Origin of the sequence: Psychrobacter sp. (genome assembly GCF_049295055.1) — a bacterium.
In the GTDB taxonomy this organism is placed as follows: Bacteria; Pseudomonadota; Gammaproteobacteria; order Pseudomonadales; family Moraxellaceae; genus Psychrobacter.
Genome location: NZ_JBAQQF010000085.1, coordinates 1 through 57,671, shown reverse-complemented (window position 1 = coordinate 57,671; position 57,671 = coordinate 1). Strand labels below are relative to the sequence as shown.

Here is a 57,671-nt window from a genome sequence, read left to right as displayed (position 1 = left end):
AGACAGTATATATTTGCCATTATATTCACTATCTACTTTGTGTCCCCTACTTTATATAAATGAACCTTATGAAAAATTTAAATCAGCTCTCAAATTATAATTTATCTATGAATATCATTAATAATAAAACCATGCTTGGTACCATTGCCGTTGCTACACTTCTGAGTCTAAGCGCTTGCCAACAATCGCCAGATTATAACAATCTAAGCGGTGAAACGATGGGTACCAGCTACCATATTAGTTATCAGTTACCCAAAGGTGCTGATGAGATCGCCATACAAGCTGCGATTGATGAGCGCTTACAACAGATTAATGACAGCATGTCGACCTATCAGTCGGACGCTACTATCTCTAAATTCAATCGCTTAGCGAAAGACACACCAATTACTATCGATGCTGATTTTAGCCATGTGTTAGCGGTCTCACGGCAAGTGTATGAGCAATCGAGTGGTGCATTTGACCCTACCGTTATGCCATTAATAGAAACGTGGGGCTTTGGTAGCACGATGACCGTTGAGCGTTTGCAAAGTCCGCCAAGCGCTACTGAAATAGCTCAAGCGCTGGCCTTAGTTGACTTTGAGGGAGTGGTTCAAAAAGACAATACCATTTATAAAACCAAAGATGGCATTGGGCTAGATTTTTCAGCGGTCGCCAAAGGGTATGGCGTCGATGTCATCGCTGATGTGCTCAAAAACAACTATAAAATTCGTAATTATATGGTTGAGATTGGTGGTGAAGTGGCGACCTCTGGCGTCAGCAGTCAGCAGCAACCGTGGCAAATCGCCATCGATGCGCCAATTGAAGGCAGCACTGTTAGTGAGCGCCAAACAATTGCAGCTATCCGCCAACCGATAAACAACGGCAATAAAATGTATCTGGCGACATCTGGCAACTATCGCAATTCAGTGGTATTTGACGGTAAGCACTATAGCCACACGATTGATCCTACGACAGGTGAGCCTATCGCAGGTGGCGCACCGTCAGTGACTGTTGTTGCAGAATCAGTGGCACATGCCGATGCGTGGGCAACCGCATTGACCGCAATGCCTTATGAACAAGCGTTAGCAAGCGCCGAGAAGCATAATATCGCTGCGTTATTCATCATACTTACTGATGGTGTCGATCTGAATGCTGCTAATAGTAAAGAGGATTGGCAAATCGTGGAAACCCTTGCTATGCAAAAACTGCGCGCGGATAAAAAATCCTAAGCCTACGTCAGAAACCTAAGATATCATTGGGATATCAAACGCTTAAAGCAAAAATTTGTTATACTATAAGCCAGTCATCATCAAAAATGACTGGCTCACTTTTAGACACGAGGTTTCCCCATGCTTAGCCAACTACTGCCCATGCTTGCTATCACCTTTACCGTATTCATGCTGTTTTTTATCTTCATGGGTATAGGTATGATTCAAAAAAAGCCGCTTAGAGGCTCTTGTGGCGGTGTTGCTAAACTGATGGGTAATGAGAAATGCTCTTACTGTGGTGATGACCCCAATAAGTGCGACTCTATCGCTGAAGAATACCAAGCAAATGCACTAAAGGCAGCTCAATTAGGTAAGTCGGTATAAACACTGCATTAGTTACCATACGCTGGTAGTATTTACCCATCATTTGTTCTTATAATAGCGTCAAGTGTTTTGAAAGCGACTGGCGCTATTTTTGATTATACTAGGCAACTCTTTGTTCCAAAACTTTCAAAGTAACTACTTATATATTGTCTATGATATATTGTGTTCTACCCTGCTCAATAGGGCATCAACCTCTTATTTCTTGCGCTCTGCAAGTGTTTTCCAGTTCAAATTTATAATTTCAATCACCGTCTAGGTGAGTTTTCTTCGGTGTTATTTTGCAAGCGGCAATTCTTAGTCGCTCTCTAATGACGTGTTATTTTTCTTATTCTAATAATAGTCGTGCTGCTATGTCTACCTCTGCTAATGTACCATCCAAACCCTCGTCGAATAACTCGCAAGCGTTTAATCTCCCTTCTTCAAAATTTACTTTTTGGCTAGTGCTTTGTGCCATGATTTTGCTGGGCGCCAATATGCGGGCGCCGATTGTCGCGCTCGGCTCTATTGCGCCAGTGGTACAAGACGCCCTTAATATCTCTCAAACCCAAATCGGCTGGCTGGGTGCAGTACCGATGCTAAGCTTTGCCGTTGGGGCACTTATCTCTCCGACGATTGGCAAGCGTTTTGGTCTTGAGAATACCTTAATTGCAATGATTGCACTGCTGACCTTTGGCATGATTATCCGTACGGTTATTCCGACTTGGATTGGGTTTTTGAGTGGCACGGTTATACTTACCTTAGCCATTGGCTTTGCCAATACTTTAGCTGCGCCAGTGATTAAGCAACGTACGCCCAAGCATATTCCGCTCATTACGGGACTGTTCAGTCTGACCATGACGGTGAGCGCAGGTATAGTAGCCGGTGTGGTACTGCCGCTATCTGAATATGTTGGCTGGCAGTGGGCACTTGGCGGTTGGTCATTCTTAGGACTCTTTGCGATCATTATTTGGGTGTTTTTACGTCTGCGTTTGGGTTCGTCCAATCATCAGCCCGTCATCCCTATTCCGTCAGGATCTGCAAATATCTCAATGTGGCGGACACCATTTGCTTGGCAGATTGCTATTTTTATGGGCTTGCAGTCGTTGTTATTTTATACCGTCGCCAGTTTTTTACCGTCTATTTGGCTGAGTAAAGGCCTGTCTGCGGTTAGCGCTGGACAAATGGCTTCGGTGTTTCAATTTATGGCGCCAGTGGCTATTTTAAGCTTAACTTGGTTGGTCAATCGTGGTCGCCCTATTCAAGCATTGGCGGTATTTGCGGCTGTTTTAAACGTTATTGGCGTGTTGGGCATTACCTATTTGTCCACTGATTTGGCATGGTTATGGTCAGGAATCATGGGTCTTGGTTGCTCAGCGATTTTTACCTTGAGTATGATGCTGTTCTCATTGCGGACTTATACGACCAATCAATCAAGCGAGCTATCGGGTATGGCGCAAGCAGTCGGTTACATCATTGCTTTTTTTGGTCCACTCGGTACTGGCTGGTTACATGAGGCGACGGGCAATTGGGACTTACCGCTATTAATCATGCTGATTTTAATGATTATCAACGTGGCTATTGCTTGGCTGGTCAGTCGTCCGGTGATGGTCGATGGTAAAAAGATTTAATAGCTTATTTAATAAAGATTGCTAAGAGTGCGATAAATATCTTAGGCGGGTTAGGCATTCACAATTAGACACTGTTGAATATCTAACTCGCCTTTTTATTTTGCTACACTGGTTTGATTGTAAATAGGACAGCACTATCATGATAAATACCTCTTCTTATTTGGCTAAATACTTCCCTACTTCTTTATCTAAATCTTTAATAATGGTGGCAGCATTAAGCGTTGCCGTTGTGGTGAGTGGTTGTCAAAAAGAGCCTGAAACCAATACGGCTAACGATAGCGCTCAAGCCACTAGCACGCAAACTAACGAAGTCCAAACAACACAATCTGAGCAAACGACTACTTCAGTTGAACAGCAGCAAGCGCCATTAACGATACTGGCATTGGGCGACTCGCTAACTGAAGGTCTTGGCGTCGATAATGATGATAACTATCCCGCTCAACTAGAAGCACGCTTAAAAGAGCTTGGCTATAAAGATGTCAAAGTAGTCAATTCAGGCTTAAGTGGTGAAACCAGTACAGGCTTGGTCAATCGACTAAACTGGGTATTGCAGACTAAACCTGATATTACGATTTTAACCGTTGGCGCTAATGATGCCATTCGTGGTATTGATGTGGCAACGGTCGAGGCCAATATTCGTACCGCTGTTAAACGTCTACAAGATGGTGGCAGCGAAGTTATTTTGGGTGGCATGCAGATTTATGACAACCTTGGCTCTGACTATGTAGAGTCGTTTGCCGCGATATATCCAAGAGTGGCGAAAGACATGAACGTGACGCTGATTCCGTTCTTTTTAGACGGGGTTGGCGGTGATCCTAAGCTTAACCAAGCCGATGCGATTCATCCGACCAAAGAGGGTTATACCATTATCGTTGATGATAATATTCTACCAATTTTACAGCCTGAGCTTGAGAAGCTAGAAGCAAATTCAAAAGCATCATCGACAGGCACGCCTACTGAGACTGCGCAATGAACCCTTTATCTTCAGACCTAGATTCAGCTACAACTATCACGCCCGCTTCAAAACCATCAGCACTACTAACTGCTATAAAACTGAATAAAACCGTGCAAGTCGGTGAGCAAAAGCTGTCCATCATCAAAGACGTAGATATACATGTCAATGCTGGCGAGTTTGTGGTAATTATGGGCAAATCTGGCTCTGGTAAGTCTACTCTATTAGGCTTATTAGCAGCGCTAGATTATCCTGATAGCGGCAGCGTTGAGCTGGCAGGTCAAATATTAAGCAGCCTTGATGAAGATGCCTTAGCTGTTATTCGTCAGCGCGATATGGGTTTTGTCTTTCAATCGTTTCATCTATTACCGACATTGACGGTAGCTGAAAATATTGCTTTCCCTCTTGATATTGCCCGCCGTCCAAATAAGGCGCGGGTAAATGAGCTGATTGCAGCGGTTGATTTGGGACATAGGCGCGATAGCTTACCCAATCAACTATCAGGTGGTGAGCAGCAGCGTACCGCCGTTGCGCGTGCGTTGGTTTCGCAGCCAAAAATCGTCTTTGCGGATGAGCCAACCGGTAACTTAGATGAGCAAAATGCCAATCAAGTGATGCAACTCTTATTAGATTTACGCCAGCAAGTTGGTTCCGCATTGGTCGTCGTCACCCATGATGCCGCGCTGGCTGAGATGGCAGATCGAGTGATTACCATGCATGATGGGCGGATTATTTCTTAATGAATAACTTGATGAATAACAAGCAAACAGACAACCATTCACCGAACAATACAACTGATACTAGCATGACAAAAGAGTCTGATTATACTGGCGGTGCTATACAGAATTTATTTAAGCGCATCTTAGGTTTACAAGGATTGGGCGCGCAAGCGTTAAGCCGTAGCTGGTGGCAGCGCTGGATATATCCAGTCTTATTCTTACTGACTTTAACCTTATCACTTGCAACCTACCTCACACTTGATTCTATTCAGCAGTCAGTTGATACCTATATTAATGACAATCAGCGTGCCTTGGTTGGAGGCGATTTAATATTAAATAGTCAGCAAGACTGGCCAAGCGAAGTTTTGGCACAGGTAAAGACGATCGCTGATACGCAAACAGTGTATGACTATCAATTTACCGCGATGGTGGTGACCGATGAGCAAACCTTGCTTACCAGCGTCAAAGCCGTCTCTCCCGCTTATCCGTTATATGGGGAAGCCGAGCTTGCTTCAGGACAGCCTTTATGGGAGCAATTAACGTCTAATAATGTCGTCGTCGCGCCTGAAGTATTGAACGGCTTAAACGCTAACGTCGGTGACCAAATCACCATTGGTGATGCTGAGTTTACTATTAGTGATGTGCTGACCAAAGAACCTGACCGTCCGTTGACCGCCTTTGGCTTTGGCGGGCGGGTTTTGATGCACCAAGATGCATTAGAGGCAACCAATCTATTAGGTGAGCGTAGCCGCATCAACTATCGTATTGAGCTGGCAGGTGAGCCAGAATTAATGGCTGAGCAGTATGATAAGCTAACGCAAATATTGACCAATTATCCTGATATCGAATTATCAGATGCAGAATCTGCGGATACTTCTGTCTCGCGTATCTCTGATAATGTTTTAATGTTTTTAAAGTTATTGGTTATTGCAGTGCTGTTGTTATCAGCGGTAGCGATGTATGGCGTTATCACCGCGTTTGTGACCAAGCAGCAGTCTAGCAATGCGATTCGCTTAGCTCTAGGTGAACCTCTTGGCTCTCTGAAACGTAGCTACTATCAGCTACTCATTGTAACGACTATCATTGCTTGTATCGCTGCGATTATCGTCAGTTTTGGCTTACTCAAAGTTGGTCAGCCATATCTTGCGGCTATATTGCCAGCGGATGTTGGTTTAGCTATCAATCCTATCAGCGCCATTAAAACCATTGTTATCGCTTTAGTGCTGACGTTGCTTATCGCACAGCGTGGCTTAAGTACGCTTAGTACGACCAAACCTGCCACATTGCTTAGCCAAGGTGCGAGCCAGCAAGTACAAAATATGCCTTGGTATCGACGCTTGCCGCTATTATGGTATGGGCTAATGCTCACAGGGCTTTATGCGTTTTTTGCTTATGAAGTAAATTCTTTCATACTAGGTGCTCAGCTACTGCTAGGACTTACCGTCTTCGTCGCGATATTTTGGCTATTGGCACGCGGATGGTTATGGCTGCTAACTAAGTTTGCTAAGTATTCTAAAATTAGTTGGATGCAACGAATTGCTATTCATAACCTTGCGCGTAAAGGCAATCAGTCAGCATTGTTCTTTGTTACTTTATCGCTATCAGTCGCAGTCTTGACCCTGATTACCACGCTCAATCATAGTATTAATGCGCAGTTTATTAATGCTTATCCTGAAGATGCGCCCAATTTATTTTTGCTAGATATTCAAAGTGACCAGCACGACGAGATTGATAATATTATTGGTACACCAGTGAGCTACTACCCTGTCATTCGTGCCCGTGTAGTGACCGCTAATAATGTGCCTGTACAAGATATCGAGCCTGCTGATGGTTTTGATGATCCTGCGCGCGTCTTTAATTTAAGCTATGCCGATACGGTGATGGATACCGAGTTTATTACTGATGCTGTCGAAGACAAGCAGCTTTACGCACCTATCAATGTGCAAAACCAAACTGCAAATGAGCAAAACTCAGTACAACAGTCGGTTCAAACATCAGAGCAAACAATAGCACCGATGTCTATTTTAGATACTGCTGCCAGCTTGCTAAACGTCGGCATGGGTGATCAAATTCGGTTTAATATTCAAGGTATTGAAATCGTCGGGCAAATCACCAGTATTCGCTCGCGCTATGAGCAAGGACCCAGCCCCTACTTTTACTTCTTATTTGAGCCAGCAGTTCTCTCCACTGCCCCGCAAATCCAATTTGCCACTGCGCATGTAGCCGCCGATGATATTCCAGACTTGCAAGGTAAACTGGTACGCCAATTTCCAGCAGTGACGACTATCGATGGCACAGCAATCGCGCAGCAGATTCAGGAGCTAGTCGTACAAATGAGTCGCTTGGTTTATGTCTTTACGCTACTGGCATTGCTGGCAGGTATCATGGTATTGATTAGCTCATTATTATCTACTTCGCAAGACCGCATGCAAGAAAGTGCCTCATTTAGGCTGCTCGGGATGCAAAAGCGTGACTTATATATGCTTAATATCTTAGAGCTTGGCATACTTGGCATTAGTGCCGCCTTATTTGCGGTCATTATCGCCAACATCGGTGCATGGGCTGCGATTACCCAATGGTTTAACTTGCAGTTTAGTGTGTCATGGGCAAGCTTGGGTATTGGCGGTGTGGCGTTAGTCGTATTGCTATTTGCCATTGCCATTGTTTATGTACGATTGGTGATTGGGCGCGGGATTATGGCTAGAGTAAGGGCGATGGTTTAGGGGGTTAAATCTTTCTTATTATTGCTTAAAACTTTCAAATTTAGGTTAGCTTGAGCATTATTTAGCTTAAGCTAACCTATTTTTTAGTTTAGTATTAAGGTTTTTAAATTTTGCTATTTGCTATCCTTGTTTTTAAATGATAAATTCCATATCACTTTACGACATTTTATATTCTCTTATCACCCTTTATAACAGCACGGTAACCTTATGAAATTCTCAAAATTTGGTCAAAAATTTACCCAGCCTACTGGTATCTCACAATTGATGGACGATCTTGGCGATGCGCTAAAAAGCGATCAGCCTATCAATATGCTGGGCGGTGGTAATCCTGCCAAAATTGAAGCGGTCAACGAGTTGTTTTTAGAGACTTACAAGGCGCTTGGCAATGATAATGATACGGGTGAAGCCAATAGTAGCGCTATTATCAGTATGGCAAACTACTCCAACCCACAAGGTGATGCCGCCTTTATCGATGCGTTAGTCGGCTTCTTTAATCGTCATTATGATTGGAATCTGACGGCAGAAAATATCGCCCTAACCAATGGCTCACAGAATGCCTTTTTCTACTTGTTTAATTTATTTGGCGGTGCCTTCCTTAATGAGCACAGTCAAGACGAACAAAATCAGTCGGTAGATAAATCGATTTTACTACCATTGACCCCTGAGTATATTGGCTATAGTGACGTCCATGTTGAGGGTCAGCATTTTGCCGCAGTGTTGCCGCATATTGATGAAGTGACGCATGATGGCGAAGAAGGGTTTTTTAAATATCGCGTCGATTTTGAAGCGTTAGAGAATTTACCCGCGCTAAAAGAAGGTCGTATTGGTGCGATTTGCTGCTCACGTCCGACCAATCCTACTGGCAACGTGCTGACTGATGAGGAAATGGCGCATTTGGCCGAGCTTGCCAAGCGTTATGATATACCGTTGATTATTGACAATGCTTACGGCATGCCGTTTCCTAATATCATTTATTCTGATGCCCATCTCACTTGGGATGACAATACCATTCTCTGCTTTAGTCTGTCTAAAATTGGCCTGCCTGGTATGCGTACGGGGATTATCGTCGCAGCGCCCAAAGTCATTGCAGCTGTTAGTGCCATGAATGCCGTCGTTAATCTCGCGCCTACGCGTTTTGGTGCTGCGATTGCCACGCCACTAGTCAAGAACGACCGCATCAAGCAGCTATCAGATAATGAAATTAAGCCATTTTATCAGCAACAAGCCACGTTAGCTGTAAAGCTTTTAAAAGAAGCGTTGGGCGATTATCCACTAGCAATTCATAAGCCTGAAGGTGCGATTTTCTTATGGTTATGGTTTAAAGACTTGCCGATTACGACCGTTGAGCTATATGAGCGCCTCAAAGAAAAAGGCACGCTCATTGTGCCAAGTAAACACTTTTTCCCTGGTGTCGATGTCAGTGACTACCAACATGCGCATGAATGCATCCGTATGAGCATTGCTGCTGATGAGCAAACGCTGGTTGATGGTATTCGAGTGATTGGTGAAGTGGTGCGCGAGTTATATGACGGGAAATAAGCTAGCACCAATACTCAGTTAGGCACTTATCGTTGTTTTAATAACCGAGTTGGCTTGTTAACTACTGATTGAAAAGTCTTTGTCCACATAGTAAGTCCATAAAGCAGATACGAAAGCATGCAGGTATTAATCAAATCATGGATACTGGCTTTTAATTCTGCGCTTTCCATCCCTGACATACCTAGCTCGGTAATTGTTTGGCGGTTATCTAAATACTCGCCTAACAAAGCGATACAAGTCACCAGAATTAAAGCAATAGATGCTCTGACACTATATTTTTTAAAAATTGGACGCATTAGGATTAAGCTTAATAGATAAACGCTAATGCCGACATAGATATGTAAGGCATCTTTGTCTAAGCCTGTAGCAGCGACGACGCCGTTCTTGAAAATGTAAAAATCCACTGTGTATTCCACATATAAAAGAGAGTAGGAAATAATTAATAATACAATAAGAATAAAAAAGGTAGATTAAGCATTTGTTAACCTACCCTACAGCTGAATCAAATTTTTTATTTGTGCTTATCTAAATATCCCAATCCACAAAGTTCTTTAACAGCTGCAAACCCGCGGTATGGCTTTTTTCTGGATGGAATTGAGTCGCAAATAAGTTATCTTGCAAAATACTAGCACAAAACGGCTGCCCATAATCACAAACAGCCGCTACTTGTGTGTTATCTGCTGGCTCGCAGTAGTAGCTGTGCACAAAATAAAAGTACGCATTGTCCTTAATACCGTTCCATAATGGATGAGCAAAATCCATACCGTTAATGGTGTTCCAACCCATATGTGGTACTTTTATTTGGTCACCTTTGGCATCTTTCCATTCCGGATTAAAGGCAGGCACTGAACCCTCTAAAATACCGAGACAAGGCGTGCCACCATTTTCGTCAGACTGCTCAAATAACGCTTGCATACCAACACAGATGGCCATGACAGGCTTATTAAATATCGCCTGCCGTATGACCTCATCAATACCTGCTTCATGCATGCCAGCGATACAATCACGCATCGCACCAACACCGGGGAAAAATATTTTATCGGCAGCAGAGACGACTTTAGGGTCACTGGTAATAGAGACTTCCGCACCGACCGCTGATAGTGCTTTGCTAGCAGAGTGCAAATTACCCATGCCATAATCCAATAGTGCAATTTTGGTGGCTCTACTCATCTAGAACGCCTCTTTAGTCGATGGTAGCGTATTTAATGCACGCTCATCATACTCGCATGCCATACGTAGGGCACGGGCAAAGGCTTTAAAGGTAGATTCAATTTGGTGATGGCTGTTTTTACCTTTTATATTGTCTAAATGCACCGTCATCCAAGAATGATTGACGAAGCCATAGAAGAACTCACTGAATAAATCGACATCAAAAGTACCAACATGTGAGCGCGTAAATGGAATGTCCATATGTAAACCAGGACGGCCTGATAAATCAACCACTGCGCGGGTAAGCGCTTCATCGAGTGGCGCATAAAAGTGCCCATAACGACGGATGCCTTTTTTATCGCCCAATGCTTTATTGAACGCTTGACCTAGCGTAATGCCTGTATCTTCGACACTATGGTGATCGTCAATAAAAGTATCGCCGTTACATTTGATATCTAGGTCAAACAGACCATGACGCTTGATTTGGTCAATCATATGATCTAAAAATGGTACGCCAGTATCGACAGTACCTTGACCGGTGCCATCAAGATTGACCGTACAAGTGACTTGGGTCTCAGCAGTGTTGCGCGTCACAGTCGCTATACGTGCAGCATGACCGTAAAGATTTTTAGCAGAGTTTTGGTCTTGAGATTGTTCAGTAGAATTGGCTGTCATGGCTACTCTCTATTCATTAAAAGCGGTCAATAAAATAGGGCGAAAAAGCGCCCAATACCTGTTCACTATCGTATAAATGATTTTATATATATATATAAATCTAAGAATGGGGGAAGTGTCTATGTCACCTACTAAAATGATCAGTATTGTCCATCAGAAGCACCGTCTACCTTCATCATAGCAAACCCTACCATTTACTGCCACGACCAAGCAGTAATCTACAGGAAAATTTGCACCATTCTGCTAAAATAGTGCATTCAGTATTATCAATCATTGCACTGTGCTCATTATGCCCATTACATTAAGTCACGCCATAGCAGATGACTAAATATCAGATGAATACTTAATAGGAAGCCACTATGCCTTTAGAAGCCATTGCCATTAACGACTTGCAGACCCCTCTCATCAAAAAACCTGCGCGTGAAAACGAATTAGCTGAGCGCTTGCAAGCATTGTATGATACCGATGACAGTCAACCTGATGGCGCCGAAGTATTGGCTATTATCGAGCAAGGCTTTAAGCGCGGTCAATATCTATATGTCGGTATGTTTAATGATAAGCCTATCGCGGCAGTTGGCTGTTTTGATGATGGACAAACCGATGCTAAGCGCCTGCAATATTTAACGGTACATCAACAAAATCGCGGTCGCGCGATTGATGCCAAGTTTATTAAACTGGTCTATGATGCTGAGGTTAAAAAAGGTGTTCGCCAGTTTGTGCCTGTAGATAGTGAGATTCATCGTATTATGAGCGAGTACGAACTATTGCAGGTTAAAGACTGACTTTAAGCTTAAATAGCTTAATTTTAATAAATAATCAGCTATTCTTAATCTTTTATAGCAGATAATACAAAAAAGTCTTGACAGTCACGCCTATATTTAGTTTAATAGCGCCTCAACGAAGACGGCTCGATAGCTCAGTCGGTAGAGCAACGGATTGAAAATCCGTGTGTCGGCAGTTCGAACCTGCCTCGAGCCACCATTTCGTTTAAGCATTCTAAAAAGCCCCAAACATAACTGTTTGGGGCTTTTTTTATGCCTGTAGTCTTTAAGTATTTGTTTTTGATAAAGTCGTTTCTATGATACTGGGTCTCTTAATAGCAGCTCACAAGGCTCACGATCATCTAAATCATAAATAGTTGCGTGATAGTCAACACCATATTGACCTTTAGAGAATACTACTTGATCACCTACTGATAAATAACAAGATTGACGCGCATCATAGATAAAATCATCAATGACAAACATCTCATCACGGTCGACGTCTTTGACTGTGTAAGTATTATCTTTGGCCGTATTATCAGCTAACAATGAGCGCTCAAACCAAGCACTATGAGCGCTATTAACACTTAGAAAAGCTATCGTCAATCCTAATAATATCAGCATTACTGTCCTAGATGACATTAGCTCGTCTGTAGCAAATCTATTCATTGTGACTTATCCCGTTTACTTTTTCTAGAGTCAATTTTGTAAGACCTGTTAATCTTGCATGGCGGTTTTTATAATATCTTAAACAACTACTGTCACTCATTCATAACACTTTTGTGCTGTTTTATGTGCCTGCCTGCTAAGTATACTAAAAGCTATAAACAGTGACAGCTAAAGAGTAAGAACCATGAGAGAGTTTAATTATGATTTAGATTATAAAAATTTGGACTTACGCGCTCAGCCCGAGCTGTATCGTGTCGGCCGCGGTGAGCAAGGTGTATTACTGGTAGAGCCTTATAAGTCTGAGATTCTGCCGCACTGGCGCTTTGCTACTCCTAATATTGCGCTTGAGAGCAGCGATATTATTTATCAGATGTTTTTAGATTATTTAGCTGCTGATGACTTTATCGGTGCTGATATGGCGCGAAAATTTATCCAAATGGGTTATACCCGCGCCCGCCGTTATGCCAATCATAAAGGTGGTAAGAAATATAAAGGCGCAGTCCCTGACGATAAAAAAGGGCAAAGCGGTGCTCATGGTCGTGAAGAGCTACCACGCCAAGAGGAAGACCCTATCAAAGCTGAGTCTGCACGTATCTTTAAAGAGAAATGGGATTATTGTCGTGAGAACGAAGACTATTTACGAATGAAAAAAGAGCATCGAGACCGCTATAAAGAGGTTGAGTAGTTGATATTCAACTCAGTTTAAAAGTGATGCATAGATTTTATGTTGTACTAGGGCGTGTCCTCATTTTGAAAATGGTGATAAAAATGAGATAAATTGTAGCCAAACTAGGAAAATAGCGCAGGCAATATCAGGATATTAACCAGCTGTTTGACGCAGCTTGGCAAGATTTAGCCATTTTCAGCCCATTTAATCGCTTTCGTTCAGGTTGAGGACACGCCCTAACTATGGTAAAAATTAGTTTTAGTGGTGTCTTATGCTATGGTAATAACGATTAAAGCTATTATTTAAAAAACAGATACAGTACTTCTAAATACCTTAACCCTAGATACAATCTCTAAGTACAATACTTCTAAATGGCGAGGAATAATGGATAAGCAACTTTTAATTTTTGATTTCGACGGTACCCTTATTGATAGTGTGCCAGATCTGGCGGACGCTATTAATATCATGCTCACCACGCTTGGCAAACAACCCTATTCTATCGATACCATCCGTAACTGGGTAGGTAATGGCTCGAAGGTACTGGTAGAGCGTGCCTTGGTTGGCAAAATAGAGGTTTTAGAGGGTGAATTAACTGAAGAAGCAGTTGGCCATGCTGAGCAAGTATTTTTTGATGCTTATAGCAAAATGGGTGACAGCAAAACTGTCGCCTATCCCGATGTCGATAGCGGACTAAAAAGACTACAGGCAGCAGGGTTTAAGCTGGCGTTAGTGACCAATAAGCCGATTCGTTTTGTACCCAAAATATTACAGTTTTTTGGCTGGCAAGACTTATTTAGTGAAGTGCTTGGCGGTGATAGTTTACCGGTCAAAAAACCAGATCCTGCCCCCCTATTACATGTCTGTGAAACTCTAAATATTAATCCAGCGCAAGCAATCATGATTGGTGACTCAAGAAACGATATCTTAGCGGGACAAAATGCCAATATGGATACGCTTGGATTGTCTTACGGCTACAACTATGGGCAAGATATTCGTGAGCTCAACCCTACCGAAGCCTTTGATGACTTTGCTTCTTTGGTTACCTACATTTTAAAAGACTAGGCTTTGAAGGACTTAAAGTTAATCAATTAATGACCTTTTAAATAAATATCTACTCTCACTAACTCATACTGCCTCAAGAGACTGTTTATATGACCGTACCTAGCGATATTGCTATTGCCCAAAGCGCGACCTTACAATCAATTACCCTTATCGCTGAAAAGCTTGGTTTATCGACAGTCAATATCGAACCTTACGGGCATTATAAGGCAAAGGTTAATCCAAACGATGTGTTTGCAATGCCCGCAAAAGCTAAGCACAGCAAATTGATATTGGTGACCGCCATTAACCCAACGCCAGCCGGTGAAGGTAAAACGACCGTTACTATTGGTCTGGCTGACGCCTTAAATCGCATTCATAAGCAGAAAAATAGTGGTGAGAGAACGGTAGTTGCTATCCGTGAACCGTCTATAGGACCAGTATTTGGGGTAAAAGGTGGCGCAGCGGGTGGCGGTTACGCGCAAGTACTGCCCATGGAAGATATTAATCTGCATTTTACAGGCGACTTTCATGCGATTGGAGCGGCAAACAATCTATTAGCGGCGCTGATAGACAATCATATTTATCAAGGTAATGCGCTAAATATAGATCCAAAACAAGTATTCTGGCGGCGCGCAGTAGATATGAATGACCGTCAACTGCGCAATATTATCAGTGGCATTGGTAAGACTACCGACGGCGTGATGCGCGAAGATGGCTTTGATATTACCGTTGCCTCTGAGGTGATGGCTATCTTTTGCTTAGCAACCGATTTAAGCGATTTAAAACAGCGTTTGGGCAATATATTAGTTGCTTTTAGCAAAGACAAACAGCCTGTCTATGCAAAAGATCTAAACGCACATGGGGCAATGGCAGTGCTGCTAAAAGAAGCCATTAAACCCAACCTTGTGCAGACGATTGAAGGCACGCCAGCTATCGTGCATGGTGGTCCGTTTGCTAATATCGCCCATGGTTGTAACTCTGTCATCGCAACCCGCGTTGCGATGCATTTGGCAGATTATACGCTCACTGAAGCAGGCTTTGGTGCAGACCTTGGCGCGCAGAAATTTTGTGATATTAAGTGTCGATTGTCAGGGCTCACGCCAGATGCTGCGGTTATCGTAGCGACCATTCGTGCGCTAAAATATAATGGCGGTGTTACTAAAGACAAACTCACTATTGAAAACCTGCCAGCGCTTGAGCAAGGTTTGCCAAACTTGATGAAGCATATCGAAAACATGCAAGAAGTGTATGGACTACCAGTGGTAGTCGCTATCAATCACTTTGTTAGTGATACCGATGCCGAAGTTGAGTTAGTACGACAAGCTTGTATTGAAAAAGGCGTAGACGTTGCCCTCACCCAAGTATGGGAAAAAGGTGGCGCTGGTGGTGAAGATTTGGCAAAAACTCTACTTAAACTGTTTGATGAAAGCGCTAAAAATAACAACGCCCAAGATGAAGACTCTCAAAATAGCAGTGCTCAAGATAATAGCAAGCAGCCTAGCCAATTTCGTTTGGCTTATGACAGTGAGGATAGTATCGCTGATAAAATCCGCACCGTTGCCCAGCGTATTTATGGGGCAGACGATATTGATATTAGCAGTGCAGCTCAAGCCAAAATACGCCGCTTAGAAACCTTAAATCTTGATAAGATGCCAATTTGTATCGCCAAAACCCAGTATTCGCTTAGTGATGATGCCAAACTACTGGGACGACCTACTGGTTTTAACATCCATGTGCGCGATATCAGCATCTCCTCGGGTGCAGGGTTTATCGTCGTGATTTGTGGCCCCATTATGAAAATGCCCGGTCTACCTAAACGCCCTTCAGCTGAGCATATTGATTTGGACGAAGCAGGAAATATTACTGGTCTTTTTTAACGTAAAAACGAATCACTTACTACGATAACTGAGCGCCTCAGACACGTGGGCACTAGTAATATCGATACTGTCAGCAAGGTCAGCAATCGTCCGTGCGACGCGTAATACTCGATGATAGCCACGAGCGGATAAATTTAGCCGTTGCTGAGCAAGCTGTAATAGCTGCTGTTCACCCTCACCCAACTGGATATATTTATCAATCTCACTAGGGCTAAGCTCATTATTGACCTTTTTCTGTCGTATTAATTGACGATTATGAGCCGCCGCTACCCGCACACGTACCTGCCCAGAGGTTTCCCCCGCCTGAGTATTTTGTAGGTCGGCAATCGGTAAGGCTGGTACGGTAATATGCAGATCAATGCGATCGAGCAGCGGTCCTGACAATTTATCTTGATAGCGCTTAATCTGCTCAGGTCGGCAGCGACAACGCCCTGAGCCATCACCATCATAACCACACGGGCAGGGGTTCATCGCTGCCACTAATTGAAAGTTTGCTGGAAAGGTCATTTGCGAGTTCGCACGACTAATGGTGATTTGCTTCGCCTCTAATGGTTGGCGCAACACCTCTAATACCGTACGGTCGAACTCCGGTAATTCATCGAGGAATAATACGCCTTTATTCGCAAGCGTAATCTCGCCAGGTTTCGGACGTGAACCGCCACCGACCAAAGCGACGGCAGATATCGTATGATGAACTTGTCTAAATGGACGTGTCCCATAGTCATAATCACTGTCTGCAACCGAATAGGTACTAGCGACCTCTAATGCATCTTCATCACTCAAATCCGGCAATATTGTCGGCAACCGTGAAGCCATCAAGGTTTTACCTGAACCAGGTGGCCCTGTAAATAGCAGTGAATGACCACCAGCGGCTGCAATTTCTAAGGCTCGCCGAGCATGGTGCTGACCTTTGACATCAGCTAGATCCACTTGATATCCAACATGCTGCTGCGTTGCACTGGGCTGCACTACCTCTAAACGCTCATCTAAAAGGCTAGAATCTGTTAATGACTGCAAGTGATTACAGACAGCCTTTAAGTTTTGCGCTGCCAATACGCTTACTCCATCAACACGGCTGGCCTCCGCCCCATTATTAATCGGTACTATTAATTGCGGTGTGGGCAGCGATAACTGCTGACCTTCATCCAGCTCTGATACATCATTTTCTGATACGGGCAATATTTTTAACGCTAATGCTTCAGCCTTCATCGCCCGTGCAACTGCTAAGCTCCCCGTTACTTGCCGAAGTTCGCCATTGAGCGCTAACTCACCGATAAACTCAAATCCTGATAACACTTCTGGGTCTAGTTGGTCACTGGCTGCCAAAATACCGATGGCAATAGGTAAATCAAGACGAGCCCCATCTTTAGGCAAATCTGCCGGTGCTAAATTAATCGTTAAACGTCGATTGGGGAACTGAAAACCAGAATTAAGAATTGCTGAGCGTACTCTATCCTTACTCTCACGTACCGCCGCTTCAGGCAAACCGACAATGGTCAATGCTGGCAACCCTTGTGACAGATGCACCTCAATAATCACCTTGGGCGCATGCAGTCCGACGACTGAGCGGGTATAGACTTGAGCAAATGACATGAGCCCTTCCTAATATAGAGATTTATCGATAATAGAGCATTATTAATGAGTGCGCAAATGTTGTGTTTCTATTTTTAGATTAATGACATCTTAACTTTCCTATCTAAATTTTATGATTCAGAGTTTTATGATTTAGATTATTAGAATTACTTTGCCTTCAATATATAATAAAAAAACACGTCGCTACTCAGACAAAAATTGGATACGCCTACCCTTTAACGCTGGTGAAATTGCTGTGCAAGCCGTTGGTAATAAGCTTCAACTAAGAGAATAAAATTAGCGTCATTTTTGATATTAATATAAAAGACTTTAGGGTAATCCTGAAGTCTTTTTTTGCTTAATGACAATACAACTTTATGGGTATATACCAAAACTCGCTGTCCATGCCACTATAACCAATGATTTGTTATACTACTTATTACCTATTTAAGCATTCAGGTTTAGGCTACTTAACGCTTGGCAAAGCAATTAATATTAAAGCGATTTATAGTAAAATCGCTACCAGCAAAGCCATTACTTAACTGTATAAAAAGCCATGCGCCAATCACGTAAAAATGGTTGTTTATACAGTCAAAACGAGGAATCTCGCATGTCAGAACCATTCGATATCAATAGCGCATCCCAAATCTCCGCCAATGCAAGCGAGCAGCCCACGACGGTGCGTCCCGTCACACAGCCAGATAACCCCTATGCCAGTATGCGTGGCAGCATTACCAGTAAGCATCTACCGGCATTCGATCAAGATATTATTAATAAGTATAATCGTTCAGGGCCGCGCTATACCTCCTACCCGACCGCTTTAGAATTTTCTCCAATGCCAGAAGGGCTTGAGACAAAAATTCTCCAAGAGCGCGAAGCTCATGCGCCATTATCGCTCTATTTCCATATCCCATTTTGCCGTCACCTTTGCTATTACTGTGCTTGTAATAAAATTATTACCAAAAAAAATAGTGATGCGGGCGACTATTTAGAATATCTTATTGCCGAAATTAAGCACAAACGTAGTTTATTAACGACAGTAGAAGACGGTAAAAAACCACTAGTCAAACAGCTGCATTTCGGTGGTGGTACGCCAACCTTTCTACAAGATAATGAATTGATACAACTTTGGGAATTCTTGCAGACCCAATTTGAATTTTTGCCTGAAGACCAAGGTGATTATTCTATTGAAATTGATCCTCGCGAGCTGAGTGGCGAGACACTAAAAGTGTTGCGTAATCTTGGCTTTAACCGTGTAAGCTTGGGCGTGCAAGATCTAGATGAGACCGTACAAATTGCAGTCAATCGGGTGCACTCAGCAGAATTAATTGAAAATGTGTTAGAAGAAGCGCGCGATTTAGGTTTTCATTCTATTAATGTCGATCTGATTTATGGGTTACCACATCAAACGCCTACGACTTTAGATAAAACAGTACGCCGTATTATTGAGATGTCACCCGATCGTCTATCGGTATTTAATTACGCGCATTTACCTGAGCGCTTTAAATCCCAAAAACAAATTAAAGAGGCAGACCTACCCACTCCAGCCGCCAAGCTTACGATGCTTGGTAATACCATAAACACCTTAACCGAAGCCGGTTATCAGTATATTGGTATTGACCACTTTGCCAAACCTGATGATGAGCTTGCCATTGCACAGCGCGAAGGTAAGTTACATCGTAATTTTCAGGGTTATACCATCATGGGCGATTGTGATTTATTGGGTTTTGGCGTGTCTTCAATCAGTCAAATTGCCAATGCCAATAGCAGCTATATCCTACAAAATCATACCGATTTGCAGGTGTATAAAGACAATATCGATGCGGCTCGCAATAATCCTACGGTGATGCCAGCCGTCAACGTGATTAAAACCTCTATCAAAGACCGCTTACGTGAATACGTGATTATGAATTTACTATGTCACGATTATATGGATTTTAGAGACATCAATCAGAAATTCGGTATCGATGCGATTACCTATTTTATTGATGAAATCCAACAACTGGGTCAAATGCAAGAAGACCGCTTGATTGATATGGATGCCGCTGGCATTCGAGTATTACCGAAAGGTCGCCTGTTAGGTCGTAATGTGGCTATGGTGTTTGATGAATATTTGGATAAAAAACATAAAAACCGCTTTTCAAAAGCTATTTAAATCATTAACTTTTGAGCCAAAACTCTCAACCATAAAAAAGACCTCAAGCGAGGTCTTTTTTTGTCTTACTATAAATGCCGTGCTCTATCATCTATTAGTAATGTCTACTCAGTAGGCATCACGATGTATAGTCGATTGGCATCTTCTATTGTTTTCTCTTTATCCAAATACTTTTGTTCAACCGTACTTTTTGAATGGATTATCTCAGAATCTGTCATCGCAAAATCGTCATCATTGAGTAAACCTAATGAGCCATCTTGACGTAACCATAAGCCTTCAAGTTTGTCATGCGGATAATCTAAAGTCGCGAGAACATCGACTACTAAAGTTTTTTTACTAGGCGTGATAGCTAGTTTCTCAAGTATTTTCCAGTTTTCTTCGTTCTCTGCAATCATTTGCTCAAGCGTTTGCCCATTGACTATTAAGCCAAGCGTGTCATCTTGCTTGACGTTTGCAGTATTCAAAACGTTTTCAATATCTGTTGCCTGCGAGAGGTCAATTTTATAAATGAGCTTTTGCGCCGATTTGTCTTGTAGCGGAAATTTGCGGTCATGCTCAATCAGATAAAACTCATGATTACTAAGCGCTACTATGCCAGAAGTCACGTGCTGTGCGTTATCCAATCGATATAAATACTGTGCTATTTGACCTGAAACTAAATTAATCGTTACGATGCGTACCAAACTAGAGATACGCCCTGACTTATCAGAATTATCCATAGAGGATTCCATGATACCGACTAGTGTGGTTTGGTCTGGCGTAATCGTTAATGCTTCCATACCACGATTGGCACGACGTTTGGTAAATTCTGTCGGTAACAAAACTGGCGTACCATCAACGATCACATTATTGCGCTCATCACTAACAAACGCATTGATACGCTCAATCTCCACCCCCTGCGCATTATAATGAACAAAATGAGGCCCATATTCATCACTGACCCAAAAGCTCCCATCGGTGAGGACAGCAAGTCCTTCGGGATCCAAACCCTTAATATCGGTTTTAATCGGATTACTCACTGCATCAAAAGGCAAATTGGGATTAACCGTCATCGGCTGACCATTGACATCATAAGGTACTTCATTGGTACCGCCAAAGGCTTTTGGATTCGGTAACCCAGAGATAGGATTGCCATTGCTATCTTTAAGGGCTGTCTCTTTTATCTTGATTATTTTGCCGTCAGCTTGCAATTCAAACAGTCCAATAGACGGTGTATGGTTTGGCACAAGAAACTGCTTACCTTTACCAGCAATCCCATCAAAGTCGGCATTGGGACCTCGATCAGTGAGGGCATAAAATTGATTAGTATGAGTTGGATGTGCAGCGGCATCTGAGCCGTAGCCGCCACCACGAATCTCTAGCTTGCATTCAGGGTAAGCGGCATTGATGTGCGTCGCATCAAGTATGTTATAAGGCAACGGGCTGCCTTGCGGGAAATTTTCTATTGTAATTATTGTAGTATCCAATTTTTGCTCGGTCATTGTTGTTTTCCTTATACCAGTATTTTTATTATTCAAAATTTATTAAGAAACGAGAAGCAAATTCAAGTCAAAAAAATAGCCAGTGCTTCACATAATCACTGGCTATTTTTATACTTTATGCCTGTAGCATGTGGTCAAAGCACAGTTGCTTAAACCTTAAGCTTATCACCGACCATGCCTTTTATTGTACTTAGAATGTCAGCGGGTAATACCACCATTTTTGCGTTATCAGACTCAGCCAACTGACGAATCGCTTTGATATACTGCTCGCCTAATAAGTAAACAATTGGCATCTCTTCCGTGCCCATCGCAGCAGTAATCAGACGAATAGATTCCTCTGACCCTTTCGCTAGTACTACTTGCGCTTCAGCATCGCGACGAGAGGCTTCTAAGCGACCATCGGCCTCTAGGATAGCCGCTTGCTTTTGACCATCAGCACGGGTTACTGTCGCACGACGTAGACGCTCTGCTGCTGCCTGCTCTTCCATTGACGCTTGCATCGTCTGCGACGGGTTAATATCTTGAATCTCTACTGTCTTTAACGTGATACCCCAATCAGCAATATCTTCTGAGATCGCATGCTTAAGCTTCATTTTGATCTCATCACGGCTAGACAATGCACTATCAAGATCCATCTCACCGATGATTGAACGCAAAGACGTCTGCACCAGATTACGAATACCATATTCATAATCTTCAATACCATAGACCGCTTTATCAGGACGCACAATACTAATATAGGCGACGGCGTTAGCGATAATAACCACGTTATCACGGGTGATCACTTCTTGTGATGGAATATCAAGCACGATGTCTTTGGTCGTCACTTTATAAGCAACATCATCAACATAAGGAATAATAAGGTTTAATCCTGGCTCTAGTGTTTGGCTGTATTTACCTAATCGCTGCACCACCCACTTATAACCTTGCGGGACAATTCTAACGCCTTTAAACACCGTAAATACGACCAGTGCGACTAAGACTATCATTACAATACTAAAGCTTTCCATAACGCATCCCTATTATTATATTTGCCTGTTTTTATTAATCGCTGCCTGCGATGTCATACTGCTTACGATTAGCTCGTTACCAACGATATCTGTCACCACGACTCGATCCCCGACTGCTACTTGCTCTCCCCTAGTACGGCACACCCATTCAGCTGCACCAACAATCGGCACACTAAATCTTACCGTACCTGCCCTATCTGGCTGCGGCTGCACAATAATCATACCGGTTTCACCAACGATGACGCTACCACCCAGTCCTGCTGCGGTACGATCAACAGATAAAGGTTTGATAAACTTAAACCATGCTAGCAAAAATATAGCAGAGAGCACCAACCAGATGATAACTTGAACGGAGATAGAAATAGGCAATAACCATGAAAGCGCAGCAACTATAATAGCAGCAGCGCCAAACCAAAGGCTTGCAAAGGTTGGAACAAACATCTCGACAATCAGCAGCAAAAAGCCCAATACTAACCAATGCCAAGGTTCAATCATCCAGAGTGTCTCTATCATTGCGCCATTCCCTATTTTTGCTATTCTAACTTTCAATGTAGCACATTTTCTTAACTGAAAACGCTCTAAAAACAATACCTTGAAAAACATACTTTAAAAGCACTATTATGAAAACTATTTCTTAGAATTAGCCATGCGTCTTTACTCTCAGCTTAATAGGAATACGAACGCGATATCTATTGTAAAAGATGTAAAGCAAAAAAAACGACCACATTAAGTGATCGTTTTTTTGCATATTACAGCAGTAAATTTAGAATTTCACATGAGCGCCTAGTGTAATACCATTAGCATCTAGGTTTTCACCGTCATCAAAGTCTATAGTTGGGTAGAAGTTATACATAACTTCTGCAGAAACCATAGGATTGAATTTATAACCTAGACCTAAACCGCCAGCGACACCTGTATCAGAAACGCTAAAGCTCTCACTGTTGCTAGCAATATCTTTGTCGGTGACGTCTACGTTTACTTCATTTTTTGCAAAGCCTAAACGACCTTTAGCATATAACGCAGTATTTGGGAATGCATAGTCGTATGTCGCATAGAGACCTAAAACATCAGCACTGTATTCTGACTTTTCTTCAGCATCTTCGTATGCATCAGTATCACTAGTAGTCAAATATTCAGCCTCAACACCAAACTCTGGCGTGAATTTATAACCACCATAAACACCATATGACACAGCATCATCTTCTACATCATCAGGACTATACTGACCTACTTTTGCACCAACATACGGCTGTCCTGCATAGTTAACTGCCGCTTGAGCGCTAACACTCAACAATGAACCAACTGAGAGTGCGATCAAAGCTTTTTGTAAAGTATTCATATAACTTCCTATTAAATAAAACTAAAATACAATCTGAATGAATATAAAAGAGTATATAAGTTAGCTGAACTATTGTCGAATTCAAGATTCTAACAGAACACTATTCTCAATGCACTCTTTTTTAATGACCCTTACATTGTTTTTTATTGCACAAAAAAACGACCGCCGAAGCGATCGTTTTTTATTTGGATATTACTTGCTAATAACTTATTACTGATAGCTTAGAATTTGAGCTGTGCACCAACAGTCATAAGATCTGCATCACTACCTAACTTGTCATACTCAGCTTCGACACTGAAGTTAGGGTTCACTGAATAACCAAGACCTACACCACCAGCAAGACTAGTATCATCTTTAGACAAGCTACGGGCTGGAATAGTACTAGAGCCTTCGATTTCAGTTTTAGCTACGCCCAATTTACCTTTAGCATATAAGCCAGTATTTGGGAACTGATAACGGTAGGTACCATATGCGCCATATGTTTTAGCGTCAATATCGCCATTGTAATAGTCAGCATCGTCTGAACCGACATACTCAGCTTCAATACCAAAGTTAGGATCAAAGTTATAACCACCGTATACGCCGTAAGCAGTTGGCTTATCAGCACCATCTACATCTAAGTCAAATTGACCTACTTTAGCACCAACATACGGTTGGCCAGTATAACCGTTACCATAAGAAACGGCTGCTTGTGCACCCATGCTTAGTAAAGAACCAGCTGCTAATGCAATTAGAGTTTTTTGTAGAGTTTTCATGTGTAGCTCCTTAAAATCAATTTGGACAAACAAGTTATGTATTTATGTCGGCCTTTTAGCCATATCGCCTTGTTTGCTAACGATGTATACATAGTAACAAACCATGTCAAAAACTCTGTCAGTGTTTAATGGTAAGAAAGTTAAGTTTTGCAAGTATTTATCAGTGCTCGGGTTACAAAGGCAGGTATATGAAATCTTTTGTTACAACGACTCAATTTGAGTAATAATCAGTACTCATTAAATAAAAATTATTATGAAAAATAAAAAAACGCACCCCGAAAGGTGCGTTTTTTTTAAGCTAACTACTGATGAATAGTATTATTTTTTATCTTCATCTACTTCAGTGAACTCAGCATCGACTACATCGTCGTCAGCTTGGTTACTTTCGCCTGCATTATCCGCACCTTGTTGGAACTGGTTTGGATCCATGCCTTCGCTACCTGCGCCTGCATCAGCATAAATCTTCTGGCTAACTGGCAAGAAGGCATTGTCTAATGCTTCAAGCTTAGCTTTAATCTCTTCATGGTCATCTTCTTTCGCAGCCGCTTCAAGCTCAGAGATAGCCGTTTCTACCGATGATTTCTCATCTTCAGTCACTTTATCTTCTGCATCTTTTAGCGCTTTTTGTACGGCATGGATACGACCATCTGCTTCGTTACGCACTTGCGCTAGATTGGCGAATTTCTCGTCTTCAGCAGCATTGGCTTCAGCATCCTGAATCATTTGTTCAACTTCTTCATCTGACAAACCAGAATCTGCTTTGATTTGGATACTTTGTGCTTTACCAGTACCTTTATCAGTCGCTGAGATATTCATGATACCGTCAGCGTTGATGTCAAAGCTTACTTCGATTTGTGGCAGACCACGTGGTGCAGGTGGAATGTCCGTTAAATCAAAACGACCAAGCTGTTTATTTTGGTTAGCGATTTTACGCTCGCCTTGATAAACCTGAATACTAACTGCTGGCTGGTTGTCTTCAGCCGTTGAGAATACCTGTGATTTCTTAGTCGGAATCATGGTATTTTTCTCAATGATTGGCGTTAAGATACCACCCATTGTTTCGATACCAAGCGTCAATGGCGTTACATCAAGTAGCAATACGTCAGTTTTTTCACCAGACAATACCGCACCTTGAATCGCTGCACCTGCTGCTACTGCTTCATCAGGGTTCACGTCTTTACGTGGCTCTTGACCGAAGAATTCTTGAACTTTTTGCTGTACCAATGGCATACGAGTCTGACCACCAACTAAGATGACATCATCGATATCGCCAATTTTTAAACCGGCATCTTCAAGGGCAATCTTACAAGGACCCATGGTACGTTGTACTAATTCTTCAGTTAAGCTCTCAAGTTTTGAGCGGCTGATAGTAACGACCAAATGCTTAGGACCCGTGCTGTCAGCAGTGATGTATGGCAAGTTTACTTCAGTGCTTTGGGCACTTGATAGCTCAATTTTCGCTTTTTCTGCTGCTTCTTTTAGACGCTGCATTGCAAGAGAGTCACCTTTTAGGTTAACGTCTTGGTCTTTTTTAAATTCGCTTACTAAGAAATCAATTAGTGCTGAGTCAAAGTCTTCGCCGCCAAGGAAAGTATCACCGTTGGTCGCTAGTACTTCAAACTGCTGCTCGCCATCGACGTCAGCGATTTCGATGATTGATACGTCAAAAGTACCCCCACCTAAGTCATAAACAGCAACCGTACTATCACCTTTCTTTTTGTCCATACCGTAAGCAAGAGCCGCAGCAGTTGGTTCGTTGATGATACGTTTTACATCAAGACCAGCAATTTTACCCGCATCTTTCGTTGCTTGACGCTGTGAGTCATTAAAGTAAGCAGGCACAGTTACAACTGCTTCAGTAACTGCTTCACCAAGATAGTCTTCGGCTGTTTTTTTCATTTTTTTCAAGATTTCAGCAGAAACTTGTGGTGGCGCTAGTTTTTTACCGTTAATTTCTACCCATGCATCACCGTTATCCGCTTTGGCGATTTTGTAAGGCACCATGCCGATATCTTTTTGCACGACTTTGTCATCAAAACGGCGACCAATCAAACGTTTAATGGCAAATAACGTGTTATTTGGATTGGTTACCGCTTGACGCTTGGCTGACTGACCGACCAAAATCTCATCATCTTTATAAGCAACAATTGAAGGCGTTGTACGTGTACCTTCAGCATTTTCGATGATTTTAACTTTATCGCCTTCCATTACTGCGACACATGAGTTGGTTGTACCTAGATCAATACCAATTACTTTACCCATAATTCATTGCTCCAATTTATTCTAAGTTAATTTATATAATTTACTGTTTCATAGTGGTTGCTAGCGGTACTCATTAAACCGTACCAAACCAGACTTACCAGACCATAACTGGTCACTTGTTGCTTTATATCGGTTTACGCTGTCGATTTTTCAAGTCAATAACGAAGCAAATAATACCTTTTGTGTGATTTTTTGTGAAAAGCCTTACTAATAATAAGGTTTAGCACAATTAAACACTGATGTTTCATTACTTATACCGTGGTGTTTGATAGCTTGTTGAGCATTATCTTGTTAAATACTACTATTGACCAACACGTACCATCGCTGGACGTAATAGACGACCATTCAAGCTATAGCCTTTTTGTAAGACCGTACCAACCATATCCGATTCTGCTTCTGGGTCGATACCGACGGCTTCATGAAAGTCAGCGTTAAATTTCTCGCCTTGTGGATCGACCATTTCTACGCCATTTTTATTAAGCACATCAAGCAATGCTTTGTGCGTCAGTCTAACTCCTTCAGTCACTGGATCGTCTGCATGAGCACTTTCAATGGCACGCTCTAAGTTATCCACTACTTCTAACAACTCTTTGGCAAATTTCTGTAGCGCAAAACGCTTACTTTTATCCGCTTCTTGCTCAATACGTTTTTGCGCATTGTAAGTTTCAGCATTGGCACGGGCGGTATGCTCTTTTGCTTGCTTGACCTCACCTTCTAGCTCAGCAATACGGGCTTTAAAGGTATCAAGATTAATATCATTTTCAATAATACTCTCGTCACCTGAGTTATTTTGTGGGTCAAATTCTTTCAAGGTTTCTTCTAAGATACTTTCTTCGTGTGCAACATTGTCATGTGAAACATTGTCGTGTGAGATATTTTGGTCAGTCGATTCGTGGTTAGTATTTTGCTCGCTCATGATAGCTCCTTAATATTGACATAATAGTGATGGACTTTAGAATACGTAAAATTGGCTAATCGCTAGTCATAATGTGTTTATTAATAACTTATAGTCTTATATTACTTAGTTAACGCTTATCACTCATTGTTTTTATAGATATCTTTCAATAGCTGATTGATAAAGGTTACCAGGCCAAATTTCAAGCCTAATTCGATGAATTTTTCTTAATACTGGCAAATGCTAGGTAAATAGATATAGATACTCGTTAAAGAATCCAAGGGATACCATGCACAGTATATGTATGTATTTATCATTCATAGAATACCAATACGCTAACAAAAGGTACAAAAAACCGTCATTTATTTTAAATCATTTACTATTTACACCCAAACCATTACCAAAGAGTACGCAACTTAATTTTTGATTGTCTTATTATTACTATAAATATGAGTGATCAAACAAAAGTGAACGCTGACCTATAGCATAACCAAAAATAGTAATGCTATGACAGTGGATACTAGTAATGATTTATAAGAGGTGTTATGTCTAATTCAACGGTATTGTCAGTCAACACCTTACTTAATAAAGCGGTGAAGACACTGAACCTAACGTCTTTAGGTCAAGAAAAGAGCGCTCAAAAAGTAAGCTCTAATCAACAAGTAGATAGCAGTGAGCTTAAGATAATCGAAATAGAAAGCATTGAGTTACAAGTTAGCAGCGATGATAAATATGTATCTGTAAAAGATAAAATGCTAAATCATCACTTGATGACAAGCTATCAGCCGCATCTGTTGCATTATGCAATGAAAGGCATAGGCTGCTTGCCAACACCCATATTAGAAAGCTTAGTAGGTCATCTGAATGGTCCTAACTCTAAGCAATACTTGCACGTCGATGCCCATTTACGCTTAATTCTTGCGATAAATAGCAAGCTTAAAATGCCTCTGCAGCTTTCTGAAATGACAGAGTTGCGTAAACGATTTGCCACAGATGCGGTGGCTATGCAAGCACCAAGCGTGTGGCAGCAAGCCAGTGATAACATTTTTAGCAGCATAAAACAGTTTGCTAAAAAAGGGGAAAGTTCTATCAGCTGGCAAGACAAAACGATTGCCAATGCTGATGATGGCGATATGACGCTTCGTTGCTATCAAAAACGAACCAATAATATTGGCTTTGGCTTTAAAAAAGAAAAGATTTACAATCCTGATAAAACGGTTTTGTTGTTCTTCCATGGTGGTGGGTTTTGTATCGGTGATGTCAATACGCATCATGAGTTTTGCCATGCGGTGTGTGAGCAAACTGGTTGGCCAGTCGTCAGTGTTGACTATCGCTTAGCACCTGAGCATCCTGCCCCAACTGCGCTAAGAGATTGTATTGCTGCTTATGCGTGGTTGGCTGAGCATTGTCAGTCGTTTGGCTCGTTGCCATCACGTATCGTACTAGCCGGTGATAGTGCAGGTGGCGGGCTATCGACTATGATGGCGCAACAAATCATCACACCGAGCAAAGATGCTTGGTTAGATTTGGGTACTGACGGTCAAAAAACCTTTGATATGTTGCAGCGCTTACCACCTCCAATGGCGCAAATGCCTTTGTATCCGGTGACTGATGTTGAGAACGACTATCCGAGCTGGGAATTATACGGTGAGGGTTTATTATTAGACCATGCCGACGTTGCAGTTTTTGACGCTGCTTGTTTGGAGAATAGCCCACTACCTCGCCAGCATATCCTTACCTCACCCATGCTAGGTGACAATCGACAAATCTGTCCTACTTATGTCGTTGCCGCAGAATTAGACGTATTGCGCGACGAAGCGTTTGCCTATGCTAACCAATTAAAAGACTATGGGGTAGTTGTGCAGACCTATACGGTAGTTGGTGCACCGCACGGATTTATTCATTTTATGAGCGTTCATGAAGCGCTTGAGCAAGAGACTAAGCATATCATTAACGGTTTTGCGAGGTTTGTCCGCGAAGTGATAAGGACACAAGCTTTGTTAGCTGCGTAATAGGTGTGTTTTTTAATAATGTTAGTTATCAATTAAAAATAGTTGATACAGTCAGTTCAATGTAAAAACCATACAGCGAGGCTGGGATGAATTTTTCATAGCCTTTGTCGGCGTAGGCACAGCAAGCTAGAAAAAAACATTCCCGTCTCGCATGATAAAATCGCGTATCTATTTTATTTGGTATCAACTGTAGCCAATTTCATAATTACGTTAGATAATCTTAAAATTAAATAGTTTGATTTCTTATTGATTACCAATGCCCGTTAGAGTAATTAACCAAACCTCAGAACGTGACCCTAAGCGAAACGGTATGCCCCAAAAGCCATAGCCTGACGAAACAACAAAGTGTCCATTACCAATCACTTCATGACCATAACCCAAACGGTTGATGGCGCTTACGATAAAGTTAGCGGGAAATATCTGACCATTATGAGTATGTCCTGAGACTTGTAAATCAATCGGTAATTGACTGTGCTCGATAATATCACTAGGACGATGGTCTAAGAGTATGACAGGCTCTGATATATTGACTTGTGCAAGCAGCTCAGTCGTTGCGACACGTTGATGTTTATGATTGTCAAAACGCCCTATCAGCCAAATAGGCTCTCCTTTATGCGTCAGACTTGTTACCTCATCATTTAGTAATTGCACTCCGGCTGCACGTAAAGAATCACTAATCGGCTGCTCATGACCATATAAATCGTGATTACCTAAGGTTGCATAGATACCATATGGCAAACTGCTCACAAGTTTTGCTAAATTATCTGCCATATGATAATCGTTAAATGCCTGTGTATTGTCATCCATGATATCGCCTGGCATCAATAAGATATCTGCTTGATGTTTGCTAAGCATAGTATGCAACCGCTCTATAGCCTGATTACCGAACAAGCGACCTAAATGTAAATCACTGGCTACCGCGATACGTAGTGGATGAGTCAGCGGTTTACTAATCTGAATAGACAGCTCACGCACAACTGGCATATAAGCACTATATAAGGCGTAAACGAATAACCCTATAAAGAATACCAGTGCAAAAATGCGTAATCCAATAGCAACCATTTCTGAATGGTCAATCGTACTACTAAATATTATGTTATCAAACAACGCGCTTAAAACCCAATAGCCTCCATATAACAGACTGGTAGATAAAGCAGTCAGCATCATAAAGTGCATGATTAACATCCAGCCACTGATCCAGCGGTAACTATTAGCAAATAGTTTGCTGACGCTTAGCAGTAATAAAAGATTGGTGATGATAAACACTACCACCCATACTGCAGTAGTTGCAGATGCTGATTGCGACGTTAGCCAAGGCTGTAGCCACCACTGTAAACTGAGCGCAGCGCCGACACTAAAAAGCTGTAACAGTGCAATAATAGTAATGATAAAGGCATAACGCATAAGCCAATCCTTGAGCACTCTTGTTTTAAAGCGCTGTGGTGTTAACGAAGTTTAGATTAATGTAGGAAAACAAAAGGCTGTTTAGCAACGAATAAAAAGCGTCTACTACGCTTATATAGTAGTAGACGCTTTTAGTATACGTCTTACGTTATTTATCTAAAATAACTTATAGTGCAGACTGCAACGTAATCATCCATATCTCAGAACGTGTACCTAACCTGAACGGCACTGCTCCCATACCATAACCTGACGTTACCAAAAACTGGGTGTCATACATCTGTTTATAACCATAAACTAACGGCGTGAACCATTTTAATAACACCGTTAAAGGGAATATCTGACCACCATGCGTATGCCCTGATAGATGCAAATCAACGGGTAAACCTTGTATTTCTTCTAAAGCGTCAGGACTATGTTCCAAAAACACTACTGGTTTATTACTCTCAACCCTAGTTAGTAAATCTGCCGCTGCTGGGCGTGCAGGATCTGTCACATCTGAACGTCCAACCAACAAGACTGCATCGTCCAACCAGACACTTTTATTATCAATAACTTGTATACCTGCACGCTCAACCGCTTTAGCAATAGCGACCTCATTACCAGAATAATCGTGATTGCCCAAGGTTGCATAGACACCAAGCGGCGCTCTTAATTTTGATAAATGCTCATGCATATTGGTTTTTTCATAAGCATCAGTGGAATCATTCATGACATCACCGGCGATGACCACTACATCAGGACTTTGCGCATCTATTAGCTCCACCATTTTATCTATCTGCCGATTACCAAACCACCTCCCTAGATGCGTATCAGAAACCAAGGCTATTTCCATCGGTTTATCTAGCACTTTATCTGTCGTTACCGTCAGACGATTTACGACTGGCGAATAAGCATTAAATACTGCTAAACCTACGATACTAGTATAAACAACAATGGCAAACGCACGTATAGTTACTGGTCGTGGTTTTTGTCTAAAAAACTGAGCATAAACCACTGCAATCACAGCCGTTATTAAGCCCGCATAAAACATAAAGCCTTGTAATATACTAACGACCAGATAAACATGAAAGCGCTCGCGCCAAAACTCACTCAGTCCGTAGATAAGAAAGAGATTATTAATAAGAAAAACACTAAATACCAAAAGGATTTTACCAAGGCTCTGTTTTGGTTTAATTAGCCAATAGAATATAATACTGCTCATAATCGCAAGCAGTTGAGTGATGAGGATAAAAAGCCACATAATAAAATTTAATTAGATAAAGATAAGGCTATCTTACGTTAAAGAATGCTTACTTTTGGCACTTAGAATATATTTCATCAATACTTCATGTTTTTTACATAAACCTTTATGAGGTTAGCTTGCTTGCCATAGAACCATATTAACGTTGATCTGGTGCTATTTTACAGACGCCATTGGCACAAGCTTGTATCACTACTTTGCCATAAATAAATTTTATAGCCCAAGTCGGAATTCTATAGCGATTACGCGCCACATAGGGATAAGCAAAGTCACCAAGCTGTTTTATAATAGGTAAAGTCAGTAACGACGCCCATGGTACGCCGCCGGTCTTATATAATAACCGAACCGCATTCATATGCGTATGCCAAGCACCATCACCATCCTCTATACACAAATATGTCATGGCATCGGCACGGCTAAATCCTGCTGCCTCTAACTTATCCATGCCTTCATCTACTGATATTAATCGAATACCTGTAGGATTACGCAGTTGCATATGATGGGCTTCAGTACTGCAGAGCACGCAAGCGTCGTCATAATACATGGTAATAGCTGAGTGATCTTGATCTGACTGAGGGTTTAATTGGATTTGAATAGTCATATTAAAACTCCTAGTTTAGTGGTGCTAAGTTAGCTCACAGCTAGCTGCTGATTTTTTGTCAACAAACACGTGATATCCAAGTGGCGAATATTCCAAAAGCTGGGTGAAGTACCCATTGTCTGCGATAGATTCTTCTTCAAGTAGGGTCAAGCTATCCTGACTTATCATAAGCAGAACAGCAGCTTTCGCTATTCCTTTGGGTACGGGTAATACAGTTAATCGACCTTTATGGTGGATATCTTCGCGAAGCATAGCGATATATTGCGCCACGCTACAGACTGCGCCACCAGTAAAATTAATGATGGACTGAACAGGAATTGGCATTTTGGTTGCTAAATTGACTAATCCTTGTGCTACATCATTTACGTGCACGGGTTGGATACGGTAATTGCCAGCGTTCGGCATAAACAAGACAGGCAATCTTGCAAGCTTAATAAACATCTCACAGCTAGCGCCACCACGCCCAAATACTAATGAAGGCCGTCCTATCATTACCCGAAACTCATCATCTGCCAATTGTAGTAAAGCTGAATCCCCTCTTCCTTTACTACCGACAAACGCCACTTTATGATTAGCATCTGCACCCAAGGCAGATAAATTTATCCAGCATTTCACGCCCATTCGCTTTGCAAGGATAGCAATTTTCTTTGGGGTGTCATGATGAACTTTTTCTAACAATGCTGCATTTTGACTCATCACTCCCACCATATTAATGACCACATCCACCCCTTGTAATAGCTGGGTTATGCTGTCCCAATCAGGACAAACAAAATCAACCTGCTGGTGGTTCGGCGTTCGTAGGTGATAGTCTGTCTCATTTAATTTATGCTGTACATGCTGTCCGATAAATCCTGAACTGCCTAGCAACAAATATGTTTTAGTTTGAGCGGTCATGTTAGGTTCTCCATAATATCTTGATATGCTGCGTAATATAGCTTCAGTATTCATGTTTACATAGGTTTGAGCACCATTAAGAAGAATATGATAAGAACTGCAGTAAAAGCAGGGTAACCTAGCATCTCCCAGCGACGTGCTAGATTCCAATACCTATCCGGTAGTTCTGACGAGCCATTTTTGAAAGCGACTGCTGCTATGTCTCGCATCTTTAATTGCAAGATGACAACAGGAAGCCAGCAAACCCCGGCAAAAACGAACAGTCCAATAGATAGCCAAATCCAACTAGCGTCCAATGGCATCTGGATTTGCTTTGCAAGCCACCATCCTGATAAAGGCTGGAAAATTACCGCTGGCGTAGTAAACCACCAGTCCGCCTTGCAAGCCCATCTACTGACCACCGCCTGAGCAGGAATACTATCGCTGCGATTGGTCACAAATAGATAAAAAGCTGTCCCTAATCCCGTCCCCATAATAAGTGTGGCTGAGAGAATATGCAGATTTTTTATAATGAGATAGAGATCCATATCCACTTCCTTAGTAGTTTTTAGTTTATTCTGTCAAAACTGAAACTATCTGATAAAATAGTGATGACGATAAAGATAAAATAACAACGCGATAATAGGAATATTTTTGATCAATGGGGCAAACGGATGAAACCAATTCTCAGGCAATCCTATCGCTACAATAATGCTATAGCCAACCACTACACACAGTTGCATAAGCCAAACCCAAGCCAGCTGACGATAGCGACTCAATACCAGCAAACCAAAAATGATATCTAAAACGGCAGAAAATATAAACAGTGTCATGCGATACGGTTTATCAATACCTAGCTGCGCTAACATCTCAAGTGACGTAGATTGAGCAAACAGCACAGGGACAATTCCGCTGTATAGCCATAAGATCGCGACACTAAGGTATAAATAATAAGGTAAGCGTAATGGCCGATCAGACTGAACGGTTAGAATACTGTCTTCTGCCCAGCAGATTGCAGACTTTGATTTCAATATCATATCAAACTGTCCTAGCTTTAATGAGTTATATTTATTTAATTTCTGTTATAACTGAAATATACAATTAAATACTTACTGATATTTGAGTCAATTACTGTACGCTAAAAAATTATTAACGAGACTTCAATCAACCTTTAAACTACTACTGTCTAATTACCGTACTCCTTCTTAAATACTTTTAAAAGACAAATTTACTTTATTTCTGTTAATACTGAAATTATATACTAAGTTTTATTTGAATAAATTATTTTGAGCTTGCACTTTTGGTAATATTATTTTGCCTAAGATCATACTGCTTAGTCCACCTAACAGTCCCATCCCCCCTGTGATTGATAATAGATATTGGTTAAAGTTATTGGTTATTCGCCAGTCAAATACATATTGACTGACAATTGTAGCTAGTAAACCATAAACACTACTGACTAAAAATCCCATCAGGAACACTTTACAATAGTCCTCAATACTTTTAATAGTAGTCTTATTATTTGCTATCCAAACGCCGGTAATGATAGAAGGTATCAAGCCAAGTACTGCCCCAAATATTATAGACATAATAATGATAAATATAAGTACTTCAATATTTTGAGTATCAAATATAAAAAATACCCCTGCTATTGCACCACCTATCGCACCGCCCATTAAACTGTATCCCCACCCAACTAAATTCGTTGGATATGAAGACTCACTTGCTTCATTCTCCAGATTTTTCATGGCTGTGCTCACCATTAAGTTTAATTATATAAGAGTGTTTCAAAAACATCGGCTATGTTTCACATGAAACAGTCGCTACCTCATTTTTCGTTATTAACTAATTACTTTTGTTCCGCTAACGCCTGCTTTAGCGTTGGCTGCTTAAACTCATAACCTGCATTCAATAAAGCTTGCGGTAATACCTTTTGTCCATCGATCAGTAGCGTCGACATCTCACCAAACATTAGCTTCAGTAAAAATTCTGGTAAGGTGAAAAAGGTAGGACGATGTAGCCACACGCCGACGTTTTTGGTAAAAGTATGATTGGTCACTGGATTGGGAGACGTCAGGTTATATACTACCGCTGGCGTATCATTTGCTGTCTTTAGCGTATTATTGTTTGTGATAGCTTTAGCAGCCTGCTCAGTATTATTAGCAAGATGCTTTTCGATAATGAATATCGCCGCCCCTACCCAGTCATCACGGCTAACCCAGCTCATAATTTGTTTACCGTCACCTAGTTGCCCACCGACACCCATTTTAAATGGTGTCAAAAGCTTGCTGAGCATACCGCCTTCTGGATGGATAACAACACCCGTCCGCACGATAGCCACAGGTACACCAGACTCAGTAGCTTTAAGCGCCAACTGCTCCCATCCGTCACATAGTTTATGGGCAAAATCTATCTCAAAGCCACTGCTTTCAGTCAGTGGTTTATCGCCTTGGGTACCGTACCATCCAATCGCTGAGCCACTGACCAGCAGTTTAGGTTTAATACTACTGCGGGCAATAAACGCCAGTAATGATTCGGTAGGTTTCATACGGCTGGCAAGCAATTGCTCTTTACGAGCGTCACTCCAACGCGCATCAGCAATCCCTGCACCTGCTAAATTTAAAATCACATTAAAGCTTTTATCAGAAGCTGCAAGCTCATCATAGGTCATCATATTGATGTGAGTAGGATGCTGTTGCGTCTTATCCCGAGTCAGCCAAGTAATATGTAGCTCTCTATCCATCTGCTGATAACGCTTCAGAATCTCGTTACTAAATGCACTCCCTAAAAATCCTGAGCCACCACTGATTAAAATATTCATGTCCTACTCCCTATATGTATGAGTTATCCTGCTTATTTCTTATTGTTCAGTAAAACTTAACCCTTTATAACCATCGTCTTCTTTTTTGACACTTATATCAAAATGACTTTTACATACTTTTGGTAAAGCAATGCAGCTGGCAATAGCAGAATTGATTGCACCAAACAGTCCGGCGATAACCATAAAAGCCAATAGCACGCCAACTTCTATCAAGGAGTTGATGCCTAAATATAGGATAATTGCGCCCATATAGCATGCTGATGTCATAAAACTAACTAAGAGTGTAGTACGTATACTTTTATGATCACCGCGCCATATATTTTTAGCGGCGATAATAACACCCGTTAATAAGGCGGGTATGAAACCAAGCAGGCCTACGTATAAAAGTGGCTGATAACCAATTTGAGCAAAATCGGCTTGTCTGAAGATAAACAATAAACATAGCTCTGCAATCAGTCCACCAACCACGCTACCAATGCCTGCGAAAAGAATAACCACTTGTAAATAAGGGTAAGCACCCAAGTCATCATTAGTTTTCATCATACTTATCCTATTAATTCTAGTCGTTAATTCAGTATAAATAGGGCATTGGTAGCAATGATGAATTTGCTATGAAGAACTAGTGGATAAAAGGTCGTTAATACAACTTCTTTGTTAATATTTACCTAAATTTTACGCAAAACGCTTACGAATAGGACAGTCATTTTCATCATTATTATTTTGATAATTGTCTTTTAGTTTATTCCATCGACTATCTATGAAGCTGATAATCGTATCTTTACTTGGCAGTACATGTTGTTTGGTCAGGTGTGGTACTGCCGTATCTAAACGTTTAGCTAGTTCAGGTAAATGGTTGGATGGCACGGCAGGAAAGAGGTGATGCTCTACGTGATAGAGTAGATTGAAAGTCAGCAAGTTAACTAACGGATTACGCTCAGTGCGAGCGATCGTCTCATCACAATCATGATGCACGCCCCAAACAGCAATGATACCGACACTGGCATTGGCCAACATCATCGTTATTATGTGATAAATCAACACTTGCGCTAACATTGCAATGGTAACGTTAGCAAACGAAGTCAATACGATAGTAATGATGACAACCGAAGCAATTAGTCCAAATTCTAGCCAAGCGATACGTTGATTGTGATAGCTACTTAGCCGTATTCCTTGGCGATAAATATCAAGTCGATAGGTTACACCGCCTAACATCGCTCGCCACCACGATATTTTTGCCAGACTGCCTTCGATGTCACTATTGCCCAATGGATTGCGATGATGTTCCATATGAGTGGCTCGAATGCTATGCAAGCTGGTCATTAATAGCACACTAAGTAATATCAGTATGCCGGTAGTCATACGTTTACCCGTACCTAAGCTATGATGATAACCGTCGTGAGCTTGGCGGAAGGCAGCAGCAAAAAATAGATAAGACGCGCCGCACGCCATCACATACAACGACTGACTAACAAACCACCATGACAGCAGTAAAAATGGATAAGGTAAAATGATATTATAAGCAATTTGACTGCGAGTTAACTGGCGTAAGTCTTGCCACTTTACTGAGCCAATAGCATTTTTAATCGCTATATGCTTGTTATTATGTGCGTTATTTGCTTTCATTTTACACATCCATTTTTTGCGGTTAGCAATAAAACGCGGCTAGCGCTTATATCCATTACATAAATTTCTGTCTAAACAGAAATAATTACCTAAATTTTTTATTTTAAATACACTATCTTATCTTGAACACTTAAGTATTTTAACACTCAGCTATCGAAGAACTTTTTTAATACTAGCGCCCAATTTTAAGACTTTTTTAAGGATACTTGTGGGTAGCTTAAGCATCTCAGATGACCATGTGGTCAGCGTACTAACAAATTCTTGAGTGTCACGGATACGGGCTTTGACTTCGCTATTTTCATGTTCAAATTCAGGGCTGTCCATCAACTGCTGTAAGAATTGCACTGTTGGCTCAAGTTCACGTTTTTGCCGCTCAACTACAATGATACGAGCCAACTCCCATACATCGGTATTGGTCGTAAAATGATCACGGCGATCGCCCAATATAGAAACCTTTTGTACCAGTCCCCAGTGCTGCAACTCTTTAATACTGTTTGAGACGTTAGAGCGAGCAACTCCAAGCGTGTCGGTAATTTCTTCAGCGTTTAGGGGTTTACCAATAATAAATAATAGCGCATGAATCTGTGACATGGTGCGATTAACACCCCACTGCGAGCCCATTTCGCCCCAATGTAAGATAAATTTTTCGGTCACAGGATTTAGTTTCATAATAGTTATTCACTTAATATTTCATGCAAATTGGCTAATGTCTTAACCTATCTTGCACCATTCTTTTATTTCTGTCAATAATGAAATAAGAAACAACGCATTCTTCTTGAATTAACACTTATCTCTAACGAACGATCAGACCTGTCATCGCATCACGGATTTGACTGGGTAAGGTATATCCTAATGTCTCAGCCTGCAAGTAGCTGATTTGCTCGTCAAAATAAGCATACGCATCCGTAAAGCTCATAGCAGGCGGTTGCCCTGATGGATTACAGCTCGTGGAAACCAATAGCCCAAATGGATTATGAACACTGACCAGCTGTTGGCAGAGCTGACGGATAATAGGGTGAGCAATAACTCTCACAGCTACTGTCTGGTATTGCCCTGTGATCCAAGGAGGTATCACTGTGGTCAGTGTTTGCGGAATGGGTAATAACCATGTATGAGCTTGCTTATATTGTAGGTCTATATGCTCGCTATCTATCTGCCAGCTTTTGATAATGGTATTACGTTGCGCCTGATCTAAAGAGACTAATAAAGGCGTTAAACGCTTAGCACTGTCAGTGATGACGATCATACCTTTGGCTTGCGGTCGCTGCTTGATATCTAAAATGCGCTGAACTGCTGCTTCGTCATAAGCATCACAACCTATCCCCCAAACGCTTTCGGTTGGATAAGCAAGCAGCTGCCCTTCTTTAAGCCACTTGGCCGCTTGAAGGATAGAATCAGTAATAAGAGGTGCAGATTGGCTCATAGCTTGAAGGTTCAAGGTGATAGAAAAGTAGGCGCTAAGCATAACACAATGGAATAACTGACTAGAATAGTGATATTTAGAAATTAATAGAATGCTATGGACATAACGCTTTTAGAGAGATAATAGTATATGAACATATAATCGATTCGATTTAAAAAGACATAGAGCTACTGTGATAAATTTTTTGAAGCCTCTGGAGTGACGAAGTTAAACGGCAAGCGAGTAAAATTCATACTATTGGTAGGTTATTATAACTGTACTTATTTTGAACCGATCATAGTACTAAACACGTAGATAACGCCCGCCCTGCACACTAATAACACCCAGTAATTCAAGCTCCATTAGCTGTCCAATCAGCTGCGATGGCGCAAGCTTAGTGGTCACAATAAGCGCATCTAAATCCTGCCCATGCCAATCAAGCTGCTCATAAACGAGCGTTAAATGCTCAGGGACGACGATAGCGCTGGGAGTGGATTTGATATTAGAGGCTATCGGCTGACCCGTCGCTATACCAAAGCTTCGGTCTACATCTATAGAATTGGCAGGTTGGCTGCTATGCGATTGGTTGTTATTCGATAGATATTTATCAGATTTGGATGAGGGTGTTGTTGCACGTGAATCATGGTTATAGCCTAACTGACTATTAACATCCTCAAGTACTTGCTGAGGATGATAAATCAAGGTTGCGCCTTCACGTATTAGATGATGACAACCTTCAGCATTGCTATTGTCAATATGGCTAGGAATAGCAAAGACTTGCTTGCCTTGCTCAGAGGTAAGCCTAGCAGTAATCAGCGAGCCACTTTGAATCGTAGCTTCTGTCACAATAGTCGCGAGGCTCAATCCAGCAACCAAACGGTTGCGCCGTGGAAAGGTATGTTTATGCGGCTGGGTATGCGGTAACAGCTCGCTGATAATACAGCCACCTTTCTCAATAATTTGGCTAAATAATTTATCATGATGATTGGGATAATTGACGTCGATACCGGTGCCCATGACGCCGATAGTACGACCTTGATATTCAGGATCTAGCTGCGCTAAAGCACCGAGATGCGCACGTTTATCCACACCCATAGCCAAACCACTAGTGATGATATAACCGGCCTGCGCTAAATACTGCGCGATATCAAAGGTGATTTTTTGTGCATGGGCGGTGGGTTTTCGGCTACCGACAATAGCGATTTGTGCTTGACGCAAACGCGACTTATCACCACGATAAAATAATAGTGGTGGTGGGTCATAGATTGTTAGCAATTGGGTAGGATAATCAGACTGGTCAGAAAATAGCAGACCATATCGTCCTTCTATTAACGCCTGTTGAATGACATCGATACTGGCAAGTGTTTGCTCTGGCTGCTCATGACGCGTCAGATGAGTATGATGAATACCCAACTGCCGCCATGCTTCTACTTTGGCTTGCCAAGCAAGCTCAGCATTGCCAAAAGAAGTAACCAGCTTATGATAAGCAGATAATGACGCATTTACCTCAGACCACAGCGCCAGTACTGCGCGCTGATCGTCTGATAAAGAAAGGGAGGCTGCCGTCATAATCACTTAGCTCGTATGGGCGGACTTAGAGTTACTTTCAAAAACAAGCTTTATACATGCTTATAGATAAGGAGGTGGCAGGAGCTGATCGCCCACGCTGAGAGGTAGCTCAGACTCAAGCACATAAGCATAGCTGATATTATCAAAGGTATTGAATACCATCACCATACCAGTAGGCTCACTCGGCAAGCGTACAGGCGTATCATTGTCTTTGATATCACGTATGACTGCTCCTTTTTGATAAACAGTCAACACATCGCCAGGTTTGGCACCGTGCGTGCTACCTAGGTTAATAGCAACCACACTACCTTTGGCAGCTGAACTAATAGAATCCATGACACGGACAATCATACCACCACGATTGACAGTTGCTGGCGTAGGATAAAACACTGGTGGAATAGAATTATTGAGCTCAACAAAAACGCGATCACCTTCACGAACCTCTTTGCCATAACTATCAATAAGCTGCAAACTGGTGACGCCATTGGTCGTTGTAGAAGTAACTAAGCCCGTTGCCACCTGCGTAACTTCTAAACCGATGACTTTTTGCGTCTTAGGCTCAACATACATCTCGCCTTCACGGTAGATACCATAACGCTGCCCTACGAGCAGTGGCACGCCTTTGGCATAGACTTTATCACCACTTGCGGTAATTAAGTTACCTTTTTTAGAGGCGAGTATATATGGCGTGGTATTAAAATCTGCTGGATTAACAATGAGTGTCTTATCGAGCCAATGCTGGATAGCAGACCATGGAATGGGCGGGATGCTATTAGCCGTCGATGTGACTGATACCGAGGTAGCAACTGACGTACCGGTTAATTGTTTTTCAATACCAGCACAACCTTCGCCAGTATCCACACCAATCAATGTCTTACCTTGAATCACACATAGAATCAAAATATCGTCAGGATAAATAAGATTAGGATTTTTGATCTGCTTATTGGTAGCCCAAATCTCTTTCCAGCGCCATGGACTGTCTAAATAGCGTCCTGAGATATCCCATAAAGTATCGCCTTTTTTGACAATATAGCGATTGGGTGCATCAGCCTTTATGGTTGGCGGTGGATTATTAGCGTGGGCAGTGCTCATCAGCATTGCACCACTAAAAGTCGTAACCAATAGCGCTTTTACGATATTTTTTAAGCTCATCTTCATTGTTATATCCACAATATGTAAAGCTGTTAGCGCCATAATCACTGGTACTTAAGCCTGTTAATACTTTGTATTTATTTAAAAAATAATAATAAAAATCAAGCGTGTTACAGACCTAAAGCACCGTTATCATAACGTCTATAGAGCAGCTATTTAGTGTCATTGACTGATGTGATTGACGGGTATGATTGCTAAAAAAGCGTCTAGAACAATGATGACTCGCCGACGCTGTTTCTAATATTACAATTATATCTACCATAACACAATCATAAACACTTTATTACAATAGCGTAACCTTAAATTGAACATTAATCTTAAGAAATCATGCGGATATACAAAGCTGTTAAGCTGGATTTGGCGTAATGTACTGACGGATTTGCTCAGCGACCAGTTCAGCGTTATTATCGAGTATCACTACGTGTTGCGGTAAGCTTTCCAAGCCTTCTGTATGAGCTGGACGCGCAATATCTATTTGACCAATCGCTTCGATAATAGTGTCAGCAAATTTCACTGGCAGTGCGGTCTCTGCACAAACAATCACTTCGCCCTTTTGCTGAAGCTCTTTAGCAACCTTGATACCATCGGCAGTGTGCGGATCTACCAGCTCATCATGCTGCTCATAAAGTGTTTTGATAGTGTCTAGACGGTCACTATGGGTAGATTTACCGGCGGCAAAGCCATAACGCGTATTAACCGCTTGCATTAAATCAGACAAATCAAAGCCCTGACCGGATTTCACGCCTTCAAATAACGCCTTAACACGAGTGCTGTCTTTATCGAGTAATAAATACACAAAACGCTCAAAGTTAGAGGCTTTAGAGATATCCATTGATGGGCTTGACGTCACATAGGTTTTATCAGTCGGACGTGGCTGATAAGCACCTTGGTTAAAGAAGTCATTGAGCACATCATTTTCGTTGGTCGCAACGATTAAACGCTCAATTGGCAAGCCCATCTCACGCGCGATATGACCGGCGCAAATATTACCGAAGTTACCTGATGGTACGCTAAAGCTAACTTTTTCATCATTATTTGAAGTCACCGCAAAGTAGGCTTTAAAGTAATAAACAATCTGCGCCAGTATGCGACCCCAGTTGATAGAGTTAACGGTGCCCAAGTTATAAGCCGCTTTAAACTCAGCGTCTTGTTGTAGGGCTTTAACAATATCTTGGCAATCATCAAACATACCATCGATAGCGATATTATGGATATTATCATCAGTTAAGCTATACATCTGCGCGCGCTGGAATTCACTCATTTTACCATGCGGCGACAACATAAAGACTTCGATATTATCTTTACCACGTAGCGCATATTCAGCAGCACTGCCAGTATCGCCACTGGTTGCACCGATAATCGTGATACGCGCGTCTTTACGCTTGAGCACATATTCAAAAGCATTGCCCAAGAACTGCATGGCAACGTCTTTAAACGCTAACGTTGGACCGTTTGACAGTCCTAAAATGTATAAATTGTCTTCGAGCTTGCGTACAGGAACAATCTCCGCACTGCCAAATATCTCAGCGGTATAAGTGCGCTCAATGATATCTTGCAAATCAGCTACAGGAATATCGGTCGCAAAGCGCTGCATAATCGCCATCGCCAGCTGTGGATAGCTCATAGAGCGCCATTCGGTAAGCGTCGCACTATCAATATTTGGATAGTGCTCAGGCAGCATCAGACCACCGTCCGGTGCAAGACCCATCAAGAGTACATCACTAAAATCCATCGGCGTTGTCCGACCACGGGTACTGATATATTTCATTAGATTGTCCTGTCTACAATGATGTTATTCAATATTAAAAATGGTTTATTTGGCAGCTTTGTGTAGCAGCGCATAATAAAAGCCATCGCCGCTCTCGCTATCTATCGGTAGACACTGGCGACCGACTTCTTGGGCAATCCCCCAACTACAAGCTTCGGTAAATTCGATAGCATTAGCGTCAGTATGATGTCTCATAAATTCTTGTATCTGCTCAACGTTTTCTTTCTTTAATATTGAGCAAGTGATGTATAGCAAATAGCCACCAACTTTTAATTGTGGCCATAGATTATCTAAAATCTCTGCTTGCAAGCGCGCGGTTTGTTCAACATCTTCCTCATTACGTAAGATGCTAATATCAGGGTGGCGACGAATGACTCCAGTCGCGGTACAAGGGGCGTCTAGCAATATAGCGTCAAATACCGGAGCGTTCTTGTCAGCTTGCTTATTCACTCCCTGCCAGCGGGTCGCATCGGCACAGACGATATCTAGTTTAACTTGCTCTAACTGCTTTAAGTTTAGACGCTCTAAGTTTTCATGAATACGGGTAATACGTGGTGCTTCATTATCAATAGCAGTTAGCTTAATCGTGCCGCTAGCTACTGATTCCTGATTATCATCACTATGTTTCACATGAAACAATGGTGACTGGTCAGCTGACTTTGATTGCTCTACGCCTAAAAGCTCTAACCAATGAGCAAGCTTGCCACCAGGCGCAGCGCAAGCATCTAAAATCTGCAAGTCCGAGTCAATATTAGGGTCATTGTTAACGCTGTCAGTGTTTAGCTTATTTATTAGCGCTTGATTGATTAAAGGCGCAGCCAATTGAGCGTACATATCTTGAATACTAACAACACCATCAGCGAATGACGGTAAGAAGCTGACTGCTGTAGTTTGCTCTAAACGTAATACCGGGGTGATAACGGTAGTCGTTTGCTGATCCTGATGAGGCAGTTGTAAAGCGCTGGTTATCTCTACCAAATCAGCGCTAATATCGGCTTCAATTAAACTCTGCTGATAGCCATTAACGTCGGTGACGGCAGTATTTACCCGTAAGAACATGGGCGCAGGTTGACGTAAACCCTGCATCAGATCGTCGTATTCCTCACTCCAATCTTGCTTGAGCTGATAGGCAAGCCAATTAGGTAAGCTATGTTTTTTATCACATTTCTTGCGGAATTTACTTGGGTTCTTAACCACTTTACGCAAGATAGCATTGATTAAACCAGTCGCATGAGCAAACCCAATTTCTTTCGCTGCCTCAACCGTTTCATGAATGGCGGCATGATCAGCCACTTCTAAATACAACAACTGCACCAAACCCACTTGAATGGTAGTGCGAACTTCAACCTCATCGATAGGGTTATCAGCTATGCTATCTAGTAAGCGCTCAAGGGCATACCACTGGCGCAATGTTGTCAACAATAGCGCATGAGCAAACCCTCTATCACCATCGTGCAAACTGTTCAATAACGGGTCAAGAACGCTTGAGAGTGACTTACCGTTTTGAATAGCCAGTAAAGTGCGAATCACGCGGACGCGGACGCTACCATTCATAATAAGGTTGCTTGACGGTTTGAGCTTATTATTTCTAGGCGCAGTGTTGGTTTGTCTCATTAAATTGGATTTCCTTGACGTATGATGAATAGCGTCTTGTGCAAGTTGGATTATTTGTAACTAAAATAGATTAAATTATTTTGAAGCTTTCGTGAACTGGTCACCATCGTTTAGCTGATTGCCATGACAGATTTGCTCAGCCGTCATCGGCTTACCACCAGCAAACTGTAAATTGGTTATGGCTAAAATACTGGCCAGTTGCATATGATCAGCAGTGGTATTATTAACAATTTTCTTAGCATTATTTTCTTTGCCACAGGCGACTAAAATCGCTTTGCGCCCCACGCTGATGACGGTACCAGCAGACTTTTCTGTTTGCTGTGAAGTATTAACAGGCAAGCTGGATAATATTTTGACGCGTTGCCCCGATAAAAAAGTATAAGCGCCCGGCCATGGGGTCAGTCCACGAATTTGGCGCTCAATCTCAGTAGCGGATTGCGTCCAATCAATTTCGCCTTCAGTTTTGACCAGTTTTTCAGCATAGTTAGCTTGACTGTCATCTTGAGCAGTAGCCTGTGATTGATAGTTGGCTAAGTCTTGTAGCACCGTACTGATAGCACTCGCGCCAAGAGCAGCCATTTTATCATGTAGGCTGGCTGCCGTATCATTAGCGTCGATACTGGCGCTCACTTTATAAAGCATGTCGCCCGTATCCAGCCCCTTATCCATCTGCATAATAGTAATACCTGTTTCATCATCGCCAGCCAATAGCGCACGATGAATCGGCGCTGCACCGCGCCAACGTGGTAATAATGAAGCATGAATATTGAGACAACCGTAAGTAGGTGTGATTAATACTCCAATAGGTAAAATAAGTCCATAAGCCGCTACAATCATCAGATCTGGCTGGTAAGTACGCAAGGTTTGCCTAGCCGCCATCCCTTCTGTGCTTGATTTTTTAAACGTCTCTGGCTGCTCTACTGGAATATTATAGGTAAGCGCAACTTGTTTGACTGAAGAAGCTGATAATTTCTGTCCGCGACCTGCTTTGCGATCCGGCTGAGTATAGACGGCGACGAGCTCTATATTGAGCGTCTCTTGCTGCCTAATTAATGCCTCAAGGCTGATAGCAGCAAACTCAGGAGTACCGGCGAACACCACTCTTAATGGTTTGGTACGCTTTAACTCATCAGCAATGTTTTTTTGCTGAGGCTCAGTAGTATCGAAGGATGAATCAGAGGCGCAAGCAAGTGTCGTCATAGTAAGGCATTATTGATAAGTAATTGCTCTATTATAGGTGAGTTTACGATGTTGTGCCATGATTGTAATAGCTTCAATCAAGCGCTACTAATGACGCTATTTATCCTTATAATAGCAATAACACCTCGTATCATTTTTTGAGCGGTCATATAGCGCTTATTTATCCATTAAATAGTGATAAGCAAATTTGATAGAGGTATCAAAAATTCACTATATGCCATCATGCCGACTTAAGGTCATGCCTTTATGCAACAGTTTCAGTCTCTACAACGCTTGCTGATTTTTTATACTTTGACACTGCTGGCCATGTTGTCGTTGTATTACTTCACGATGTTCTATGAGATGAGAAATGATAGCGAACAGCGCAGTGTAGAGGTTTTTTATTCATTACAGTATGAGATTACTGAGTACGTCAATCCTATAGATTCTGAGATCAAAGAAATACTAGAAAAGCCCTTTTTTAAAGGTATTAGCTATCAGCTAATTTTTATGCTGCCGTCTGGCCAAACGTATATCCACCGTTATAATCGTTCTAATGAGCATGAGTTTACGGGCATCATGCTTCCTAATACTATTACCTCGTTGCCATCGGATAGCCCCATTCGTAGTGCTTATACGCTTACCAATCATGATTTAGTAGGAACTATTGAGCTTGACAGTGGTCATAAGATTTATACGATATTGCGTCATAAACCGCTTGATATTAACTGGATATCTTATCGTTATTGGCTTCCATTAATGACAGCCCTCATATTTTTTACCTTGGCATTACTTTATGCGTTAAAGCGCCGTGCCAATTGGGAACAGCTACTAACCTATACCGACAATTTGAGTAGCCACGCAAAAGATGCCTATAGCCCACCGCCGTTTATTGAAAAAAAAACCACGGCTGAGTTTTTGCAATTAGGTCATTCGCTTAGTCGTATCAATTATCAGCTGCATAATGATCATCGCCGTATTACCACACTTAAGCATCGTTTAGAGCGTTTGGTTGATCACGCACCGCTAGCCATGTTAATGATTATGAGGCACGGTCAGATCAGCTTTTTTAATCAACGTTTTGAGCAGATATTTGCGACTTCTTTTAAAAGTGATTGCAATTATCATCTGACAGATTTTGTCTTTTCTGAAGAGGCATCTACTCAATTACTGCTACAAAAACTGGCAAATCTTCGTGTTACACGCACATTAATGGTCTACGGATTGATGGATAAAAAAGCCTATCAACTGCATATTACGCCGTGGTTTGGTGAGCATGGACAAGTGCATGGTTTTACCATACTACTAAATAATATCAATGAGTTGGTCAATCAAACCGCACACTTACAACAACAAAACTTGCAAATGCAGCAACAGATTGATGAATTTAACACCCTGAAATCAACCATGGGACATGATTTACGCCTACCATTAGAGACGATAATTGATACGCTCGAACCCATTGATCCTAAGACTTTGACTGCCGATCAGAATCAGATCTTAGATACCTTAATTCAAACCAGCCACTCTATGCTCATCATGCTCAACGATATGTTAGATATAGGGGAAATAGACGCTAGAAAAACTCGCCTTAGTATCGAGCCAGTTGATATTTATAGGATCGGACAACAGGTTAGTCATTCATTGGTAGATAGTACAAGGCAACATGGGCTTGAGCTCCTGTACTCCTTTGCCCCTGATTGCCCGCGTTGTATTGATACTGATCATAAGCGCCTACAACAAATATTGCGCAATTTATTAGATAATGCCATCAAATACACCACTGCAGGTTATGTTGCGCTTACCATCGAAGCAATTAACGGTGCAAAGTTATCAAATACGGAAAACGGCGCAGGCTTAATATCTGTAAATGAAAGCAGTAAAACAAACTCATCCCATGACTGGGTTCGTTTTAGCATACAAGATAGCGGAATAGGGTTAGAGACAACCAAAAAAAATCAATTGAACGCTTATTTTAATCAAACGCTTAAATCAGAAGGCAATCGAGCAAATAATCAAGCAAACAATCAGGCATACCTACAAACAGAGAGTCAAACAAGCCATCCAGTTGTTCAGAAAGGCGTTAGACTAACGACTGCTCATAGTTTTGCTAAATTATTAGGCGGCTTTATCGAAGTACAAAGTACGCCCAATGCAGGAAGCATTTTTAGTCTTTATTTACCTTGCCGGAATCCAAATTATCAACCCATCTATCATCTCAATCCTCATCTAAGCCACATTTATCTTATCGCGATTATCAATCAACCACTTGCTGCTGAACATCTACAGCGCTTATGCGACTATTTATCCATAACAGTCACTATTTTTACTTCTATAAACAGGGCGACTTTACAACAGTTAACAGATAAGTTGGTACAAAACGAACAGACACTCTCCCCTATCCTACTACTGGATTACGAATATTATGAAAGCGTCACTATCGCTTTATCTAATCAGATAAAAGCTAATAATAAAAACATAAGTCATCAACAAGTAACCCATGTGCAAACTGAAGTAGCTAGCGTAGAAGCGAATGTTATAGAGGAAGATATCAACTTAGAAGATAAGATGTCCATAAATATCGATAGACAGTACGTTTTAAATCATCTGCTCGCTAAGCCGTTGCTACCGAAGATATTACTAAGTATGAAGTCTGAGCGCCGCATCCCTTCTATACTATTAGATAAATGTGACGGCTTTTTAACCAAACCGCTGGATGCGACATTATTGCTATCTGAGCTACTGCGCTTGACTTTACCGCTCAGGCAGACGCTGATACCACAGGCAAGCGTTAAAGACAATAATAGCCCGTTAGCAGCAGACAATACTGCGAGCGAAACCTTATCTCCTCTTATTCTAGTGGTCGAGGACAGTCCAACCAATCAGAAAATAGCATGCAAAATATTAGCTAAGCTTGGTTATCGTAGTGTGGTGGCAGAAGATGGTCAGCAAGCGTTGGATACTTTACAAGCACAGCGGCAAGAGATTGCGCTTATATTAATGGATTGCCGGATGCCGGTGATGGATGGACTACAAGCGACCCAAGCTATTCGAGCGCAAGGCGATGACATTCCTATCGTTGCGCTTACTGCGAATAACACTGAAGAAGACCGTGCTGCATGCTTAGCAGTAGGAATGGATGAGTTTTTATCTAAGCCTATTAATAAGAACAAGCTGCAGGAAGTCTTAGAGACCCTTATTAAAGCCTAAGAAGTGTCTCTAAAACTCATGCTTGAGATCAATGAAAATATGTTTGACACCTATTGGACAGGAAGCCCAATAGAGTGTTCGAAAACCTCATTCTACCAATAATGTGTTTTAAAAAAATCGACTATAACAACTTATTTCATAAAGCCATTATCTGCTAAAAAAGCTTCGGTAATAGTGCTTTGCAGATTACTGCTATTCGCTGTATCCGTATGTGATTTATTTAACAAACGTTCTAAATAACGCGCCACGATATCTACTTCCACATTAACCTTATCTCCTACTAACCAATGCTGCGATATATTTGTGATTTGAGCGGTATGCGGAATAATATTAAGAGAAACAATATTATCACGTACTAAATTGGTGGTGAGACTGATGCCATCAAGGGTAATAGAGCCTTTAGTCGCCGTATAATGCGCTAGCTCCTTTGGTATCTCAATTTCAATATAAATAGAGCGCGCATCCTTTTGTAGTTTGCTAACTACCCCTACACCATCGACGTGACCGGCCACAATATGTCCGCCAAAACGTGTGGTCGGAAGCATAGCCTTCTCTAAATTTACAATATGACCTGGTTTTAAATCTTCTAAAGCGGTACGAGCGATAGTTTCACGTGAAACATCAACAGAGTAATGATTACTGCCAAAATCCACAACGGTCAGACAAATACCATTAGAAGCAATAGAATCTCCCAATTTCACATCGCTAAAATCCAATCCATCAGACTCTATCGTTAAGCGAATATCGCCGCCCATAGGCTGCATAGATTTAACTTTTCCGACACTTTCTATGATTCCGGTAAACATATCGACCTCTTTTCATTGTTTTATTGTCATTGTAGACAGTGTTTTTAATGTGAGCACAGTAGTAATATTAAGCATCTGGCAGTCATCTAACATAATACCGTAAGTCACAATATAATCTTTGCTAAGCTAAATGATGGGATAAACTGTGGATAAGTAAAGATTAAAAACTATTAATTTCTATAAAAACCTTTACTTATAAAGAGTTATCCACAACAGAGCTGTTTTTTACTTATTACATTTATAGATAGCTAATTAACGATAAGCAACTGATTAATAATAGATTATTTTAAAAATCCACAATATCAGTATTTAAGATGTTTCATGTGAAACAAAGTTATGCACAGTTTCATGTGAAACCAGCAGTAGCAATTTATATTTATCCACATCTAAGCTGTTTCCATTGCTTTCTGTGGATAAGTCATTGAAAAATAAAAAGCTTTATAACGGCAATAAGGTTAGTTTAAGATCAGTACCAAGCTTTTCATGAGTATGAATAGCAAAACGCAGCTGTTGCGCTAACGATAACGGATTTATATCAACCATAGATCGTGCTTGTGCACCCAACAGGCAAGGCGCTTGATAAACAATCAGCTCATCTACCAGCTGTTGTTGCAAGAAACTGCCAGCAACGCTAGCGCCTGATTCTATCAATACGTCATAGCACTGGTGCTCACTGACCAAAATCTTTAATAATTCAATCAAGTCATCTTTACGCCAATAGAGTGTGTCGGTACGACGGCATAACTGATAGTCAGATTGTAGATGATGCTCTAACCGCTCTCGCCTATCCAGCACCACTACCATAGGATTTGGAACTTGCTCAGGCGCTATACCCAACTGGCTAGAGCGCACGTTTAATTGTGGGTTATCGATCATAACCGTTTCGCTACCAGTAATAATAGTGCCACTCTGCGCTCGCAGCTTTTGGACATCTTCGCGTGCTGCTGGACCGGTAATCCACTTAGATTCACCATTTGCCATGGCGGTACGGCCATCGAGACTGGTAGCAATCTTCAGTCTCACATAAGGCATTCGGGTACGCATTGCCTTGAGAAATCCTTTGTTTAAATCCTCTGCTTGTGCCGTTAGCACGCCCACAGTGACCTCAATGCCCGCTTGCTCTAATAATGTCACACCGCGACCCGCAACTTGTGGGTTTGGATCCAGACCCGCGATGACGACACGTTTCACGCCAGCCTCAACGAGCGCCTGCGCACAAGGCGGTGTACGCCCCGTATGGCTACAAGGCTCTAAAGTCACATAAGCAGTAGCGCCCAAAGCTCGCACACCTGCACCTTTTAGCGCAAACACCTCAGCATGCGGCATACCTGCTTTGGGATGAAATCCTTGACCGACCACCTCTTCTGCTTGGACAATGACACAACCTACGGCAGGATTTGGTCTAGTGGTATACAAGCCACACTTTGCCTGCTCGATAGCAAGCATCATAAAGTAGCTGTCTTGTGCATTTTGCGAGTGGCTTAAATTTGGCATAAAGGTGAACTTAATAAATAATTGGTCATCATTATTGACAGATTTGTCTTATAAAATAAGAATGCTGATCTTGGAAAAAACTCTAATTAATAAAGGTTACAGGCTTCATTTATCAATGGGTCGAATATTGGCGATTTCTTGATGAAAAGCATCGATATCCTGAAAGTCACGATAAACACTGGCAAAGCGTACATAAGCGACATCGTCCAACTCCTTAAGCTCGCTCATGATGATTTCACCCAAGACTTTACTACTGACTTCACGCTCACCCATTTGTCGTATGCGCTTTTCAATACGGCTAATCATTCCTTCTTGCTCATCGATAGTAATAGGGCGTTTTTGCAGTGGTAGTAGAATCGAGCGCCGCAGCTTGTCATTGTCATAAGGTTCAATCTTACCGCTTGATTTGATGATACGCGGCATCACCACTTCGACTACCTCAAAGGTAGTAAAGCGTTCTTGACAGCTGTTACATGATCGACGGCGACGCACTTGCGCGCCTTCTGCTGCAAGCCGTGAGTCGATTACTTTGGTATCTGACGCATTACAATAAGGGCAATGCATGCTGCTTTCCTTGTCTTAATATTAAGCACAATAACAGATGCTAATGACTTCAAATATTTGTATATAAAGACTCATCAACAGTATTTATCCGTTAATAATAAATCATCAAATCACTTACCAATACAAAAACTGCCAAAAATCTTACCTAATAAATCATCTGCGCTAAATTCACCAGTAATCTCAGCTAGACTATGCTGAGCTTGACGTAAGCTTTCAGCGACTAACTCCCCCGCTTTAAAGATGGTTAACTGTTCATGGGCTTCTGTTAAATAATCGGCGGTTCTTCTCAAGGCATCTAAATGCCTCGTACGAGCAATTAAGCTATTTTCTGGTGGATGAAAACCTACTTTAGCACACAAAGTTTCGACTAAGTCATCAATACCAGCACCTGTTTCACATGAAACATTAACTTGTTCATAACCACGACTAGTAATTTCTAATGCAGAAGCAGAAGTTGTTTCTTTACTGCTGTCATTACTTATTAATAAACCACTTAGTAAATCGCTTTTATTGGCAATGATTAATAAGCGCTTGGCTTCTGGTAACTCCCCGAACAGCTGCTCAGCCAACTGCAATGGCGTGCTCTCTTCTTCCAGGTCACGGGTGACATCATAAACTAAGAGCAATATATCAGCTTGAGTAATCGCTGTACGTGCACGCTCAATACCGATACGTTCTACCGTATCTTCTGTATCACGCAAGCCTGCCGTATCCGTTAAATGGAGCGTCAAGCCATTGAGCACCACAGTTTCATGTAAGGTATCGCGCGTCGTACCTGCCACCTCAGTGACAATAGCACGCTCTTGACCTGCCAAACGATTAAGTAAGCTTGATTTACCGGCATTTGGCCTACCTGCTAATACCACATGAATACCGTCACGTAATAGTTGCCCTTGCTTTGCCGTCGCCAATACGTGCTGTATTTTTTCTTGTGTTTGCTCAAGCTTATCTTGTATGACCCCATCGGATAAAAAATCAACATCTTCTTCATCGGGAAAATCAATCGCTGCTTCAACATGCAGTCGCAGATGGATCAATTGCTCAAGTAATTGATTAATCTTTTTTGAAAATTCACCACTGAGCGAACGTATAGCACTACTGGCAGCGGCAGCACTGGTTGCATCAATAGCATCAGCGATGGCTTCAGCCTGCACAAGATCCAACTTATCATTATCGAAAGCACGATAGGAGAACTCTCCAGCGTTTGCTTGTTTTGCACCTAGCTCAAACACCCGCGCTAAGAGCTGGTTTTGTAAAATTATACCACCATGCCCTTGCAGCTCAACGACATCTTCACCAGTGAATGAGTGTGGTCCTTTAAAGTACAGCACCAGACCTTCATCAATAACCGTACTATCAGCCTGATAAAAACGACAAAAACTCGCCATACGTGGCTTAAAAACAGACTTACCAGTAAGCTCACAGGCGATATCATACGCACGTGTGCCAGACAAACGAATAACGCCGACGCCGCCACGCCCAAGTGGTGTTGCAATTGCAGCAATTGTGGGTAGGCTGGCCAAATCAGAATTTTTAGATGTATCAGGGGCGACTAACGCCATCTCTTGGGAATCCACAATCACTCTCGATAACTAAAAGCTCCATTATAGACGGCTTGGCGCACACTGACAAAGCAAACTTTAAATAGTCATACATTGCTATCGTTAAAGCACTTCAAAAACGAGAGAGCACTGTTGGGATATTTTTTTGCAGCATTGATCTTTCATTCCAACAAACAAACCATAGTGCTTTGCGTATAAAAAAACCACCGCCGTAGCGATGGTTTCTTATAATAAGTAAGCTTATTTACTGCTTAATCCAGTACTTTAACGGTGCGAAGTTTTTGCTCTTCTTCGACTTTTTTATTAACAATATACTGATGTGTCATGCTGAATAAGTTATTCACTGTCCAGTATAGTACCAAACCTGCTGGGAAGAACAGCATGAAAGCGGTGAAGATAATTGGTAAGAACTTCATGACTTTCGCTTGCATCGGATCAGCTGGCTGCGGATTAAGCTGCTGCTGTATAAACATCGACGCACCCATCAATAGCGGCAGAATGAACCACGGATCCATCGCTGATAAATCCTGAATCCATAAGATCCATGGCGCATGACGCAGCTCAACACTTTCAACCAGCACCCAATATAACGCTAAGAAGATAGGCATCTGCATCAAGATTGGCAAACACCCAGCCATTGGATTGACTTTTTCTTCTTTATAGATACCCATCATTTCTTGCGACATCTTCATGCGATCGTCGCCGTGCTCTTCTTTTAACGCTGCTAAACGCGGTGCAATCGCACGCATCTTCGCCATTGAGTAATAACTCTTATTAGAGAACCACATCAAGGCGAATTTAACCAAGATAGTCAATAGAATGATTGACCAACCCCAGTTACCGATAACCTTGTGAATACCATCCAAGATAGCAAATAGTATCTTCGATATTGGCCATAACAATCCATAATCAACGGTCTGATTCAGCCCTACCGCCACATCTTTAAGCTCAGACTGTACCTTTGGACCTGCATACAAGGTTGCATTTAAAGTAACTTGCTTATTTGGACCTACATTGACAGGTTGACTATTAAAACCAATGAAATAATCATCACCCGTTTCACGGCTAAAGAATTTACCGGTAAAATTTTCAGGCGTCCATGCAGATACAAAGTAATGCTGCACGATGCCAACCCAACCTTTGTCGCTAGTGGTAATCAACTCGCCATCGTTAAATTTACCAAACTTTAACTTGTTATAAGGATCATCAGGTGTACCCCAAGCGCCGCCCAAATAAGTCGCCATGCTCAGCGCCCCTTTATCAGACATACCAGGGTCTTTACTGTCATCACGTTTTAATTGTGCGAACATCTGACCTTGCCATGCTGTTGCAGAGGCATTCTGAATCTGATAACTGATATCAATAGGGTATTTGTCTTGAGTAAAGGTAAAGGTCTTGGTAACTGTCACGCCATCTTTTTTATAAGTTAGCGGTACTGATAACGTTTGCTGACCTTTTTCCATCACATAGTTATTAGCAGTATGGCTGTATTTGGCGCGACCTTCTGCTGTATCGATACCGTTTTTACCAATCAGACCAGACTGAGCGACATAGACGCGATTACTATTATTTTCTAACAATACAAAAGGCTTATCGCTATCGAGCGTCGCATCATACTGCTTTAGCGCAGCATAAACGATGTCACCGCCTTCTGGGTTGATTTTGATGTCATAGCGATCAGTAGTGACTGTGATTAGTCCTGCGTTTGCCGCCGGTGTGGCTGTCACAGTACCATTATCAACTGTACCCTTATCGACAGGTAGTGTCTGTACCGGAATATCACCTGCTGCACCGCTAGTAGAAGGAATGTCAGCTCCTACTGAAGTTGCAGTTTCTGGCACCGTGTCTACAGCTGGGGCATCTGCATAATCATCACGCCATGCCAAAATCAGCAGATAAGCGGTGATTAACATCGCAATGATGATCATCACCCGAAATATCTTTTGCATAAACCTTTCCTAGATTAAAAAATTAGGGAATAAAAAACTAGGGCATGTGTTATGACCACCACACGGCATCAACCTATATAGTTAGCGGTAATGTCAGCAGTCAATCACATAAAATGTTCATCATTTTACTAAAAAACGACTCTAAATGATACCAACAGTGTGGATAACTTGTGGGTAACTCGATAGATATCCTTAAACCCTCATGCCATATGAGATCTTATGTCAATTTCATCATATGATTTAGGCGAGAAACATAGCTCTTATGATCTCGATATACATATAAACCCTGAGCTTGGATATGAGCTGATATAACACAAGATACGTGTTGATAATGATAAGAGGCTAGAGGTAGCGGTACAAAATCAATGCCATGTCCGCCCAAAGGGTGACAGCTGCCAATACGTTTTAATAAAAGCCAACTACCTACCCAAACACCATACCAAGCTAAAGCTTGCTTACCATAATTTGAACAAGTTGGGTAATATCGACAACGAGCAGGTAATATAGGACTTATTATTTTTTGATAAAATACAATAAAATAAAATATTAATTTGTATAAAATTTTATTTATATATTCTATTAAAATTTTCATTTTATTTTTTTTCTATTTTCTTAAGTATTGCATTTATTTCATTCTTTAATTCTTTTTTATCAATACCTTTAATAGATTTTTTAATTATAAATACAATATCTTTATTTTCTAAATCAATAGCCTTTACTCGAAACTGCTCACGTATTTGACGTTTGATCAAATTTCGCGCAACGGCAGTCGGTACCTTACGTTTTGTAATTGCCATGCCGACTCGTGGTTGAGCATGAGTATTGGTACTCACAAAGGCCATTAAATGACTCTGGTGAAGTTTACGTTCAGGAGCATCAAAGACCTCACGGAAGGCTGCAGGAGTAAGCAAGCGCTGCTCTTTAGTGAAACAGTAGGTAGGTATAGCTGAAATAGTATTGGACATAGTACAACCTAGTATGAGAGCTAATATAGTAGATCCATTTTTAAAATAATACAGTGCTACTTGGATTAATTATTCGCAGCCTCTGTCTGCATAAGCACAGCAAGCAAGAAAAATTGATACCAGTAGCACGTTATAATATTTGTATTTGTTTTACTTAGGACTGACTATAGCAGGATTAGAAATGACAATAAAACGCAGAAACAAAAAAAGCGCCGATATGGGCGCTTTTAATATATGGCTGAGTGTCAGTTGTGATGATTGACTATCGCAATCTATAAATAATAGAAACACAACAAGCCATGTTCGTCGTAATTTACTGATTATACAGTAAGACGATGACGTCCTTTAGCGCGGCGACGAGCTAAGACCTGACGGCCTTTTTTAGTTGCCATACGAGCACGGAAACCGTGAGTACGTTTACGCTTGATCACGCTTGGTTGGAAT

At 41.6% G+C, this 57,671-nt stretch carries 51 protein-coding genes and 1 tRNA gene; 15 read left to right on the top strand and 37 right to left on the bottom strand.

Going from position 1 to position 57,671, the window contains the following annotated elements; translation table 11 throughout:
• The first annotated feature begins 107 nt into the window (after window positions 1-107).
• The 7 genes from WAZ74_RS13110 (at window position 108) to WAZ74_RS13080 (ending at window position 9,111) form a co-directional block, all read left to right on the top strand.
• The gene (locus WAZ74_RS13110) at window positions 108-1,208 is read left to right on the top strand and encodes an FAD:protein FMN transferase (RefSeq protein ID WP_422308757.1); all 1,101 of its coding nucleotides are present in this window, start codon (window positions 108-110) and stop codon (window positions 1,206-1,208) included.
• A gap of 120 nt (window positions 1,209-1,328) precedes the next feature.
• A complete protein-coding gene (gene nqrM, locus WAZ74_RS13105) occupies window positions 1,329-1,571 on the top strand; it encodes a (Na+)-NQR maturation NqrM (protein ID WP_422308748.1) in 243 nt (80 codons plus the stop codon).
• A 308-nt stretch (window positions 1,572-1,879) separates the two neighbouring features.
• Complete coding sequence (locus WAZ74_RS13100) at window positions 1,880-3,178, top strand: CynX/NimT family MFS transporter (RefSeq protein WP_422308747.1); 1,299 nt, start codon at window positions 1,880-1,882, stop codon at window positions 3,176-3,178.
• A gap of 139 nt (window positions 3,179-3,317) precedes the next feature.
• Window positions 3,318-4,151, top strand: coding sequence for an arylesterase (locus WAZ74_RS13095; protein ID WP_422308746.1), 834 nt, complete (start codon window positions 3,318-3,320; stop codon window positions 4,149-4,151).
• Window positions 4,148-4,870, top strand: a complete 723-nt coding sequence (locus WAZ74_RS13090) for an ABC transporter ATP-binding protein (RefSeq protein WP_422308745.1) — start codon at window positions 4,148-4,150, stop codon at window positions 4,868-4,870. Before WAZ74_RS13095 ends, WAZ74_RS13090 begins: the two co-directional genes overlap by 4 nt.
• Before the next feature lie 11 nt (window positions 4,871-4,881).
• On the top strand, window positions 4,882-7,572 hold the full coding sequence (locus tag WAZ74_RS13085) for an ABC transporter permease (RefSeq protein ID WP_422308744.1): 2,691 nt from the start codon (window positions 4,882-4,884) through the stop codon (window positions 7,570-7,572).
• Between the two features lie 207 nt (window positions 7,573-7,779).
• The gene (locus WAZ74_RS13080) at window positions 7,780-9,111 is read left to right on the top strand and encodes a valine--pyruvate transaminase (protein WP_422308743.1); all 1,332 of its coding nucleotides are present in this window, start codon (window positions 7,780-7,782) and stop codon (window positions 9,109-9,111) included.
• 26 nt (window positions 9,112-9,137) lie between these two features.
• On the opposite strand, the gene WAZ74_RS13075 is transcribed toward WAZ74_RS13080, so the two are convergent.
• From WAZ74_RS13075 to hisB, 3 genes are all read right to left on the bottom strand, one after another.
• Window positions 9,138-9,515 carry a hypothetical protein gene (locus WAZ74_RS13075; RefSeq protein WP_422308742.1) on the bottom strand — a complete coding sequence of 126 codons (378 nt, stop codon included), beginning with the start codon at window positions 9,513-9,515 and terminating at the stop codon, window positions 9,138-9,140.
• Window positions 9,516-9,636: 121 nt separating this feature from the next.
• Window positions 9,637-10,281: an imidazole glycerol phosphate synthase subunit HisH gene (hisH, locus tag WAZ74_RS13070; protein WP_422308741.1), complete on the bottom strand. Its 645-nt coding sequence runs from the start codon at window positions 10,279-10,281 to the stop codon at window positions 9,637-9,639.
• On the bottom strand, window positions 10,282-10,935 hold the full coding sequence (gene hisB / locus WAZ74_RS13065) for an imidazoleglycerol-phosphate dehydratase HisB (protein WP_422308740.1): 654 nt from the start codon (window positions 10,933-10,935) through the stop codon (window positions 10,282-10,284). It lies immediately after the preceding gene.
• 359 nt (window positions 10,936-11,294) lie between these two features.
• On the opposite strand from hisB, the gene WAZ74_RS13060 reads away from it, so the two are divergent.
• Together WAZ74_RS13060 and WAZ74_RS13055 are read left to right on the top strand one after the other, a co-directional pair.
• Entirely contained in the window at window positions 11,295-11,717 is a 423-nt protein-coding gene (locus tag WAZ74_RS13060; protein ID WP_422308739.1) for a hypothetical protein, read from the top strand.
• A 123-nt stretch (window positions 11,718-11,840) separates the two neighbouring features.
• Window positions 11,841-11,916, top strand: a tRNA-Phe gene (locus tag WAZ74_RS13055).
• A 95-nt stretch (window positions 11,917-12,011) separates the two neighbouring features.
• On the opposite strand, the gene WAZ74_RS13050 is transcribed toward WAZ74_RS13055, so the two are convergent.
• Entirely contained in the window at window positions 12,012-12,320 is a 309-nt protein-coding gene (locus WAZ74_RS13050) for a hypothetical protein (protein ID WP_422308738.1), read from the bottom strand.
• A 229-nt stretch (window positions 12,321-12,549) separates the two neighbouring features.
• Here WAZ74_RS13050 and WAZ74_RS13045 point away from each other — a divergent pair, with 229 nt between their 5' ends.
• From WAZ74_RS13045 to WAZ74_RS13035, 3 genes are all read left to right on the top strand, one after another.
• Window positions 12,550-13,050, top strand: coding sequence for a DUF4385 domain-containing protein (locus tag WAZ74_RS13045; protein ID WP_422308737.1), 501 nt, complete (start codon window positions 12,550-12,552; stop codon window positions 13,048-13,050).
• A gap of 366 nt (window positions 13,051-13,416) precedes the next feature.
• On the top strand, window positions 13,417-14,094 hold the full coding sequence (locus WAZ74_RS13040) for a phosphoglycolate phosphatase (protein ID WP_422308736.1): 678 nt from the start codon (window positions 13,417-13,419) through the stop codon (window positions 14,092-14,094).
• A gap of 89 nt (window positions 14,095-14,183) precedes the next feature.
• Window positions 14,184-15,950 carry a formate--tetrahydrofolate ligase gene (locus WAZ74_RS13035; RefSeq protein WP_422308735.1) on the top strand — a complete coding sequence of 589 codons (1,767 nt, stop codon included), beginning with the start codon at window positions 14,184-14,186 and terminating at the stop codon, window positions 15,948-15,950.
• A gap of 12 nt (window positions 15,951-15,962) precedes the next feature.
• Here WAZ74_RS13035 and WAZ74_RS13030 read toward each other — a convergent pair whose 3' ends face one another.
• Complete coding sequence (locus WAZ74_RS13030; protein WP_422308734.1) at window positions 15,963-17,543, bottom strand: YifB family Mg chelatase-like AAA ATPase; 1,581 nt, start codon at window positions 17,541-17,543, stop codon at window positions 15,963-15,965.
• 589 nt (window positions 17,544-18,132) lie between these two features.
• Between WAZ74_RS13030 and hemN the strand changes: the two genes are divergently transcribed.
• Window positions 18,133-19,677: an oxygen-independent coproporphyrinogen III oxidase gene (hemN, locus tag WAZ74_RS13025; protein ID WP_422308733.1), complete on the top strand. Its 1,545-nt coding sequence runs from the start codon at window positions 18,133-18,135 to the stop codon at window positions 19,675-19,677.
• Between the two features lie 104 nt (window positions 19,678-19,781).
• Here hemN and WAZ74_RS13020 read toward each other — a convergent pair whose 3' ends face one another.
• From WAZ74_RS13020 to grpE, 7 genes are all read right to left on the bottom strand, one after another.
• Window positions 19,782-21,158, bottom strand: a complete 1,377-nt coding sequence (locus WAZ74_RS13020; protein WP_422308732.1) for an esterase-like activity of phytase family protein — start codon at window positions 21,156-21,158, stop codon at window positions 19,782-19,784.
• 149 nt (window positions 21,159-21,307) lie between these two features.
• The gene (locus WAZ74_RS13015; RefSeq protein ID WP_422308731.1) at window positions 21,308-22,168 is read right to left on the bottom strand and encodes an SPFH domain-containing protein; all 861 of its coding nucleotides are present in this window, start codon (window positions 22,166-22,168) and stop codon (window positions 21,308-21,310) included.
• A gap of 15 nt (window positions 22,169-22,183) precedes the next feature.
• Window positions 22,184-22,681: an NfeD family protein gene (locus WAZ74_RS13010; RefSeq protein ID WP_422308730.1), complete on the bottom strand. Its 498-nt coding sequence runs from the start codon at window positions 22,679-22,681 to the stop codon at window positions 22,184-22,186.
• A 250-nt stretch (window positions 22,682-22,931) separates the two neighbouring features.
• Window positions 22,932-23,507, bottom strand: a complete 576-nt coding sequence (locus WAZ74_RS13005; protein ID WP_422308729.1) for a porin family protein — start codon at window positions 23,505-23,507, stop codon at window positions 22,932-22,934.
• Window positions 23,508-23,728: 221 nt separating this feature from the next.
• Complete coding sequence (locus tag WAZ74_RS13000; RefSeq protein ID WP_422308728.1) at window positions 23,729-24,262, bottom strand: porin family protein; 534 nt, start codon at window positions 24,260-24,262, stop codon at window positions 23,729-23,731.
• A 318-nt stretch (window positions 24,263-24,580) separates the two neighbouring features.
• The gene (gene dnaK, locus WAZ74_RS12995; protein WP_422308727.1) at window positions 24,581-26,524 is read right to left on the bottom strand and encodes a molecular chaperone DnaK; all 1,944 of its coding nucleotides are present in this window, start codon (window positions 26,522-26,524) and stop codon (window positions 24,581-24,583) included.
• Window positions 26,525-26,825: 301 nt separating this feature from the next.
• Window positions 26,826-27,440 (bottom strand): nucleotide exchange factor GrpE, encoded by a 615-nt coding sequence (gene grpE / locus WAZ74_RS12990; RefSeq protein WP_422308726.1) that lies wholly within the window; start codon window positions 27,438-27,440, stop codon window positions 26,826-26,828.
• A 524-nt stretch (window positions 27,441-27,964) separates the two neighbouring features.
• On the opposite strand from grpE, the gene WAZ74_RS12985 reads away from it, so the two are divergent.
• On the top strand, window positions 27,965-29,431 hold the full coding sequence (locus WAZ74_RS12985; protein ID WP_422308725.1) for an alpha/beta hydrolase: 1,467 nt from the start codon (window positions 27,965-27,967) through the stop codon (window positions 29,429-29,431).
• 243 nt (window positions 29,432-29,674) lie between these two features.
• On the opposite strand, the gene WAZ74_RS12980 is transcribed toward WAZ74_RS12985, so the two are convergent.
• The 17 genes from WAZ74_RS12980 to fmt form a co-directional block, all read right to left on the bottom strand.
• Window positions 29,675-30,835 (bottom strand): metallophosphoesterase, encoded by a 1,161-nt coding sequence (locus WAZ74_RS12980; RefSeq protein WP_422308724.1) that lies wholly within the window; start codon window positions 30,833-30,835, stop codon window positions 29,675-29,677.
• Window positions 30,836-31,001: 166 nt separating this feature from the next.
• Entirely contained in the window at window positions 31,002-32,036 is a 1,035-nt protein-coding gene (locus tag WAZ74_RS12975; protein WP_422308723.1) for a metallophosphoesterase, read from the bottom strand.
• Window positions 32,037-32,214: 178 nt separating this feature from the next.
• Entirely contained in the window at window positions 32,215-32,676 is a 462-nt protein-coding gene (locus tag WAZ74_RS12970; RefSeq protein ID WP_422308722.1) for a thiol-disulfide oxidoreductase DCC family protein, read from the bottom strand.
• A 24-nt stretch (window positions 32,677-32,700) separates the two neighbouring features.
• A complete protein-coding gene (locus WAZ74_RS12965; protein WP_422308721.1) occupies window positions 32,701-33,570 on the bottom strand; it encodes an NAD-dependent epimerase/dehydratase family protein in 870 nt (289 codons plus the stop codon).
• 56 nt (window positions 33,571-33,626) lie between these two features.
• On the bottom strand, window positions 33,627-34,097 hold the full coding sequence (locus WAZ74_RS12960) for a DUF2269 family protein (RefSeq protein WP_422308720.1): 471 nt from the start codon (window positions 34,095-34,097) through the stop codon (window positions 33,627-33,629).
• Window positions 34,098-34,142: 45 nt separating this feature from the next.
• Window positions 34,143-34,586, bottom strand: coding sequence for a DoxX-like family protein (locus WAZ74_RS12955; protein WP_422308719.1), 444 nt, complete (start codon window positions 34,584-34,586; stop codon window positions 34,143-34,145).
• Between the two features lie 231 nt (window positions 34,587-34,817).
• Entirely contained in the window at window positions 34,818-35,297 is a 480-nt protein-coding gene (locus tag WAZ74_RS12950) for a hypothetical protein (RefSeq protein ID WP_422308718.1), read from the bottom strand.
• Window positions 35,298-35,398: 101 nt separating this feature from the next.
• Window positions 35,399-36,370 (bottom strand): epimerase, encoded by a 972-nt coding sequence (locus WAZ74_RS12945; RefSeq protein WP_422308717.1) that lies wholly within the window; start codon window positions 36,368-36,370, stop codon window positions 35,399-35,401.
• Between the two features lie 39 nt (window positions 36,371-36,409).
• Window positions 36,410-36,913: a hypothetical protein gene (locus WAZ74_RS12940; protein WP_422308716.1), complete on the bottom strand. Its 504-nt coding sequence runs from the start codon at window positions 36,911-36,913 to the stop codon at window positions 36,410-36,412.
• A 129-nt stretch (window positions 36,914-37,042) separates the two neighbouring features.
• Window positions 37,043-37,993 carry a fatty acid desaturase family protein gene (locus tag WAZ74_RS12935; RefSeq protein WP_422308715.1) on the bottom strand — a complete coding sequence of 317 codons (951 nt, stop codon included), beginning with the start codon at window positions 37,991-37,993 and terminating at the stop codon, window positions 37,043-37,045.
• Between the two features lie 150 nt (window positions 37,994-38,143).
• Window positions 38,144-38,662 carry a GbsR/MarR family transcriptional regulator gene (locus WAZ74_RS12930; protein WP_422308714.1) on the bottom strand — a complete coding sequence of 173 codons (519 nt, stop codon included), beginning with the start codon at window positions 38,660-38,662 and terminating at the stop codon, window positions 38,144-38,146.
• Between the two features lie 124 nt (window positions 38,663-38,786).
• Window positions 38,787-39,416: an L-threonylcarbamoyladenylate synthase gene (locus WAZ74_RS12925; RefSeq protein ID WP_422308713.1), complete on the bottom strand. Its 630-nt coding sequence runs from the start codon at window positions 39,414-39,416 to the stop codon at window positions 38,787-38,789.
• 282 nt (window positions 39,417-39,698) lie between these two features.
• On the bottom strand, window positions 39,699-40,964 hold the full coding sequence (gene dprA, locus WAZ74_RS12920; RefSeq protein ID WP_422308712.1) for a DNA-processing protein DprA: 1,266 nt from the start codon (window positions 40,962-40,964) through the stop codon (window positions 39,699-39,701).
• Window positions 40,965-41,024: 60 nt separating this feature from the next.
• Complete coding sequence (locus WAZ74_RS12915; RefSeq protein WP_422308711.1) at window positions 41,025-42,122, bottom strand: LysM peptidoglycan-binding domain-containing protein; 1,098 nt, start codon at window positions 42,120-42,122, stop codon at window positions 41,025-41,027.
• 340 nt (window positions 42,123-42,462) lie between these two features.
• On the bottom strand, window positions 42,463-43,884 hold the full coding sequence (gene thrC, locus WAZ74_RS12910; protein WP_422308710.1) for a threonine synthase: 1,422 nt from the start codon (window positions 43,882-43,884) through the stop codon (window positions 42,463-42,465).
• Between the two features lie 45 nt (window positions 43,885-43,929).
• Entirely contained in the window at window positions 43,930-45,498 is a 1,569-nt protein-coding gene (locus WAZ74_RS12905) for a transcription antitermination factor NusB (protein ID WP_422308709.1), read from the bottom strand.
• Between the two features lie 75 nt (window positions 45,499-45,573).
• Window positions 45,574-46,698: a methionyl-tRNA formyltransferase gene (gene fmt / locus WAZ74_RS12900; protein ID WP_422308708.1), complete on the bottom strand. Its 1,125-nt coding sequence runs from the start codon at window positions 46,696-46,698 to the stop codon at window positions 45,574-45,576.
• Window positions 46,699-46,944: 246 nt separating this feature from the next.
• On the opposite strand from fmt, the gene WAZ74_RS12895 reads away from it, so the two are divergent.
• Window positions 46,945-49,887: a response regulator gene (locus tag WAZ74_RS12895; protein WP_422308707.1), complete on the top strand. Its 2,943-nt coding sequence runs from the start codon at window positions 46,945-46,947 to the stop codon at window positions 49,885-49,887.
• A gap of 131 nt (window positions 49,888-50,018) precedes the next feature.
• On the opposite strand, the gene WAZ74_RS12890 is transcribed toward WAZ74_RS12895, so the two are convergent.
• From WAZ74_RS12890 to rpmH, 8 genes are all read right to left on the bottom strand, one after another.
• On the bottom strand, window positions 50,019-50,693 hold the full coding sequence (locus WAZ74_RS12890) for a riboflavin synthase (RefSeq protein WP_422308706.1): 675 nt from the start codon (window positions 50,691-50,693) through the stop codon (window positions 50,019-50,021).
• Between the two features lie 438 nt (window positions 50,694-51,131).
• Window positions 51,132-52,187 (bottom strand): bifunctional diaminohydroxyphosphoribosylaminopyrimidine deaminase/5-amino-6-(5-phosphoribosylamino)uracil reductase RibD, encoded by a 1,056-nt coding sequence (gene ribD, locus WAZ74_RS12885; protein ID WP_422308705.1) that lies wholly within the window; start codon window positions 52,185-52,187, stop codon window positions 51,132-51,134.
• Between the two features lie 105 nt (window positions 52,188-52,292).
• Window positions 52,293-52,751 (bottom strand): transcriptional regulator NrdR, encoded by a 459-nt coding sequence (nrdR, locus tag WAZ74_RS12880; protein WP_422308704.1) that lies wholly within the window; start codon window positions 52,749-52,751, stop codon window positions 52,293-52,295.
• A 110-nt stretch (window positions 52,752-52,861) separates the two neighbouring features.
• Window positions 52,862-54,313 carry a tRNA uridine-5-carboxymethylaminomethyl(34) synthesis GTPase MnmE gene (mnmE, locus tag WAZ74_RS12875; protein ID WP_422308756.1) on the bottom strand — a complete coding sequence of 484 codons (1,452 nt, stop codon included), beginning with the start codon at window positions 54,311-54,313 and terminating at the stop codon, window positions 52,862-52,864.
• Between the two features lie 251 nt (window positions 54,314-54,564).
• Window positions 54,565-56,262, bottom strand: a complete 1,698-nt coding sequence (yidC, locus tag WAZ74_RS12870; protein WP_422308703.1) for a membrane protein insertase YidC — start codon at window positions 56,260-56,262, stop codon at window positions 54,565-54,567.
• A gap of 217 nt (window positions 56,263-56,479) precedes the next feature.
• Window positions 56,480-56,854: a membrane protein insertion efficiency factor YidD gene (yidD, locus tag WAZ74_RS12865; protein ID WP_422308702.1), complete on the bottom strand. Its 375-nt coding sequence runs from the start codon at window positions 56,852-56,854 to the stop codon at window positions 56,480-56,482.
• Between the two features lies 1 nt (window position 56,855).
• Window positions 56,856-57,227 carry a ribonuclease P protein component gene (gene rnpA / locus WAZ74_RS12860; protein WP_422308701.1) on the bottom strand — a complete coding sequence of 124 codons (372 nt, stop codon included), beginning with the start codon at window positions 57,225-57,227 and terminating at the stop codon, window positions 56,856-56,858.
• Between the two features lie 320 nt (window positions 57,228-57,547).
• A partial coding sequence (rpmH, locus tag WAZ74_RS12855) for a 50S ribosomal protein L34 (protein ID WP_422308755.1) occupies window positions 57,548-57,671 on the bottom strand: 124 nt, incomplete at its 5' end.

Excerpts from the sequence above, each read along its gene's own strand:
- WAZ74_RS13000 (WP_422308728.1), bottom strand. The coding sequence starts at position 24,262 with ATGAAAACTCTACAAAAAACTCTAATTGCATTAGCAGCTGGTTCTTTA.
- WAZ74_RS13090 (WP_422308745.1), top strand. The coding sequence starts at position 4,148 with ATGAACCCTTTATCTTCAGACCTAGATTCAGCTACAACTATCACGCCC.
- WAZ74_RS13050 (WP_422308738.1), bottom strand. The coding sequence starts at position 12,320 with ATGCTGATATTATTAGGATTGACGATAGCTTTTCTAAGTGTTAATAGC.
- yidC (WP_422308703.1), bottom strand. The coding sequence starts at position 56,262 with ATGCAAAAGATATTTCGGGTGATGATCATCATTGCGATGTTAATCACC.
- yidD (WP_422308702.1), bottom strand. The coding sequence starts at position 56,854 with ATGAAAATTTTAATAGAATATATAAATAAAATTTTATACAAATTAATA.
- WAZ74_RS13045 (WP_422308737.1), top strand. The coding sequence starts at position 12,550 with ATGAGAGAGTTTAATTATGATTTAGATTATAAAAATTTGGACTTACGC.
- rnpA (WP_422308701.1), bottom strand. The coding sequence starts at position 57,227 with ATGTCCAATACTATTTCAGCTATACCTACCTACTGTTTCACTAAAGAG.
- ribD (WP_422308705.1), bottom strand. The coding sequence starts at position 52,187 with ATGCCAAATTTAAGCCACTCGCAAAATGCACAAGACAGCTACTTTATG.
- WAZ74_RS13035 (WP_422308735.1), top strand. The coding sequence starts at position 14,184 with ATGACCGTACCTAGCGATATTGCTATTGCCCAAAGCGCGACCTTACAA.
- hisB (WP_422308740.1), bottom strand. The coding sequence starts at position 10,935 with ATGACAGCCAATTCTACTGAACAATCTCAAGACCAAAACTCTGCTAAA.
- WAZ74_RS13100 (WP_422308747.1), top strand. The coding sequence starts at position 1,880 with ATGACGTGTTATTTTTCTTATTCTAATAATAGTCGTGCTGCTATGTCT.
- WAZ74_RS12965 (WP_422308721.1), bottom strand. The coding sequence starts at position 33,570 with ATGACCGCTCAAACTAAAACATATTTGTTGCTAGGCAGTTCAGGATTT.
- nrdR (WP_422308704.1), bottom strand. The coding sequence starts at position 52,751 with ATGCATTGCCCTTATTGTAATGCGTCAGATACCAAAGTAATCGACTCA.
- WAZ74_RS13110 (WP_422308757.1), top strand. The coding sequence starts at position 108 with ATGAATATCATTAATAATAAAACCATGCTTGGTACCATTGCCGTTGCT.
- WAZ74_RS13040 (WP_422308736.1), top strand. The coding sequence starts at position 13,417 with ATGGATAAGCAACTTTTAATTTTTGATTTCGACGGTACCCTTATTGAT.
- WAZ74_RS12985 (WP_422308725.1), top strand. The coding sequence starts at position 27,965 with ATGTCTAATTCAACGGTATTGTCAGTCAACACCTTACTTAATAAAGCG.
- WAZ74_RS12940 (WP_422308716.1), bottom strand. The coding sequence starts at position 36,913 with ATGATGAAAACTAATGATGACTTGGGTGCTTACCCTTATTTACAAGTG.
- WAZ74_RS12970 (WP_422308722.1), bottom strand. The coding sequence starts at position 32,676 with ATGACTATTCAAATCCAATTAAACCCTCAGTCAGATCAAGATCACTCA.
- WAZ74_RS12975 (WP_422308723.1), bottom strand. The coding sequence starts at position 32,036 with ATGAGCAGTATTATATTCTATTGGCTAATTAAACCAAAACAGAGCCTT.
- WAZ74_RS12945 (WP_422308717.1), bottom strand. The coding sequence starts at position 36,370 with ATGAATATTTTAATCAGTGGTGGCTCAGGATTTTTAGGGAGTGCATTT.
- WAZ74_RS12905 (WP_422308709.1), bottom strand. The coding sequence starts at position 45,498 with ATGAGACAAACCAACACTGCGCCTAGAAATAATAAGCTCAAACCGTCA.
- WAZ74_RS13095 (WP_422308746.1), top strand. The coding sequence starts at position 3,318 with ATGATAAATACCTCTTCTTATTTGGCTAAATACTTCCCTACTTCTTTA.
- nqrM (WP_422308748.1), top strand. The coding sequence starts at position 1,329 with ATGCTTAGCCAACTACTGCCCATGCTTGCTATCACCTTTACCGTATTC.
- fmt (WP_422308708.1), bottom strand. The coding sequence starts at position 46,698 with ATGACGACACTTGCTTGCGCCTCTGATTCATCCTTCGATACTACTGAG.
- hemN (WP_422308733.1), top strand. The coding sequence starts at position 18,133 with ATGTCAGAACCATTCGATATCAATAGCGCATCCCAAATCTCCGCCAAT.
- WAZ74_RS13030 (WP_422308734.1), bottom strand. The coding sequence starts at position 17,543 with ATGTCATTTGCTCAAGTCTATACCCGCTCAGTCGTCGGACTGCATGCG.
- WAZ74_RS13060 (WP_422308739.1), top strand. The coding sequence starts at position 11,295 with ATGCCTTTAGAAGCCATTGCCATTAACGACTTGCAGACCCCTCTCATC.
- mnmE (WP_422308756.1), bottom strand. The coding sequence starts at position 54,313 with ATGGCGTTAGTCGCCCCTGATACATCTAAAAATTCTGATTTGGCCAGC.
- WAZ74_RS13015 (WP_422308731.1), bottom strand. The coding sequence starts at position 22,168 with ATGGAAAGCTTTAGTATTGTAATGATAGTCTTAGTCGCACTGGTCGTA.
- WAZ74_RS12930 (WP_422308714.1), bottom strand. The coding sequence starts at position 38,662 with ATGAAACTAAATCCTGTGACCGAAAAATTTATCTTACATTGGGGCGAA.
- WAZ74_RS12960 (WP_422308720.1), bottom strand. The coding sequence starts at position 34,097 with ATGGATCTCTATCTCATTATAAAAAATCTGCATATTCTCTCAGCCACA.
- WAZ74_RS12950 (WP_422308718.1), bottom strand. The coding sequence starts at position 35,297 with ATGAAAAATCTGGAGAATGAAGCAAGTGAGTCTTCATATCCAACGAAT.
- WAZ74_RS12895 (WP_422308707.1), top strand. The coding sequence starts at position 46,945 with ATGCAACAGTTTCAGTCTCTACAACGCTTGCTGATTTTTTATACTTTG.
- WAZ74_RS12935 (WP_422308715.1), bottom strand. The coding sequence starts at position 37,993 with ATGAAAGCAAATAACGCACATAATAACAAGCATATAGCGATTAAAAAT.
- WAZ74_RS13020 (WP_422308732.1), bottom strand. The coding sequence starts at position 21,158 with ATGACCGAGCAAAAATTGGATACTACAATAATTACAATAGAAAATTTC.
- grpE (WP_422308726.1), bottom strand. The coding sequence starts at position 27,440 with ATGAGCGAGCAAAATACTAACCACGAATCGACTGACCAAAATATCTCA.
- thrC (WP_422308710.1), bottom strand. The coding sequence starts at position 43,884 with ATGAAATATATCAGTACCCGTGGTCGGACAACGCCGATGGATTTTAGT.
- dprA (WP_422308712.1), bottom strand. The coding sequence starts at position 40,964 with ATGACGGCAGCCTCCCTTTCTTTATCAGACGATCAGCGCGCAGTACTG.
- WAZ74_RS12890 (WP_422308706.1), bottom strand. The coding sequence starts at position 50,693 with ATGTTTACCGGAATCATAGAAAGTGTCGGAAAAGTTAAATCTATGCAG.
- dnaK (WP_422308727.1), bottom strand. The coding sequence starts at position 26,524 with ATGGGTAAAGTAATTGGTATTGATCTAGGTACAACCAACTCATGTGTC.
- WAZ74_RS12980 (WP_422308724.1), bottom strand. The coding sequence starts at position 30,835 with ATGCGTTATGCCTTTATCATTACTATTATTGCACTGTTACAGCTTTTT.
- WAZ74_RS12925 (WP_422308713.1), bottom strand. The coding sequence starts at position 39,416 with ATGAGCCAATCTGCACCTCTTATTACTGATTCTATCCTTCAAGCGGCC.
- WAZ74_RS13005 (WP_422308729.1), bottom strand. The coding sequence starts at position 23,507 with ATGAATACTTTACAAAAAGCTTTGATCGCACTCTCAGTTGGTTCATTG.
- WAZ74_RS13010 (WP_422308730.1), bottom strand. The coding sequence starts at position 22,681 with ATGATAGAGACACTCTGGATGATTGAACCTTGGCATTGGTTAGTATTG.
- WAZ74_RS12955 (WP_422308719.1), bottom strand. The coding sequence starts at position 34,586 with ATGATATTGAAATCAAAGTCTGCAATCTGCTGGGCAGAAGACAGTATT.
- WAZ74_RS13080 (WP_422308743.1), top strand. The coding sequence starts at position 7,780 with ATGAAATTCTCAAAATTTGGTCAAAAATTTACCCAGCCTACTGGTATC.
- WAZ74_RS12915 (WP_422308711.1), bottom strand. The coding sequence starts at position 42,122 with ATGAAGATGAGCTTAAAAAATATCGTAAAAGCGCTATTGGTTACGACT.
- WAZ74_RS13085 (WP_422308744.1), top strand. The coding sequence starts at position 4,882 with ATGAATAACAAGCAAACAGACAACCATTCACCGAACAATACAACTGAT.
- hisH (WP_422308741.1), bottom strand. The coding sequence starts at position 10,281 with ATGAGTAGAGCCACCAAAATTGCACTATTGGATTATGGCATGGGTAAT.